The organism is Pseudoalteromonas nanhaiensis, assembly GCF_051235485.1.
Taxonomy (GTDB): domain Bacteria; phylum Pseudomonadota; class Gammaproteobacteria; order Enterobacterales; family Alteromonadaceae; genus Pseudoalteromonas; species Pseudoalteromonas lipolytica_C.
Genome location: NZ_JBPNYQ010000002.1, coordinates 1 through 57,671, shown reverse-complemented (window position 1 = coordinate 57,671; position 57,671 = coordinate 1). Strand labels below are relative to the sequence as shown.

Annotated in this window: 49 protein-coding genes and 1 tRNA gene; 33 read left to right on the top strand and 17 right to left on the bottom strand. The window is 39.7% G+C overall.

Annotated features, from left to right (window positions below):
* Positions 1-23: 23 nt before the first annotated feature.
* Complete coding sequence (locus ACSFVZ_RS02550; RefSeq protein WP_435558017.1) at positions 24-926, top strand: PAS domain S-box protein; 903 nt, start codon at positions 24-26, stop codon at positions 924-926.
* A 182-nt stretch (positions 927-1,108) separates the two neighbouring features.
* Entirely contained in the window at positions 1,109-2,506 is a 1,398-nt protein-coding gene (locus ACSFVZ_RS02545) for a M28 family peptidase (RefSeq protein WP_435558016.1), read from the top strand.
* Here ACSFVZ_RS02545 and ACSFVZ_RS02540 read toward each other — a convergent pair.
* Positions 2,499-4,655, bottom strand: coding sequence for an ATP-binding protein (locus ACSFVZ_RS02540; protein WP_435558015.1), 2,157 nt, complete (start codon positions 4,653-4,655; stop codon positions 2,499-2,501). The genes ACSFVZ_RS02545 and ACSFVZ_RS02540 overlap by 8 nt on opposite strands.
* Before the next feature lie 224 nt (positions 4,656-4,879).
* Here ACSFVZ_RS02540 and ACSFVZ_RS02535 point away from each other — a divergent pair, with 224 nt between their 5' ends.
* From ACSFVZ_RS02535 to gdhA, 3 genes are all read left to right on the top strand, one after another.
* Entirely contained in the window at positions 4,880-7,069 is a 2,190-nt protein-coding gene (locus ACSFVZ_RS02535; RefSeq protein WP_435558014.1) for an LruC domain-containing protein, read from the top strand.
* Between the two features lie 2 nt (positions 7,070-7,071).
* Entirely contained in the window at positions 7,072-7,554 is a 483-nt protein-coding gene (locus tag ACSFVZ_RS02530; protein WP_199526550.1) for a hypothetical protein, read from the top strand.
* Positions 7,555-7,635: 81 nt separating this feature from the next.
* A complete protein-coding gene (gene gdhA, locus ACSFVZ_RS02525) occupies positions 7,636-8,988 on the top strand; it encodes an NADP-specific glutamate dehydrogenase (protein WP_235382174.1) in 1,353 nt (450 codons plus the stop codon).
* 150 nt (positions 8,989-9,138) lie between these two features.
* Here the strand turns inward: gdhA and ACSFVZ_RS02520 are convergent, their stop codons facing one another.
* The 3 genes from ACSFVZ_RS02520 to ACSFVZ_RS02510 form a co-directional block, all read right to left on the bottom strand.
* Positions 9,139-10,854 carry an AMP-binding protein gene (locus ACSFVZ_RS02520; protein ID WP_435558013.1) on the bottom strand — a complete coding sequence of 572 codons (1,716 nt, stop codon included), beginning with the start codon at positions 10,852-10,854 and terminating at the stop codon, positions 9,139-9,141.
* 214 nt (positions 10,855-11,068) lie between these two features.
* On the bottom strand, positions 11,069-11,515 hold the full coding sequence (locus tag ACSFVZ_RS02515) for a DUF3010 family protein (RefSeq protein WP_135924387.1): 447 nt from the start codon (positions 11,513-11,515) through the stop codon (positions 11,069-11,071).
* 64 nt (positions 11,516-11,579) lie between these two features.
* Complete coding sequence (locus tag ACSFVZ_RS02510; RefSeq protein ID WP_435558012.1) at positions 11,580-12,593, bottom strand: endonuclease/exonuclease/phosphatase family protein; 1,014 nt, start codon at positions 12,591-12,593, stop codon at positions 11,580-11,582.
* A 247-nt stretch (positions 12,594-12,840) separates the two neighbouring features.
* Here ACSFVZ_RS02510 and thrS point away from each other — a divergent pair, with 247 nt between their 5' ends.
* The 10 genes from thrS to ACSFVZ_RS02460 all read left to right on the top strand — a co-directional run bounded on the left by thrS (position 12,841) and on the right by ACSFVZ_RS02460 (position 23,105).
* Positions 12,841-14,751, top strand: a complete 1,911-nt coding sequence (gene thrS, locus ACSFVZ_RS02505; protein ID WP_135924389.1) for a threonine--tRNA ligase — start codon at positions 12,841-12,843, stop codon at positions 14,749-14,751.
* 57 nt (positions 14,752-14,808) lie between these two features.
* Entirely contained in the window at positions 14,809-15,372 is a 564-nt protein-coding gene (gene infC / locus ACSFVZ_RS02500; RefSeq protein ID WP_082389338.1) for a translation initiation factor IF-3, read from the top strand.
* Between the two features lie 211 nt (positions 15,373-15,583).
* Positions 15,584-15,784 (top strand): 50S ribosomal protein L35, encoded by a 201-nt coding sequence (gene rpmI, locus ACSFVZ_RS02495; RefSeq protein ID WP_054554888.1) that lies wholly within the window; start codon positions 15,584-15,586, stop codon positions 15,782-15,784.
* A 15-nt stretch (positions 15,785-15,799) separates the two neighbouring features.
* On the top strand, positions 15,800-16,159 hold the full coding sequence (rplT, locus tag ACSFVZ_RS02490; RefSeq protein WP_036968189.1) for a 50S ribosomal protein L20: 360 nt from the start codon (positions 15,800-15,802) through the stop codon (positions 16,157-16,159).
* Positions 16,160-16,357: 198 nt separating this feature from the next.
* Positions 16,358-18,133, top strand: a complete 1,776-nt coding sequence (locus ACSFVZ_RS02485) for a M14 family metallopeptidase (RefSeq protein WP_435558011.1) — start codon at positions 16,358-16,360, stop codon at positions 18,131-18,133.
* Between the two features lie 22 nt (positions 18,134-18,155).
* Positions 18,156-18,797, top strand: coding sequence for an MBL fold metallo-hydrolase (locus ACSFVZ_RS02480; protein WP_435558010.1), 642 nt, complete (start codon positions 18,156-18,158; stop codon positions 18,795-18,797).
* A 97-nt stretch (positions 18,798-18,894) separates the two neighbouring features.
* Positions 18,895-19,353: an Lrp/AsnC family transcriptional regulator gene (locus ACSFVZ_RS02475; RefSeq protein ID WP_036968198.1), complete on the top strand. Its 459-nt coding sequence runs from the start codon at positions 18,895-18,897 to the stop codon at positions 19,351-19,353.
* Between the two features lie 145 nt (positions 19,354-19,498).
* Positions 19,499-21,055, top strand: coding sequence for a SulP family inorganic anion transporter (locus tag ACSFVZ_RS02470; protein ID WP_135924392.1), 1,557 nt, complete (start codon positions 19,499-19,501; stop codon positions 21,053-21,055).
* A gap of 155 nt (positions 21,056-21,210) precedes the next feature.
* The gene (locus ACSFVZ_RS02465) at positions 21,211-22,284 is read left to right on the top strand and encodes a sensor histidine kinase (RefSeq protein ID WP_135924393.1); all 1,074 of its coding nucleotides are present in this window, start codon (positions 21,211-21,213) and stop codon (positions 22,282-22,284) included.
* Positions 22,281-23,105 carry a LytR/AlgR family response regulator transcription factor gene (locus ACSFVZ_RS02460; RefSeq protein WP_135924394.1) on the top strand — a complete coding sequence of 275 codons (825 nt, stop codon included), beginning with the start codon at positions 22,281-22,283 and terminating at the stop codon, positions 23,103-23,105. The genes ACSFVZ_RS02465 and ACSFVZ_RS02460 overlap by 4 nt, the downstream gene beginning before the upstream one ends.
* 74 nt (positions 23,106-23,179) lie before the next feature.
* Here ACSFVZ_RS02460 and pyk read toward each other — a convergent pair whose 3' ends face one another.
* Positions 23,180-24,613 (bottom strand): pyruvate kinase, encoded by a 1,434-nt coding sequence (gene pyk / locus ACSFVZ_RS02455; protein ID WP_135924395.1) that lies wholly within the window; start codon positions 24,611-24,613, stop codon positions 23,180-23,182.
* 425 nt (positions 24,614-25,038) lie between these two features.
* Here pyk and gnd point away from each other — a divergent pair, with 425 nt between their 5' ends.
* On the top strand, positions 25,039-26,412 hold the full coding sequence (gene gnd / locus ACSFVZ_RS02450; protein ID WP_435558009.1) for an NADP-dependent phosphogluconate dehydrogenase: 1,374 nt from the start codon (positions 25,039-25,041) through the stop codon (positions 26,410-26,412).
* Positions 26,413-26,452: 40 nt separating this feature from the next.
* On the opposite strand, the gene ansA is transcribed toward gnd, so the two are convergent.
* Together ansA and sppA are read right to left on the bottom strand one after the other, a co-directional pair.
* Positions 26,453-27,463, bottom strand: coding sequence for an asparaginase (gene ansA, locus ACSFVZ_RS02445; protein ID WP_135924396.1), 1,011 nt, complete (start codon positions 27,461-27,463; stop codon positions 26,453-26,455).
* A 59-nt stretch (positions 27,464-27,522) separates the two neighbouring features.
* Positions 27,523-29,388 carry a signal peptide peptidase SppA gene (sppA, locus tag ACSFVZ_RS02440; protein ID WP_138556893.1) on the bottom strand — a complete coding sequence of 622 codons (1,866 nt, stop codon included), beginning with the start codon at positions 29,386-29,388 and terminating at the stop codon, positions 27,523-27,525.
* A gap of 198 nt (positions 29,389-29,586) precedes the next feature.
* Between sppA and ACSFVZ_RS02435 the strand changes: the two genes are divergently transcribed.
* The 7 genes from ACSFVZ_RS02435 to bamJ all read left to right on the top strand — a co-directional run bounded on the left by ACSFVZ_RS02435 (position 29,587) and on the right by bamJ (position 34,814).
* Positions 29,587-31,548, top strand: coding sequence for an oxidoreductase (locus tag ACSFVZ_RS02435; protein WP_435558008.1), 1,962 nt, complete (start codon positions 29,587-29,589; stop codon positions 31,546-31,548).
* Positions 31,549-31,609: 61 nt separating this feature from the next.
* Positions 31,610-32,320 (top strand): HvfX family Cu-binding RiPP maturation protein, encoded by a 711-nt coding sequence (locus ACSFVZ_RS02430; RefSeq protein ID WP_435558007.1) that lies wholly within the window; start codon positions 31,610-31,612, stop codon positions 32,318-32,320.
* A 63-nt stretch (positions 32,321-32,383) separates the two neighbouring features.
* A complete protein-coding gene (locus ACSFVZ_RS02425; RefSeq protein WP_435558006.1) occupies positions 32,384-32,932 on the top strand; it encodes an NAD(P)H nitroreductase in 549 nt (182 codons plus the stop codon).
* Between the two features lie 198 nt (positions 32,933-33,130).
* Entirely contained in the window at positions 33,131-33,508 is a 378-nt protein-coding gene (locus tag ACSFVZ_RS02420; protein ID WP_435558005.1) for a hypothetical protein, read from the top strand.
* 74 nt (positions 33,509-33,582) lie between these two features.
* Positions 33,583-33,673 (top strand) — tRNA-Ser (locus ACSFVZ_RS02415).
* A gap of 52 nt (positions 33,674-33,725) precedes the next feature.
* On the top strand, positions 33,726-34,124 hold the full coding sequence (locus ACSFVZ_RS02410) for a hypothetical protein (RefSeq protein ID WP_135924402.1): 399 nt from the start codon (positions 33,726-33,728) through the stop codon (positions 34,122-34,124).
* Between the two features lie 72 nt (positions 34,125-34,196).
* Positions 34,197-34,814: a BamJ family beta-barrel-assembly machinery protein gene (gene bamJ / locus ACSFVZ_RS02405; protein WP_135924403.1), complete on the top strand. Its 618-nt coding sequence runs from the start codon at positions 34,197-34,199 to the stop codon at positions 34,812-34,814.
* 67 nt (positions 34,815-34,881) lie between these two features.
* On the opposite strand, the gene fur is transcribed toward bamJ, so the two are convergent.
* From fur to ACSFVZ_RS02380, 5 genes are all read right to left on the bottom strand, one after another.
* The gene (fur, locus tag ACSFVZ_RS02400) at positions 34,882-35,325 is read right to left on the bottom strand and encodes a ferric iron uptake transcriptional regulator (protein WP_135924404.1); all 444 of its coding nucleotides are present in this window, start codon (positions 35,323-35,325) and stop codon (positions 34,882-34,884) included.
* A 189-nt stretch (positions 35,326-35,514) separates the two neighbouring features.
* Positions 35,515-36,042 (bottom strand): flavodoxin FldA, encoded by a 528-nt coding sequence (gene fldA, locus ACSFVZ_RS02395; RefSeq protein WP_135924405.1) that lies wholly within the window; start codon positions 36,040-36,042, stop codon positions 35,515-35,517.
* A gap of 14 nt (positions 36,043-36,056) precedes the next feature.
* Positions 36,057-36,335 (bottom strand): LexA regulated protein, encoded by a 279-nt coding sequence (ybfE, locus tag ACSFVZ_RS02390; protein ID WP_004586673.1) that lies wholly within the window; start codon positions 36,333-36,335, stop codon positions 36,057-36,059.
* Positions 36,336-36,337: 2 nt separating this feature from the next.
* Positions 36,338-36,559: a DUF2788 domain-containing protein gene (locus ACSFVZ_RS02385; protein ID WP_062569139.1), complete on the bottom strand. Its 222-nt coding sequence runs from the start codon at positions 36,557-36,559 to the stop codon at positions 36,338-36,340.
* Positions 36,560-36,657: 98 nt separating this feature from the next.
* The gene (locus tag ACSFVZ_RS02380) at positions 36,658-37,422 is read right to left on the bottom strand and encodes an alpha/beta fold hydrolase (protein ID WP_435558004.1); all 765 of its coding nucleotides are present in this window, start codon (positions 37,420-37,422) and stop codon (positions 36,658-36,660) included.
* Positions 37,423-37,553: 131 nt separating this feature from the next.
* Between ACSFVZ_RS02380 and seqA the strand changes: the two genes are divergently transcribed.
* From seqA to ACSFVZ_RS02350, 6 genes are all read left to right on the top strand, one after another.
* Complete coding sequence (gene seqA, locus ACSFVZ_RS02375) at positions 37,554-38,150, top strand: replication initiation negative regulator SeqA (RefSeq protein WP_435558003.1); 597 nt, start codon at positions 37,554-37,556, stop codon at positions 38,148-38,150.
* A gap of 16 nt (positions 38,151-38,166) precedes the next feature.
* The gene (pgm, locus tag ACSFVZ_RS02370; RefSeq protein ID WP_435558002.1) at positions 38,167-39,804 is read left to right on the top strand and encodes a phosphoglucomutase (alpha-D-glucose-1,6-bisphosphate-dependent); all 1,638 of its coding nucleotides are present in this window, start codon (positions 38,167-38,169) and stop codon (positions 39,802-39,804) included.
* A 79-nt stretch (positions 39,805-39,883) separates the two neighbouring features.
* On the top strand, positions 39,884-40,939 hold the full coding sequence (gene astE / locus ACSFVZ_RS02365) for a succinylglutamate desuccinylase (RefSeq protein WP_435558001.1): 1,056 nt from the start codon (positions 39,884-39,886) through the stop codon (positions 40,937-40,939).
* A gap of 270 nt (positions 40,940-41,209) precedes the next feature.
* Positions 41,210-42,424: a thiamine pyrophosphate-dependent dehydrogenase E1 component subunit alpha gene (locus tag ACSFVZ_RS02360; protein WP_435558000.1), complete on the top strand. Its 1,215-nt coding sequence runs from the start codon at positions 41,210-41,212 to the stop codon at positions 42,422-42,424.
* Entirely contained in the window at positions 42,424-43,401 is a 978-nt protein-coding gene (locus ACSFVZ_RS02355; RefSeq protein WP_135924411.1) for an alpha-ketoacid dehydrogenase subunit beta, read from the top strand. Before ACSFVZ_RS02360 ends, ACSFVZ_RS02355 begins: the two co-directional genes overlap by 1 nt.
* An 8-nt stretch (positions 43,402-43,409) precedes the next feature.
* Positions 43,410-44,981: a dihydrolipoyllysine-residue acetyltransferase gene (locus tag ACSFVZ_RS02350; RefSeq protein WP_435557999.1), complete on the top strand. Its 1,572-nt coding sequence runs from the start codon at positions 43,410-43,412 to the stop codon at positions 44,979-44,981.
* Between the two features lie 57 nt (positions 44,982-45,038).
* On the opposite strand, the gene ACSFVZ_RS02345 is transcribed toward ACSFVZ_RS02350, so the two are convergent.
* Both ACSFVZ_RS02345 and ACSFVZ_RS02340 read right to left on the bottom strand, forming a co-directional pair.
* On the bottom strand, positions 45,039-46,214 hold the full coding sequence (locus ACSFVZ_RS02345) for a putative manganese transporter (protein WP_435557998.1): 1,176 nt from the start codon (positions 46,212-46,214) through the stop codon (positions 45,039-45,041).
* Between the two features lie 71 nt (positions 46,215-46,285).
* Positions 46,286-47,911, bottom strand: a complete 1,626-nt coding sequence (locus ACSFVZ_RS02340) for a M28 family metallopeptidase (protein WP_135924414.1) — start codon at positions 47,909-47,911, stop codon at positions 46,286-46,288.
* A gap of 111 nt (positions 47,912-48,022) precedes the next feature.
* Between ACSFVZ_RS02340 and ACSFVZ_RS02335 the strand changes: the two genes are divergently transcribed.
* The 4 genes from ACSFVZ_RS02335 to ACSFVZ_RS02320 all read left to right on the top strand — a co-directional run bounded on the left by ACSFVZ_RS02335 (position 48,023) and on the right by ACSFVZ_RS02320 (position 54,027).
* Positions 48,023-48,835 carry a DUF3025 domain-containing protein gene (locus tag ACSFVZ_RS02335; RefSeq protein WP_435557997.1) on the top strand — a complete coding sequence of 271 codons (813 nt, stop codon included), beginning with the start codon at positions 48,023-48,025 and terminating at the stop codon, positions 48,833-48,835.
* A complete protein-coding gene (locus ACSFVZ_RS02330; protein ID WP_135924416.1) occupies positions 48,832-49,620 on the top strand; it encodes an ABC transporter ATP-binding protein in 789 nt (262 codons plus the stop codon). Before ACSFVZ_RS02335 ends, ACSFVZ_RS02330 begins: the two co-directional genes overlap by 4 nt.
* A complete protein-coding gene (locus ACSFVZ_RS02325) occupies positions 49,613-50,821 on the top strand; it encodes an ABC transporter permease subunit (protein ID WP_135924417.1) in 1,209 nt (402 codons plus the stop codon). The genes ACSFVZ_RS02330 and ACSFVZ_RS02325 overlap by 8 nt, the downstream gene beginning before the upstream one ends.
* Positions 50,822-50,985: 164 nt before the next feature.
* Positions 50,986-54,027: an ATP-binding protein gene (locus ACSFVZ_RS02320; RefSeq protein WP_435557996.1), complete on the top strand. Its 3,042-nt coding sequence runs from the start codon at positions 50,986-50,988 to the stop codon at positions 54,025-54,027.
* Here ACSFVZ_RS02320 and ACSFVZ_RS02315 read toward each other — a convergent pair.
* The 3 genes from ACSFVZ_RS02315 to tsaA form a co-directional block, all read right to left on the bottom strand.
* A complete protein-coding gene (locus ACSFVZ_RS02315; RefSeq protein WP_435557995.1) occupies positions 54,024-54,857 on the bottom strand; it encodes a UDP-2,3-diacylglucosamine diphosphatase in 834 nt (277 codons plus the stop codon). The two genes, ACSFVZ_RS02320 and ACSFVZ_RS02315, sit on opposite strands and share 4 nt — an antisense overlap.
* 139 nt (positions 54,858-54,996) lie before the next feature.
* Positions 54,997-56,721, bottom strand: coding sequence for a proline--tRNA ligase (locus tag ACSFVZ_RS02310; protein ID WP_435557994.1), 1,725 nt, complete (start codon positions 56,719-56,721; stop codon positions 54,997-54,999).
* Between the two features lie 114 nt (positions 56,722-56,835).
* Entirely contained in the window at positions 56,836-57,540 is a 705-nt protein-coding gene (gene tsaA / locus ACSFVZ_RS02305; RefSeq protein ID WP_435557993.1) for a tRNA (N6-threonylcarbamoyladenosine(37)-N6)-methyltransferase TrmO, read from the bottom strand.
* Between the last annotated feature and the right edge of the window lie 131 nt (positions 57,541-57,671).

Here is a 57,671-nt window from a genome sequence, read left to right as displayed (position 1 = left end):
CAAAGCAAACAATTTAGTCGCGTATGAATCAAGAAACATCGGAATATTTATCTGATATTATCACTCTCTTATTAGATGCTGTTTGTGTTGTAGATTCGAAAGGTACTTTGCTTTTTGCAAATCCAGCCTTTGAATCTATTTTCGGATACGCACCAGAAGAGGCTATTAATAGACAGATGCTCGACTTTGTTTATCCAGAAGACAGAGCAAAAACAATTCAGGCTATCAACAAAATAGTGTCTAGCAATGATGATCCACGTTTTGAAAATCGTTGGGTAAGAAAAGATGGCAGAATAGTCCATGTTTTGTGGTCAGTTTATTGGTCAAAAGAAAAACACGTCAGAGTGGCAATCGCTTATGACATTACTGAGCAAAAAAAATTAGAACAAAAATTAATTTATATGGCAGGCCATGACTCACTAACCGATTTACCTAACCGTCATTATCTGACCACACAACTAGAAGAATCTTTGTCAATTGCGAATACCATTTCAACAGTAATTGGCGTGTTATTTATTGATATTGATGGCTTTAAGCAAGTTAATGATATCCATGGTCATGGAGCGGGCGATAAGCTGTTAAAAACAATTGCCATGCGTATTCGCCATGTATTGAAAAAAGGTGACTCAGTAGGCCGTTTAGGTGGAGATGAATTTGTCGTGGTATTGAAAAGCGTTAAGAATAAAAATGACGTGATAGAAGCCGTTGATAAGTTAAAAGCAGAAATCTGTAAACCACTTATCTATAATGATGCAGAGCTTATTTACTCGCCAAGTATTGGTGCTGTGTTATTTCCAGAACATTATGGCGATGCAGAGTATTTAATTCAGTGCGCTGACAAAGCCATGTATAACGCAAAGTACGCGGGTGGCAATCAGGTGGTGTTTTATAATGATACGATGACATTACCAGGTACAAAATCATAGTGTCACTTACAACTGAGCAGTTACCTTCAATTCCTACGATTCTTACTTATTTTAAACTTCACAGCACCTAGACAAAAGATATACCCTGATTATTCAACCTAATAATTTGTTTTCTAACTCATAACTATTGCGTGAAATGAAATATTAGTTAGCCTTGAATGATTCATTGAAGGAGTGAAACTATGTTTAAGCGAAAAATAATAACAACAACGGGTGCTTTGTTTAGCTCATCGCTGTTATTGGTCTCGGCAGCTCATGCCACAACACCTCAATACAAAGATCAACAAGCTTTGCATGATATTGCAAATGCAGTTTCAAAAACGCGTATAGAGCAAGATATACAAACGCTGGTTGATTTTGGTACTCGTCATACTCTCTCTGAGACGAAATCTGATACCCGCGGCATTGGTGCTGCACGACGTTGGATCAAGTCTGAATTTGAGGCAATTTCTAAAGCGTGCGGAAATTGCCTAGAAATCATCGAAGTAAAAGACACTATTTCCGGTGAAAAGCGTATTCCAAACCCGGTAGAGGTTGTCAATATTGTGGCTATTCAGCGAGGCCAAGTTGATGCAAATCGTATGGTTATGATGTCGGGTGATATTGACTCGAGAGTCTCTGATGTAATGGACTATACCTCGGACGCACCCGGTGCAAACGATAATGCATCCGGTGTAGCAGGTGTGCTTGAATCAGCGCGAGTTTTATCAAAGTATAAATTTAATGGCTCAATTGTTTATGCGGCCCTTTCTGGTGAGGAGCAAGGCTTGTTTGGCGGTAAAATTTTAGCTAAATACGCACAAGAGCATAATTGGCGTGTCCATGGCGTTTTAAACAACGACATGATTGGTAACTCAACGGGAATCAATGGCGTAACAGATAACACAACTGCACGTATCTTTTCTGAAGGCACCCGCGTTATCGAAACTAAAGAGCAAGCTCATAAACGCCGTTTTACCGGTGGTGAGGTTGATTCTGCAAGTCGTAACCTTGCGCGTTACATAGATACAATCGCAGACCGCTATATTGAAAACCTAGATCCTATGCTGGTATATCGCCTCGATCGTTTTGGCCGAGGAGGGCATCATCGTCCATTTAACGATGTAGGCTTTGCAGCTGTGCGTATTATGGAAACCAACGAAAATTATAACCAACAACACCAAGACTTACGTACTGAAAATGGTATTACCTACGGTGACACCATTGATCATGTTGATTTTGCTTATGCAGCGAAATTAACGTCACTAAATGCAGTGACGATGGCATCAATGGCATGGGCGCCTGCACCACCAACGGGGGTCAGTCTTTCAGGTGCTGTAAAGCCAAGTACAACCTTGGCGTGGCATGAAAGTGATGACCCAACTGTGGTTAGTTATAAAATCTATTGGCGTTATACCAGTGAGCCACAATGGCAATTTAGTCGTGATGTTGGCAAAGTCACCGAAGCAACACTGAAAAATATTGTTATCGATAACTACTATTTTGGTGTTGCTGCTGTGAACAAAGATGGAATTGAATCACCGGTTGTATTTCCTGGTGATGTTGGAGCATTTGAATGGCCAGACAAGTCACCTAAATAGCAATCGTTAAGTCATAGCGGACACCACCTAGTTCGCTATGGGCTGCCGTAATACGCCAATTATGGGCTTCGACAATTTGTTTTACTATCGCAAGCCCAATCCCTGATCCTGATTGCTTAACTGTATTTAAGTCTGGCACTCTATAAAGGTGGTCAAAAATCTTTGTTAAACTTTCATCGCTCACGCCAGGGGCTGAGTCTTCATAGCAGATTAAGAGCTGAGTTTGGCTTTGGCTAATCGTTAAATTAATCTTACCGGGCTGATGCGTGTACTTAAGCGAATTACTGATTAAGTTTGCAAATAACTGTGAAAGCCTTGTTGCATCACACTCTAATGTTAATTCATCGGCCATGTTTTGTGTGAATCCCACTTCAAATTGATCCAGCTGGATCACCATATCTGCGTGTAAACTTTGGAAATATGCAGCAGCATTAATTGCTGTTAGCTTGAGCTGAAAACTACTTTGCTCTAAAAGAGAGATTTTATTTAAATCAGCAACTAAGGTCGCCATGTCGGTGATTTTTTGGTTGAGCTTTTCGTAGGTAAGCTCATTAAATTGAGTAAGACCAGCTTGCAGAGTTTCAAGGTGTAAGCGCAACCCTGTTAATGGACCACTTAGTTCGTGGGCAACTTGTGATAATAACTTACTACGTTGGCTGATTTGTTTATCTAGATAATTCCGGCGTTGTTCAATCAGTTGTTTTCTTTGTTTTACTCTTAATAATGCAATGCCCATTACAGCTAAAAGCAAGCTAAATAATAAAATGCTGTATAAGATTGTTTGACGCTGTGAGGCTATGGCTTGGCTTTTTTCATGGTCTTGCAGTTTTAAATTTTGAATGGCCAAATCTCGGTCGCGAATAGCAATTGAGTTTTGTAACTCTGCTAAACGTTGATTGTAGTTGTTATGGGCAAAGTTTTTTTCAAGCTCCGTGATAGTGCGTTGATACGACAATGCTTGTTGATAATCAGCTTGCTGTTGTGCAACTGTAATTAGATGTTCAAGGGCAAGGATCTGCTTTTGCAGCCTATTTTTTTGATTACTTATTTGAAAGGCCTGCTGTGCATAATGTTTAGCTTGTTTAAGCTCAGTCGAGCCAATGTATAGTTTTGCTAATGTCAGTAACACATCAGTATATAAGTGATCGTCTTCTTTCAGTTCAGTGATTACTTGCTTTTCAATTGCTAATGCTTGATCAGCTTTATCAATTTCAAGCAAATTTATTGCAATATTATGCTTAGCCCAAGCGGTATTTCTTGTGCTGTTATAACTAGCAAATACTTGCTGAGCCTCTTGTGCGTATTCAAGTGCTTTAGTGTAATTGTGTAGCCCATATTCGCATTGTGATAACTTAACTAAGCTATGTCCGATATCTGAAAGTGACCCCGTTTGTCTATCAAAACTAAGCGCTGTAATAAACTCGCTCTTTGCTTTTTCGTATTGGTCTAAATCTAAATAACTTTGCGCAATCGAATAGGGTATGCCTGCTTGTAATGAAATAGACGGTGACATCTGCTGAACTAGCTCGCGGCGTTTTAGTTTATATTCCAGAGCAAGCGTTAACCGGTCTAACTGCTCAAGATTACGTGAGTAACCATGGTAGAGCATTTCTTTTTGCTTTAAGGTTAATTCGCGATTGTTGTCGTGAATATAAACCTCAAGCAAGTTCAAGGCGGCTTGATACTCACCAGCATTATGATAGGCACTGACAAGGCTCGCCACGGCGTCAATTTCATAATCGCTAAGTTGCAAACGCTGAAATAGCGCGACATTTTGTTGAGATAACGAAATTGCGGTTTCTAAGTCACTTTTTCTGTAGGCCAGTCGTGCTTTAGCAAGATACAACTCGCTGTATATAGGGGAGTCGTTTTTGTATTTTGGGCCTGCTTCAAGCTCATCTATGATAGTTTGCGCCTGCTGAAACTGCCCTAGCTGTATATGGACGTGAATTAATCTAACGTTAAAACTGATTCTTTCTGCAAGGCTTGCAGATTCTAAAAGTTGTTTATCGATACTTAATAAATACTCATATCGTTTTTGGTAATCACTGATTGCTCTGGCTTCGTCAATATGGTTTTGCAATGATGATGCAAAAGCACAGTTCATTGATAAGGCAAAATACAGAAAAACAGCGGCTTTAAGTTTCATAGTAGGGTTTATTATTTTTTTAAATCCCAACTAGTCTAGCATGTCATACTTTTAAATGGGAATGATTTGCTTTTATAGCTAAAAGGAATTGCATTATGCAATTATTCTTCTCGCAACTTGCGAATAATATTGGCTAGATTTTTATAACGCATTGTTAAAAGGCAATTTATTTTTTGGAATGGTTGCTGCTTTAAGTAATTACACACCCAAAGGAGAGTGTAATTATGAAAATTAACATACTCATTTACTTAACAGCGGCACTTGCTAACGGCTTGGTAAGTGCAGCACCATTTGAGCAGTGTCCAAGTAAAGCATTTTTAATTCAGGGTTCGCCCGCACAGATGTATGGTGTTGATTTAGTATCTGCGAAAACGACAGTGCTTGCAGCAGCAATGGATTTTGCAAGCGAAGCTAATAACGACAGTGTTAATGCGGTGGGTTTTAATTACCAAGACCAATACATGTATGGTTTTAGTAAGCAAGCCCCTAAAAGTGTGGTACGCATAAATAACCAATACAAGCTAGAGCGTTTAAATGTAAGCGGCTTACCAGATACGAACTTTTATGTGGGTGATATTTTAGTTGATGAGCAGCAAAAGAAGGCTGTGTATTACTTATATCATCCACGCTTTGGCCTTTACGCCATTAATTTAACAGCACAAAATGAACAATACCAAGCTGAATTAATTCCAGGCTCTGCTAACTGGAATCTCTCTATTTATGACTTTGCATTTCATCCGCACAGTACTCTTCTTTACGCTGTTGAATCAAACGGCGACTTATATGAGATCAACGTTGAAAATGGTGGCCCTGTTTTTATTACAAATCTCGACATTGCAGGTGATACAGGCGCCAATGGTGCAGCTTACTTTGATTTGCAAGGACAGTTTTATTTTAGTAACAATCGAAGCGGTAAAGTCCATAGGGTTAATTTAAACATCAGCCCTGTGTCGGGTTATACACCAACTGCGTCTGTGTTTACGTTGGGCCCTACATCTAACCAAAATGATGGGGCACGTTGTGCTATAGCAGAGGTAAAAGTTACAGATAACTCGATTGATTTTGGTGATGCGCCTAGACCTTATCAAACAACGTTAGAAGATAGCGGTGCAAGACACTTGTTCGATCCTAATGAAGACCAATCTAACCTTGTTTATCTCGGTGCAAGTGTTGATGGAGAAAACCTAAACACTGCCAGTGATCTTCTCCAGTCATCAGTAGATAGCTCTGACGATGGGGTCAAGTTTGTAACTGATTTTGTTGCCGGCTCAACAAGCCAAATTATTGTCACATCACCAAATGATAATGGCTATTTATATGCTTGGTTTGATTGGGACCAAAATTACCAGTTTGATGCAGACGAAATCACAGTGAGTAAATATCGCCTTAATCAAGGGGATAACAGTGTTCTTGTTGATGTACCAAGTAATGCTGTTATGGGGGCAACATGGGCACGTTTTCGGGTTACAGACGGTAGCGAAGCAAATCCAATAACTGCAACAGGCGGGGTTACAGGCGGAGAAGTTGAAGACTATCCTATTAATACCTACGGTAGTCTTGCTTACCCAAGTGAGAATGGCTGGGTAACTCTGGCTTATGAAGACCAATGGCCCTTCGCTGGTGATTATGACTTTAATGATTTGGTTATGAATTACCGTACAAAGTTGATTGATAAAGATGGACAAGCGCTTGGTTATAAAATAGAAGGAGATCTTGTAGGAATAGGTGCTACTTTTCATAACGGGTTTGCAGTTCGCCTTTATCAATCTAGCCCCAGTGGTATAAACAAACGCATTTTACGCAGTCAAATAGACCAAGCATCAATCAGTTTAATCATTAATGGCGAACAGCAAACACATACGATCCTTGAAGAAGGAACAGAAGACGCAATTTTTATTGTGATGCCAGATACATGGGCTTATGCAAGTAAAGATTCTAGCTGTAGTTTTTTCAGAACAGAAGCGGGTTGTAACATTAATAATAAAGTTAGCTTCACTTTAAGTGTGTCATTAAATACTTATATAGCGAGTGTTGATGCACCTAAATATACACTGGATCCATTTATTTTTGCGGCAGAAGGTCATTACCACGGTACTTTTTTAGATGGCTTGAATCCTCGCGGATGGGAGGTGCATATTAAAAACCAACCGCCGACAGAAAAATTTAATCAAAGCTTGTTTTCTTTAGTAGGCAGTGATGATGCAACTAATACTCAGTTTGGGTATTACTTCCAAACGCCATCTGGATTACCTTGGGCCATTGAAGTGGGGTCGTCATGGGCGCACCCAAAAGAAAGTGTTGATATAACCCAAGCCTATAGTGAGTTCCAAACATTTGCTGAATCTGATGGCAAAGAAAGTCCAATGTGGTTTAACAATGCAACAACATCTAAAGTGATTTCGGGAGCACAGTAGCCATGAAACATCTATTAATTACAATGATTTGTTTAATTCTTACAGCGTGTGGTGGTGGCGGTGAAGGTGATGCTGTTAATGAAAACTCAAATACTTTGGCAACATCGGCAACAACCGCCACTACAGAAAATGAAACAGCAACTGAAACAACAGTACAAACGGATACAATGACTGATTTAACTATTTCTCCAACGTTTGATTTGTCTAGTAAGGTGTTACTTTATGTTGATGTTGATATAAATATGGGCAATCCACGTGCGTATATAAATATCTGCCTTAAAGGTGAGGATAACAAAGCGGATTACTCCGAATGTTTGTTACGCTCTTCACTTGTCGAGAGTAAGTTGAATTCGGATATTATGCTTGCAAACTCAGCGGTTGAGCTAGTGGCTGAGATATGGTTTTACGATGGCCAACATGAACCAATGCGCTATTTTTGGCACTTTGATGCTTCGCAAGAGTCTCAACGGTTTGCGATTCGTTAAACTAAGTGATCGTTTAAGGCTGTTTAGAAGTTTAATAGTAATTAGGTGAATACAATATTTTCAATAGCTTGAGGAGTTAATATGCAATATCTACAAGATGTACTTAACCAAGTAAAGGAAGCAAATGCAAACGAACCTGAGTTTTTCCAAGCTGTAGAAGAGGTATTTCACTCGCTAGAACAGGTTGTGCAAGACGGGTCCGATTTTCAAAAACAGGCAATATTAGAGCGATTAGTTGAACCTGAAAGGCAAATTATTTTTCGAGTACCTTGGCATGATGATAAGGGCAACCTTAGAGTAAACCGTGGATATCGAGTCGAATTTAGTTCATCACTTGGCCCCTACAAAGGCGGTTTGCGATTTCATCCAAGCGTGAATCTGAGTGTCATTAAGTTCTTAGGTTTTGAGCAAGTTCTTAAAAATGCACTAACAGGGTTACCTTTAGGTGGAGCGAAGGGTGGCTCAGACTTTGATCCTAAAGGTAAAAGCGACAATGAGATCATGCGCTTTTGTCAGTCATTTATGACTGAGCTTTACCGTCACATTGGCGAAAATACAGATGTACCAGCCGGTGATATCGGGGTTGCTGGTCGGGAGATTGGTTACTTATTTGGCCAGTACAAACGAATCACCAATCAGTTTCAAGGTGTGTTGACAGGCAAACCTGAAATAATGGCGGGATCTGCTTTGCGAACAGAAGCGACTGGCTACGGAGTAGCGTATTTTTTAAGTGCTATGCTTGATGCCAAAAATGACTCATTACGTGGTAAACGTTGTTTAGTATCAGGCGCTGGTAATGTGGCGCTCTATTTAATGGAAAAACTAGCGCAGCATGACGCGGTTGTGCTTACCTGTAGTGATTCGCAAGGCACCCTATACTGCAAAGATGGATTAGATGTTGAGTTAGTCAAACACCTAAAACAAGAAAAAGGTGCGAAGCTTCGTGATTATTTAAATGAACACCCAGATGCTGAATTTACCCCTGTAAATCAGTACCCGAGTGATGCCCATCAAGTGTGGCAATATGAGGCTGATATTGCTTTACCATGTGCAACACAGAACGAAATAACTCAAAAGGATGCAAAAGCACTTGTTTCAAACGGCTGTATGACCGTGTGTGAGGGCGCTAATATGCCAACGACTGCAGACGCACTTGCTGTCTTTAAAGAGCATGATGTTTACCTAGGGCCGAGTAAGGCTGCAAACGCTGGTGGAGTTGCGACCAGCCAATTTGAAATGGCTCAGAATGCCAGTATGCAGAAATGGCGCCCACAGCAGGTCGATGAAAAACTTCAACAAGTTATGAAAGAAATTTTTGATCGAGTATCATCAACTGCAAAACAATACGACCATGAAGGTGATTTATTGTTAGGGGCTAATGTTTCAGGGTTTGAACGTGTTTCACAGGCTATGATCAAACAAGGCGCTGTTTGATATCACACACTGCTAGCGCAAACCTTAAAATAGTTAACCATAACTCCACCAAATAGTGGATAGGGCGTTAGAGCTCAATAGTACTGCAAATAAGTTAAATTGAATTAAACGAGTTAAAGCTCAGCATGGCTGAGCTTTAATACTGAATGCTTACGAAAATGCGTTTTCTTTAAGAAGCTCTTGCATTTGCTCGCGCATTTTAAATTTCTGCAATTTACCAGTTACAGTCATAGGGTATTCTTCAACGAAGCGAATGTGCTTTGGTACTTTAAAATAGGCCAGCTTATCTTGTAGGAAATCACGTATAGCATTTTCATCAAGCACTGCGTCATCTTTAGGTTGGATCCACGCACAAACTTCTTCTCCATACTTTTCATCACTTATACCAAAAATAGCGGCATCTTGAATACCCGGGTAACTATAAAGCACTTCTTCTATTTCGCGAGGGTATATATTCTCACCGCCACGGATGATCATATCTTTAATACGACCAACAATAGCAACAAAGCCTTCTTCATCCATTACACCTAAATCACCGGAGTGTAACCAACCTTCGTTATCTATGGTGGCATTGGTTTTCTCTTCATCATTCCAATAACATCGCATAATGCCTGCACCACGGCTGCAAACTTCACCAGGAACACCGATTTGTTGAATATCCCCAACTTCATTAATAATTTTAACTTCTGTATGTGCTAGTGCACGCCCTACAGTCGTCACTTGCTTTTCAAGAGGTGAGTCAGTTTCAGTTACATTGTTGATAGGGCTACACTCAGTTTGACCATAGCCTATTACTACTTCTTGCATATGCATTAATGAGTGAACTTTACGCATCACTTGTTCTGGACATGTCGAACCGGCCATGACGCCTGTTCGTAAGCTTGAAAGGTCATAACTGCTAAACTCTTTTAGTTCAAGTTCAGCGATAAACATGGTAGGAACACCATGTAAACCCGTGCAGCGCTCTTTTTCTACCACCTCTAGTGTTGTTTTAGGGTCAAAAGAATCTCCTGGGAAAACAGCTGTAGCCCCTTTACTTATACAAACCAAGTTGCCTAGTACCATACCAAAGCAATGGTACAAGGGCACGGGGATACACAACTTATCTTGATGAGTAAGCTTCATCGCTTCGGCCATTAAAAAGCCATTATTAAGAATGTTCTTATGGGATAAAGTGGCTCCCTTGGGGTTACCCGTGGTACCTGAAGTAAATTGAATATTTATATCCTGATCGCAATGCAAAGTGGCAGCGATAGCATCAAGCTCAAGTTTATGGGCATCTGTAGGGCGTTCCATTACATCAGTAAAGCTATACATACCAGGAGATTTTTTGTCGCCAATTCGAATAATATTTTTTAAATGCGGTAATTTTTTTAGGTTTAATCCATCTGCAGGTAAATGGCTTAATTCAGGTGCAAGTTCATTAAGCATTTCAATATAGTTACTAGACTTAAATTGACTTGCAGTGATCAACGTTGAACATTCAACACTATTTAACGCGTACTCTAATTCACTCGGACGGTAAGCGGGGTTAATACAGACCATAATGGCACCAATTTTCGCTGTTGCGAATTGGGTTAGACACCACTCAATATTATTTGGTGACCAAATACCAACTCTGTCTCCAGGTTTAACCCCTAATGATAATAACCCCATTGCTAATTGGTTAATTTGTTGTTGGTATTCTTTGTAGGTAAGACGAATATGTTGATGATGAACCACAATAGCAGGGTGGTTGGGGTAATTGTCGACAATATTATCAAGATACTGACCAATAGTCTGTTCGATTAAGGGTACATCGGTGCAACCTTTAAAATAGCTTTTCGAAAGTGGAAGATTATTGTTTGGTGTGTTCTTTGTCTGCATTGTTTTCTCCGTGTCCGGCTAGTTAGTTGTCATGGACTTGATGCAATGCGTAATGAGGTAATCAAAAACTTGATTCTCAAAACGTGCGTTCATATCTAACTAAACACAGATTGTCGACAAAGAAAAGTTTTTTAAGACTAATGTATATGTTGGTTTATTATGAGTAATACTTAATGGGCAATAAAAAACGTGCCGTAGCACGTTTTATTGGAAGTTATTGTTCGTCTTGTTTGTAGGTTTTGCGCATAAGGTAAACGTAGGCGCTAATAAAAGCATTTTCTTGAAATTTCTTTAACCCAGTATCTTCGAAATCAATAGGAATTGGATTACGTTTAAGTTGCTCTTTAATTGTCGTTGCACTAAAAATTTGTACATCTAACTCGTCAATAAGCTGAATAGCAGTTTCCATTTTAAACCCTTTAGCACTGCCAGCAAATTTACCTTTTGGTTGACGCTCTTTAATTGCAACAGAGTCAATTTGGTAATCTTGCATCAACTTCCTAAAATCAAACTGAAACTTACGCATTACTTCAGTGTCATTGCCATCACCTAAAGTGAAGCGTGTTTGTCTGACATCACGGATATCAAATACGTCATTGTCTTTGGTTAAAATACACAGTAGTACATCACTACCCGTAATTTCTACACCGCATGTTCTCATGGTCATTCTCTAAATAACTTAATTTGCGCAATTATAGCAAGTAACGTCATGAAAAACAGTTGCTTTAAAAATGAATTTTTATAGCAATTGCGCTGTGGTCACTGACACTGATGTCTTCAGTTGATTGTGTAGGGTTTAAATGCGCTGCATAGCTTTCATATTCCAGCAGTTTAACCTTAGACATCTGGCAGTCAGGATTAAAGTGAGCAGAGGCCAATATATAATCAAGTACATTCCCTTTACCATGAAAGTAATGACTAAACGGTTTTTCTTGTTGCTGATGAAATGATGCACTGAACTCATAGCTATCTGTTAACCCAACAACGGGTTCATTGTGCTCAATGCAGGGTTCACAGCGGGTAGGGTGAAAGCCTTGTGTCATAAACGAAAGGGTTGGGCTGGTAAGTGAATCATTAAAATCCCCCATTACTAGCGTGGCGCATTGCTTTTCTCGTTGAGTTTTTAAGGCATCATAGTAAACAATCGATGCCTCTAGTGAACGAGATATCTGTGATTGCATAGCCCCAACTGTTTGGTGTAGTAGTTGTAAGAGTGGATCTTCAAGATTATGAATATTTAATATATGTGCCATAGACTGCACACGTTGTGATTTAAAATGCACAACATAACAGCATACATCGCCAAACTCAGGGAATGAAAACAAGCATTTTATTGGAGTACGGTTAAATTTAAATTCATTTTGATTATTTAAGTACTCAAGCATCTCTGGGCATGGGCTTAATGCTTCAGCTTTTTTAAATGGAAACTTACTGGCGATTGCAACAATTGGGTTAAATAAAACTTGTGGGTATAGGGCATCTTGAGAAGGAGAATCCACAGTTTTAAAATAGTCGTAGCCCGCTTCTTTGCACTGTACCTCTAAAGCATGAGCGCTAAACACTTCTTGAAAAGCAACAACATCGGCGTTTGTAGTTGATAAAAAGTCAGCGACAAATTGTTGTTTTTGTTGCCATTGAGTATTGTTGTAACGCTCGTGTAACTGATAAAAGGAATAGGGCGGCGCAGTATAATTTAGCAAGTTTAACGTAGCAAACTTGAGCGTATGCATGTGTGGCATTATGGTAACCTTCGAAGTACAGACCTCCTAATTATGAAATGAGTTAAGTAATTGTCAATTTGCTCGCATAACTACTTGTATTTAAGTGCTTGAGCAGCGACAATGGCCGCTTGTATTTGCGAAGACTCAGTAAATACATGCTTAATTAGCAATGCTTATTCGTAAAAGCGTTGCAGAGTTATTCAATTTTTTTAAAAAATACTACATGTGATGCATTGTAGGCATCACCACTGTATAAGGATTTATAATGCCAGTTATTACCCTCCCTGACGGCAGTCAGCGTAGTTTTGAAAACCCAGTAAGTACTTATGATGTTGCAAGCGATATCGGTCCAGGTTTAGCTAAAGCAACCATCGCTGGACGTGTTAATGGCACACGTGTAGATGCATGTGACTTAATTACTGAAGATGCGCGTTTAGAAATTATCACAGCAAAAGATGAAGACGGCTTAGAGATTATTCGTCACTCTTGTGCGCACCTTATTGGTCATGCAGTTAAGCAACTTTTCCCTGAAGCGAAAATGGCTATCGGTCCAACCATTGATAACGGTTTTTACTACGATATCGATATGGATCATTCTTTAAGCCAAGATGATTTAGATGCAATTGAAAAGCGTATGCTTGAACTTGCTAAAACAAACTACGATGTGGTTAAAAAGACCGTAAGCTGGCAAGAAGCGCGTGATACATTTGAAGCACGCGGTGAAACTTACAAGATGGAAATCCTAGACGAGAACATTGCAAAAGATGACCGTCCTGGTTTATACCATCACGAAGAATACATCGACATGTGTCGTGGTCCACACGTACCAAACATGAAGTTCTGCCAACATTTCAAAATTATGAAAGTGGCAGGTGCATATTGGCGCGGTGATTCAGAAAACAAAATGCTGCAACGTATTTACGGCACAGCATGGGCGGATAAAAAGCAACTTAAAGCATATTTAAAACGCTTAGAAGAAGCTGAAAAGCGTGACCACCGTCGTATTGGTAAAGCACTTGACTTATGGCACTGGCAAGAAGAAGCGCCAGGTATGGTGTTTTGGCATAACGATGGCTGGAGCATTTACCGTGAGCTAGAAGACTTTGTTCGTGAAAAATTACGTGAGTATGATTACGAAGAAGTAAAAGGCCCATTGATGATGGACCGTGGTTTATGGGAAAAATCAGGCCACTGGGATAAATACGCAGATGCAATGTTCACAACTGAATCTGAAAAGCGTGAATATGCAATTAAACCAATGAACTGCCCAGGTCACGTACAAATCTTTAATCAAGGTTTAAAATCGTACCGTGATCTACCATTACGTATGGCTGAGTTTGGTTGTTGTCATCGTAATGAACCATCAGGCGCTTTACACGGTTTAATGCGTGTACGTGGCTTTACCCAAGATGATGCACATATCTTCTGTACAGAAGAGCAAATCATGGATGAAGTATCATCATGTATCAAAATGGTTTACGATACATACGAGACGTTTGGTTTTGAGAAGATTGTTGTAAAACTATCAACTCGTCCAGAAAAACGTATCGGTGAAGACGCAATGTGGGATAAAGCTGAGTTAGCGTTAGCCGATGCATTAAAAGCGAACAACATTGAATTTGATTACCTACCAGGTGAAGGCGCATTCTATGGCCCTAAAATCGAATTCACGCTTTATGATTGCTTAGACCGCGCTTGGCAATGTGGTACTGTACAGCTAGACTTTGCATTACCAGGCCGTTTAGGTGCGACTTATGTTGCAGAAAACAACGAACGTCGTACACCAGTGATGATTCACCGTGCTATATTAGGCTCGATTGAGCGTTTTATCGGCATTCTAACTGAAGAATACGCTGGATTGTTCCCAACATGGCTTGCACCAAAGCAAGTTGTGATTATGAACATCACCGATAAACAAGCTGATTATGTGCAAGAAATTGTACAAAAATTAAATAAACTTGGAATTAGAGCCGCTGCTGACTTGAGAAATGAGAAGATTGGCTTTAAAATCCGTGAACATACGTTAAAACGTATTCCATATTTACTTGTTGTTGGCGATAAAGAAGTTGAACAACAAGAAGTGGCAGTACGCACTCGCACAGGTGAAGACCTAGGCAAATTTAGTGTTGATGATTTCATTGCAAAAGTAAGCGAAGAAATTAAAAATCGACAATAAATCATGAGCGTGTAGGGCAAAACAAACAGCCAACTACACGCTTTTTATTTTATATTCTTGGAGGATCGTACCATTAGAGGCGGCAAGAAAGGGCAACAAACAGCTCAAAAAAATCGTATCAACGAAGATATTACAGCTAAAGAAGTTCGTTTAATTGGCATCGACGGCGAGCAAGCTGGCATCGTGTCATTAAAAGAGGCGCAAGCTATCGCTGATGATGCGGGTGTAGATCTTGTAGAAATCAGTCCTAATGCTGAGCCACCTGTTTGTAAGGTTATGGACTACGGTAAGTTCATCTTTGAAAAAAGCAAAGAACTAAAAGAACAAAAGAAAAAGCAAAAGCAGATCCAGGTTAAAGAAATCAAGTTCCGTCCAGGTACGGATGAAGGTGACTACCAGGTTAAGCTTCGCAACTTGCGTAAGTTCTTAGAAGCGGGTGATAAAGCTAAAATCACCATCCGTTTCCGTGGTCGTGAAATGGCTCACCAAGAAATTGGTATTGAATTATTAAACCGTGTTAAAGCCGATTTAGAAGATGTTTCACAAGTTGAATCATTCCCTAATCGTGTTGAAGGTCGTCAAATGGTTATGATGATGGCCCCTATTGCTAAAAAGCAATAAACAGGTTATATTACGCACCGATTTTATTTCAGGTCTGCAAGTAACAGTTTACTGTTCACCTGAAATAACCGGTTTAAAGTAAGGTTGCAAAGCAATAGCAATGAACCTTCACCGGATTATGGCAGTAAGTTAGGCCTTATAAAGTAGAGCTATTTTATATATCTCTCGCCTGCTTGCTAATGTTTTAAGCAATACATTTGGAGTTATTGCAATGGCTTATAAGCTAAAAACTCACAGAGGCGCGGCTAAGCGTTTCAAGAAAACTGCTTCAGGCGGTTTCAAGCGTAAACAAGCGCATCTTCGTCACATTCTGACTAAGAAAACTTCTAAGCGTAAATTACACTTACGTCCTAAGATGATGGTTCATAAGAATGACCATGGTCTAGTTTCACGTATGTTACCATTCGCTTAATAGGAGTCTTCAGAAATGGCAAGAGTTAAACGCGGTGTTATCGCACGTGCACGTCACAAAAAAGTTTTAAAACAAGCTAAAGGTTACTACGGAGCACGTTCACGTGTTTACCGCGTAGCTTTCCAGGCAGTTACTAAAGCGGGTCAATACGCTTACCGTGACCGTCGTGCTAAGAAACGTACTTTCCGTCAACTTTGGATTGCACGTATCAATGCAGCAGCTCGTCAAAACGGTCTTTCATACAGCCGTTTTATCAATGGTCTTAAAAAGACATCTGTAGAAATCGATCGTAAGATCCTTGCAGATATCGCTGTTTACGACCAAGTTGCATTCGCAGCGCTTGTTGCAAAAGCAAAAGAAGGCCTAGCGGCTTAATTTCGCTTTTAATACAGTTTAAAAAGGAGCCTAGTGCTCCTTTTTTTGATCCTAAAAATCACTCATTACTTCATTATAGATGCTAGCTAGCATGTCATTTGCTCCATTTTTTTGTTGAATCACCGCAGTTTACGCAATCCATAATAATTAGTTGGTATAATTTCAGGTATTAGAATAAGTTCCGCACTTGAGAGTGATATGTTTGCGAGTTTAGTGTTTTTATCTGCTGTAGTAACGTTAGACAGCCACTTACCCCCATTAATGCCATGGCACGGAAACAGTGTGTCATTACTACAAGAAAAAGGGCCATTAACGACAGAGTTCGAGTTAAGTGATGGTACTTTGTCTCCTAATTATGATGAGACAATGGCATTTGTTGACCGTTTAGTTGCTGCTAACCCAACTCAATTTAAATTAAAGACCATCGCTACTAGTAGTGCAGGTCGTGCAGTGAAAATGTTAGTCGCAAATGAGCAGGGGTTATTTGATGCAGAGCAGCTAGTTGCAGACACTAAACCTACGATTTTTATTCAAGCGGGCATTCATAGTGGCGAGATTGACGGCAAAGATGCCATGTTTATGCTGCTACGCGATATTGCCACGGGTAAACGTCGCGATATCTTGAGCAAAGTTAATATTCTGTTTATACCGATTTTAAACGTAGACGGTCACGAGCGTAGTAGTCAATATAACCGTATTAATCAGCGTGGCCCAGTAGAAATGGGTTTTAGAACAAACGGTCTAAATTTAAACTTGAATCGTGATTACACAAAGCTTGATACCCCAGAAGTTCGTGGTGTGATGAAGGTGATCAATCAGTTTAAGCCAGATTTATACGTTGATGTTCATGTAACCGATGGTGCTGATTATCAATACGATGTCACGTATGGCTATAACCCTGTATTTTCAAGTGAATCACCAAGTGTGTCTGAGGCATTAGATAATCTGTTTAGGCCTGTAATAGATGCGAAGCTTGAAAAGGCAGGGCACATACCAGGACCTCTTGTGTTTGTGATGGATAAGCGCGAATTTAAGAAAGGGCTAGCTGGCTGGGTTGCCACACCACGCTTTTCAAACGGCTGGGGTGACTTGCGTTCATTACCGACGATTTTGGTTGAGAACCATTCATTAAAGCCCTATAAGCAGCGTGTATTAGGTACTTATGTTTTCATTGATGGTGCAATTGATGCCTTAGCTGCAAACGATAAAGCACTAAATGAGGCGGTTAGAAAAGAGCTTGATTTCAAACCAACGCAATTAGTTGTTGAACGTGGATATGCAAAACAACCAGACACTATTGAATTTAAAGGAATTGCGTACAGTCGTTCTGAAAGTGCTCTTTCTGGTCAATCTGAGGTTAAGTATTTAGGTCAGCCTAAAGACTATGACGCGTTACCTATTTTTTGGCAAAAAGAAGTTAAAAAGACTGTTAATGTGCCAAGCGCGTTTTACATTCCACCAGCGTACAGTCACATTATTGAAAAGTTAAAGTTGCATGGTATTAAGGTTGATAAAGTTACTGAAAACGTATCTGTACCGTTAACTCAAGCAATTGTGAAAGATTACAGCTTTGCCAAAGCGCCTTTTGAGGGACGTTTTAGGGTTGATGCTAGCTTTGATTATACCAAAGTAGACAACCTAAATATGTTAGGTTGGTATAAAGTATCGACTGAGCAACCATACTCTGAACTTGCTACTCACTTACTGCACCCAGAAGCGCCAGATTCATTCTTTGCTTGGGGAGACTTCAATACTATTTTTCAGCGGACTGAGTATGTTGAAAATTATGCATTGATGCCTTACGCAAGACAGATGCTTAAAGAAAAGCCTGCCTTGGCGTTAGAGTTTGACCAAAAAATACGTGAGGACAAGCAGTTTGCAAATGACCCACAAGCGCGCCTAGATTGGCTTTATGAGCGTACGCCATTTTATGATCAAGCTTATTTAAAATACCCAATTCTTATGAGCTTTTAGCAATCTGAACAAGGACAGTAATATGAAAGTAGTGACAGTTCCGGTGACTGGTTTTGCACAAAATTGTCGTATTATAATTTGCACCGAGAGTAATCAAGCTGCATTAATTGATCCCGGCGGTGATAAAGAAAAACTTATCACTGAGCTGACGAAATTAAAATGTAAACTGGTTGCGGTATATCTTACTCATGGGCATTTAGATCATGTTGGCGCCGCTAAAGAACTAGCTGAGCATTATAATGTTGAAATTATCGGCCCGCATATTGATGATCAATTTTGGTTTGATGCACTTCCTATGCAAGCACAAATGTTCGGTTTTAATGCTATCGAACCATTTTATCCTACAAAGTGGTTATGCCACGGCGATACGATAGAAGTGGGTCAACTATCGCTTTCTGTTCGCCACTGCCCAGGACATACACCAGGCCATGTTGTGTTTTACCATGAACAGTCACAGCAGGTAGTTGTCGGCGACGTAATTTTCCAAGGTTCAATTGGACGTACTGACTTCCCTAAGGGTAATAGCAGTCAGTTAATTGAATCTATTCAGTCACAAATACTTACGCTGACTGATGATGTTGTTATCTTAGCGGGTCATGGTCCAAACACTACGGTAGGCCATGAGCGAAAAACAAACCCTTTTATCAGTGGTAAGTATGGCTAAAATTGCAATTTCATTGCATAAGTAGTAGAAAATAAGCAGACTGTTTTTTAAATCAGTTATATAATTTAACCCATAATCTTAAAGAAAAAGAAATAAAATGTCTCTTAACCAAGTAGATCGCCAAATTTTGGCATTATTACAGCAAGATGCTAGCTTATCAACGGCAGAGATTGCCGATAAAGTTGGTTTGTCTCAATCGCCATGTTGGCGTCGTATTGCTAAGCTTGAGCAAGATGGCTACATCAAAGGTAAAGTTGCTTTGCTTGATGAGAAAAAGCTTGGCTTTGATATGTTAGTCTATGCCCATGTTCGTTTATCAAATCACGGCAGAACAAACTTAGCTGAGTTTGAACGATTAATTATGAGCTACGACGAAGTCACTGAGTGTTACAGTATGGCTGGCACAATGGACTTTATGCTTCGTATTATCTCTAAAGGTATTGAAGGCTATGAGCAATTTGTTCGCGATAACCTGTTAAACCTAGAGTTTGTACAAGAAGTTCATTCTAATGTCACTATGACGTGTGTTAAACGTAGTACGTCTTTACCACTTTAGTTTTTATTTACTACGATTGATAACAGTTAAAAACGGTTAGTACTTAACAGTACTGACCGTTTTGTTGTTAATAATTGTTAACTTTTCTGCTTTTTGCTAGAATTGCGCGCCTTGCCGAAACGTATTCACTACAAAGAGGAACTTAATGTTTAACTTACTCAGCAAAGCGCCAAGCTCTGCTAAAAATGATATTTTATCTGGCTTGACGGTCGCACTGGCATTGGTGCCTGAAGCTGTTGCATTCGCTTTTGTTGCTAATGTAGAGCCTTTAGTCGGTTTGTATGCTGCCTTTATTGTTGGTTTGATCACCGCTATTTTTGGTGGCCGTCCAGGTATGATTTCTGGTGCTACCGGCGCATTAGCCGTTGTAATGGTAAGTTTAGTATTAGATCACGGAGTTGAATATTTATTTGCGACCGTGCTTTTAATGGGCATTCTGCAGGTCTTAGCGGGTGTCTTTAAACTTGGTAAATTTATTCGCATGGTTCCGCATCCCGTTATGCTCGGCTTTGTTAATGGTCTAGCTATTGTTATTTTCTTAGCACAATTAGGTCAGTTCAAAGTACCTGATGGCATGGGAGGGCAGCAGTGGATGGAAGGTCAAGCCTTGTATATTATGCTTGGCTTAGTGGCACTTACAATGGCAATTATCCATTTTTTACCTAAACTGACTACGGCTGTGCCTTCTTCATTAGTTGCAATTGTCACAGTTACAGGATTGGTAATTGGTTTTGACTTAGAAGCGCGTACCGTTCTTGATTTCTTAAAAGGTATGACGGGTAATGAGCAAGCAACTATTGCCGGTGGTTTACCACAATTCCACATCCCTATGGTGCCATTTAACCTAGAAACATTAAAAATTATTTTCCCTTATGCGCTTGTTCTTGCGGCAATTGGTTTAATCGAGTCATTACTAACATTAACCTTAATTGACGAAATAACAGAAACACGTGGTCACAGTAACAAAGAGTGTATCGGTCAAGGTGCTGCGAATATTACCTGCGGTTTCTTTGGAGCGATGGGCGGTTGTGCGATGATCGGTCAGTCAATGATTAATATTAACTCTGGTGGTCGTTCACGTTTATCTGGTATCAGTGCTGCATTATTGCTGCTAGCGTTTATTATTTTCGCTGCAAGTCTAATTGAAATGATCCCACTGGCTGCACTTGTCGGTGTTATGTTTATGGTTGTTCTTGGTACGTTTGAATGGGCAAGCTTTAAGATGATGAAGCGTGTGCCTAAGTCTGATGCCTTTGTGATTGTTCTTGTATCGGGTGTAACGGTAGTTACTGACCTTGCTATTGCGGTATGTGTTGGTGTTATTGTATCGGCACTGGTATTTGCTTGGCAGCATGCAAAACATATTTACACAAACAATTATATTGATGAGCAAGGCTCAAAAGTATACGAACTTCATGGTCCATTATTCTTTGGTTCAGTGAAAAACTTCGCTGAGTTATTTGATGTTAAAAATGACCCTGAGGATGTGATCATCGAATTTAAGCATAGCCGAGTAGCAGATCACAGTGCGATTGAGGCAATTGATAACTTAGCAGATAAATATGCTAAAACGGGCAAGAAATTGCACTTACGCCACTTGAGCCCTGATTGTATCCAACTTCTGCATAATGCGCGTGATTTAGTTGAAGTAAACGTGATCGAGGATCCGCATTATAAGGTAGCTTCTGATAAGTTAGCTTAAATAGACAATGTTTAAAAAGCGAAGGCGGCTGTCGTCTTCGCTTTTTTTATACCTGAATTATGCGTTAAGGCTATAAAAAATTAAGATAGGCGGCAGTGCTTTGTATAACAGTCTATCGGTATAATAACTATAAGTTTGTAAGGTAACTTGATATTTTGAATTGGCAATCATTAGTTGATAATCGACAACGTTTTTTCTGGGTTTTGCAAATTGCAGGCTGGATAGGGTATGCGTTAGTTAATTACATCGGCTCTAAAGTATTTGAAATGCGTGATATTTACGTGTTTGTCATTGTATTAAATGCTTATGCTGGTTGTTTAATGACAGTGCCTTTACGCTACATGTATCGCAAAGTGTGGAATGCTTCGCCTTGGGTACTCATGTTAGTAGTATTTGGTGCCTCTTATTTAACGGGCACACTTTGGGCTGTAGTACAAAAATTTAATTTATGGGAGATATATCGCCATGGTTATCGCCCAAATGAGTGGTTTTATTACTTTCAGCAAGGTTTAGATTCAGTCTATATTATCCTTTGTTGGAGTGGATTATATTTTGGTATTAAGTATTACCAGTTATTGCAAAGTGAACGTCAAAAGGCTTTAAAAGCGACAACAATGGCTCACGAAGCACAACTTAAGATGCTACGCTATCAGCTTAATCCGCACTTTTTATTTAATACGCTTAATGCAATCTCTACACTTATTTTGGTTAAAGAGAATAAAGATGCTAATTTAATGGTGTCTAAATTAAGTGATTTCTTGCGTTATACACTCAATACAGATCCAATTAAAAAAGTTCCATTAGAGCAAGAAATTCATGCATTAATGCTGTACTTAGAAATTGAAAAAGTACGCTTTGATGAGCGTTTACAAATTAACGTTGATGTAAGCGAACAAGCAAAAAAAGCCTTAGTACCAAGTTTAATTCTCCAGCCGTTGATAGAAAACGCCATTAAGTATGCGATAGCACAACTCAACGAGGGCGGGGTCATTGATATTAAGGCACAAGTTTTTGCAAATGAATTATTATTGGAAGTAGGCGATAATGGTCCTGGCACTGAGCTTAAAAATGGTCAGCTTGTTAATTCTCAAGGGGTTGGTATAGCTAACACTCAGGATCGATTAAAAACACTTTATGAGAACAACTACTCGTTTGTTCTCTCTGACAATACGCCAAGTGGATTAAAAGTAAATCTGCGCGTTCCGTTTGAAAAGGCTGTTAAGAAATGAGCAAAATTAGAACTTTGATCGTTGATGATGAACCGCTTGCAAGGAAAGGCTTAGCCGTTCGACTTTCTGAATTTGAAGACATAGAAGTAATTCGTTTATGTAGCAATGGTCAAGAAGCAATAGATGAGTGCTTATCAGGGAATATAGAACTGGTATTCTTAGATATTCAAATGCCAAATATGAATGGTTTTGAAGTGGCCCGCGCTTTAAGCGAAAGTGTTAATCCATTGCCTGCCATTGTGTTTGTAACTGCGTTTGATCAGTTTGCGGTAAAAGCATTCGAGATTCATGCATTGGATTATATTCTTAAACCAGTCGATGACAACAGACTAAAACAGGCGGTAGAAAAAGTGCATACTTATTTAAAAACACAGCAAGATAACGCCCATAAGAAGAAACTAGCAAGCTTTGTGGCTGGTATTACTGGCAACAATTGTGAAGAAATTTTGAAAAAGCTTGCGACAGGCGATAGCCTTGCAGATCGTCGTTATCCTGAATCACTGGCAGTAAAAGAGCAGGGCGAAATTGTTCGTGTTCCTGTTGTTACAATTCAATGGGTTGATGCTGCAGGTGACTATATGTGTTTACATTGCCAAGATGGCCAAACTCATATCTTACGTAAAACCATGAAAGAGCTAGAGCAAGAGTTAGATCCGCAACTGTTTGTTCGTGTTCACCGCAGTGCTATTGTTAACACCAAACAAATTAGTAAACTCGTCACTCAGGTGAGTGGGGAGTACTTGTTAGTTCTCGATAATGGGCAAGAGTTAAAAGTTAGCCGCAGCTATCGTGACAAAGTAAAAGCTGCACTAGCAAGTTAATAAGCTTTCATAATAAGTTAAAGATAAAAAAGGCGCAATCAATGCGCCTTTTTTTAATCAGTGATTGCAACAGTTTAAACTGTCACAATCTTCATTGTATTGGTAGCACCAATAGTTTCCATCGCATCACCGTGCGTTAAAATCACAGTATCTCCGGTGCTTAAAGAACCAAGTTCTACTAATGTATTGAGTGCTTCGCGAACCATATTTTCATCTTCACACTTAGTTGAATCAAAAAACACAGGGTAAACACCGCGATACAATGCAGTTTGACCTAAAGTGCTAGCGTGACGTGATAATGAGTAAATTGGTAAGCCAGAACTAATGCGCGACATTAACTTAGCTGTGCTACCTGATTCAGTCAGTGTCACAATCGCTTTTACAGAATCAAGATGGTTTGCTGCATACATAGCAGACAGTGCAATTGATTCAGCATTAGATGAAAAGCGGCTGTCTAAACGGTGCTTAGAAACGTGAGTTTCTTTTTGAGACTCAGCACCTAAACATACGCGGGCCATAGTAGCAACGGTTTCTTCAGGGTAGTCACCAGCTGCTGTTTCAGCAGATAACATTACTGCATCAGTGCCATCTAGAACCGCATTTGCAACGTCCATAACCTCAGCGCGTGTTGGCATCGGGTTATCAATCATTGATTCCATCATTTGCGTTGCTGTTACCACAGTACGGTTTAGTGAACGTGCGCGGCTAATAATTAGCTTTTGTTTACCAACAAGGGCAGCATCACCAATCTCAACACCAAGATCGCCACGAGCAACCATAACAGCATCAGAAGCAAGTACGATATCATCAACTGCTTCAACTGTTTCTACAGCTTCTGCACGTTCGATTTTGGCAAGAAGCTGCGCGTTAGAACCAGCAGCTTCTGCTAATGAGCGAACATAGCGCATGTCATCGCCACTACGTGGGAATGATACTGCAATATAATCAACACCAATTTCTGTGGCTGTGATTAAATCTTCTTTGTCTTTATCTGTAAATGCCGGAGCCGTAAGACCACCACCTAAGCGGTTGATACCTTTATTGTTAGAAAGTACACCACCCACAGTTACTGTGGTGTGAACTAAATGACCATCTACGCTATCAACAGTCAGTTGGATAAGGCCGTCATTTAATAACAGTAAGTCACCTGATTTAACATCGTTTGGTAACTCTTTATAATCGATACCTACAGCATTTACATCGCCTTGGCCTTTTTCCATTTTTGCATCTAAGGTAAATTTAGCGCCAACTGCTAAGTTTACTTTACCGTCTTTAAACGTAGATACGCGGATTTTTGGGCCTTGTAAATCAGCAAGAATTGCAATGTGCTTGCCTAAACGCTTTGCAATATCGCGAACTGCTTGTGCGCGGTCTTTGTGATCTTGTGCTACGCCGTGTGAGAAGTTCAAACGAACCACATTTGCACCTGCACGAATGATTTTTTCTAAGTTGTTATCGCGATCGGTTGCCGGCCCAAGTGTCGCAACAATTTTAGTGCGTCTTAGCATCAAATTCTCCTGTGCGCTTAAAAATATTAAGCGAATTGATGGTTATCTATTAAAATGTTGTGCTTATTTAATAGCATATAAATGAATCAAATTAAGCTTAATGCAGAATTCATAAGTAAAAAATCATTGTTTTTACGTATGAGTATCTGGCTCTTTGTATTAAATACAGAGTTTACAAAGCATTAATGACGCTATTATGACACCGGTGTCAGGTAGCGTCAATACACATACCTTTTTAAAGGGTATTATAAAAATCTGGTCCGATGCCCTTATTAATTTGATATACTAACCCCAGCTTGCTGCGTGCCTTTTATAGATTTATAGCAAGTTAGCTCGGAAACTCGCATTTTTGGGCTGCTTGGGTATAATGCGCGCGTATTTATTTTGATTAACTAACCAATAGTTGTTACCGAGGAGGACACTAAATGCAAGTTGCATTAGTAGGGTTAGGCGTTATGGGTAAAAATCTTGCCCTCAACCTGATTGAAAAAGGGCTGACATTAGTAGCTTATGATAAAAACCCAGATGCGGGTGCCGAGTTACTAAGCTGTGCGAAAGCACTAGGTTTGGCAGACCGTTTACATATTGTGTCTGATTTAAATGATATGGTTAGACGCTTAGAGCCGCCTCGTTCGATTCTACTTTTAGTTCCTGCTGGTGAATTGGTTGATAAAGTATGTACAGAGCTTGCAGAAGCAGGCGTTGACAGTGATGACATTATCGTAGATTGCGGCAATAGTAACTATAAAGACGGCATAAGCCGTAAACTTAAATATCAAAACAAATTTGAATTTGCCACTATGGGTATTTCTGGCGGTGCCGAAGGTGCTCGTCACGGCCCAGCTATGATGGCAAGTGGTTCAGAAGGCGGCTGGGAGCGTGTTGAGCCGTGGTTTGAAAAAGTAGCTGCAAGCTATAAAGGTGAGTCATGCTTTGCTCGTGTAGGCCAATCTGCAAGTGGTCACTTTGTGAAAATGGTTCATAACGGTATCGAATATGCGTTAATGCAATTAATTGCAGAAATGTATCAATTATTGCGTTTAGGCACGAATCGTTCACCAAAAGAAGTTGCTGACATTTTTAATGAATGGTCTGAAGGCACATTAAATAGCTACTTACTGTCAATCTCAAGCCATATCTTGAGCCTCGAAACAACAGAAGGTGAACCGCTAGTTGATTTAATCGACAACAAGGTTGGCGCTAAAGGCACTGGTTTATGGACTGCGCAAAATGCGCTAGAGCTTGGTATTGCTGTACCATCATTAGTGGCAGCTGTTCAAGCACGTCACTTAACAAATACTTGTGATACGCATGCTGCTAAAGAAATGACTTACGCTGCTAAAGCAACTGACACAGTTGATTTAGACTTAGCTGAGCTAAAAGATGCATTCACTCTGGCAAGTTTACTTGCTTATCGTCAAGGTTTAGCACTTATCAAAGGTGCGTCACGCGCTCATCAGTGGAAAGTTGATCTTTCTAAAACGCTACAAACATGGCGCGCAGGTTGTATTATCCGTGCTGATTACTTAGACAACGTTGCTGAAGGTGTAGAATTTATTGATTCTATGCAGCGTGAGTCAGCGGCTTTACGTAAAGTGACAGGTGCAGCGGTTGCGTCTGGTCTTGCTTTCCCTGTATTAACAGCTACGCAAACTTACATTGCGACGTTAACGACACCAAGCAATGGTCACCTTGTGCAAGCACAACGAGATTACTTTGGTGAACATGGCATTAAAACCCACAGCGGTGAAATATGCCATTTAACTGACTTAGTTGAGATTGACGAAAAAGTTCGTTAATCATCAAAAAACTAAAAAAGGCACCAATTGGTGCCTTTTTTTAACGGCTTAACTCGCCGCGAAGGTTATCTTGCATCAAGTGTCGAATTGTTTCTACTTCAAGTTTTTGACTAAATAAGTAGTGCAACTTGGTCAAACAGGCTTCTAATGTCATATCATAGCCGCTAATAACACCGCAATTAAGCAAAGCATTCCCTGTGGCATAGCCGCCCATATTCACTTGGCCTTTTAAACATTGCGTTAAATTAACAATCACCATACCGCGCTTACTTGCATCATTCAGAATATCTATAAATGCAGAGTCTTGTGGCGCATTACCCACACCAAAACTCAAGAGCACCAAGGCCTTTATATTGTCGTTTACTAAACTTTTTACCACTTCAGGGCTGATACCCGGATATAAGTAAAGTACGCCAATAGGCTGTGGAGTAATATTGGAAACTTGCAGTGCATTATCAACGTAAGGACTTAACTGGCCTTTGATAAGTTGAATATTAATTCCTGACAATGCTAAAGGTTCAAGATTCGGAGAGGCAAATGCATCAAAGCCATCAGCATGGGCTTTTGTTGCACGGTTACCACGGAATAATTGGTTATTGAAGAATAGGCTTACTTCAGCAATCGGGTAATTAGCTGCTAAATACATTGCATTGAGTAAGTTGACTTGGCCATCAGAACGAAGCTGCGAAAGCGGAATTTGCGAGCCTGTGACAATCACAGGTTTTGTCAGGTTCTCGAACATAAATGACAGGGCAGAAGCGGTATAAGCCATAGTATCTGTACCGTGCAGAACCACAAAGCCATCATAGTCTTGGTATTTACTCTTAATATCGTCAGCAATTAGTTGCCAGTGGGCAGGTGACATATCTGAAGAATCAATCAGTGGACAATATTCGTGAATATCAAACAAAGGCATTTCGTCACGATTAAATTCTGCATTATTGACCACAGTTTCGGTTAAAAAACCTTCAGCCGGTACATAGCCTCGGCTCGATTTTTTCATCCCGATGGTACCACCTGTGTAGGCGATATATATACGTTTACGTTTCATAAAAAAGGCCCAGTTAAATAACTGGGCCTAGTATACCTAAAATTGAATTGCTAAGTAACTTATTGAATTACATTACACACCAAACAACGAGCGTATACGCCTTGTGGATCGTTGTAATCTTTAAGATTGTCAATTTCACTACTTAGTTGCTTGATCAGGCTCTGTAAATTAGCTTGTGTAGCCAATACTGATTGTGATGAATCAGACTTAGCAAAGAAGCTTTTAACTGCTGCTGTACCAAAGATATCTTGAAGCATTTGCTCTTGCGGTGTAAGCGATTGTTTGATGGTTTTAACATCATAATGCTTAAGTTTAGCTAGTTCAGCGGCAGCTTCAATTGCATCTTGCTTGTCACCCAGTTTATCAACTAAACCAAGCTCTTTTGCTTGTGTTGCAATCCATACACGACCTTGAGCAATTTTATCTACTTGTTCAGGTGTCATATTGCGCGCTTCAGCCACAACATCTAAAAAGCGTTTATATGCATTTTCAACACTTAGTTGGATAATATCTGCCATTTTCTCATCAAGCGGTCGCGCAATTGAGAAGCCTGCAAGATCTGTTGTCGCAACACCATCTGAATAAATACCCAGTTCAGCCATAGTATTTTCAAATGTCATGAACGTACCAAACACACCAATTGAACCTGTGATTGTGCTAGGTGCAGCCCAAATTTCATTGGCGGCAGAGGCAATCCAGTAACCACCCGATGCTGCTACCGAGCTCATAGAAGCAATAACCGGTTTACCAGCAGCCTTCAGAGCTAAAACTTCAGCTCGAATAACTTCAGATGCGAACATACTGCCGCCGCCTGAATCTATACGTAATACCACTGCTTTTACTTTGTCATCTAAACGAGCTTTACGAAGTAGGGCAGCTGTAGAATCACCACCGATTTCACCGGCTTTACGTTCGCCATCGACAATAGTGCCTTTAGCAACAACAACCGCTACTTTTTCAGTGATTGGGTTGTCAAATTCAACAGGTGGTTTTACCAATGATAGATATTCACGGAAACTGACTTGCTTAAAGGTTTTACCGGTTTCTTCTGCACCGACTAATTCAATCAGTTGTTGGCGAATTTGCTGTGATGTTTTTAAAGAATCAACCCATTGATTGTTCAAAGCGTACTGACCAGAGTTACCGTCAACGGCCTGCATTTTAGCTAAATACACATCCATATCTTCATCAAAATTGCTTTCATCGAATGGGCGGCTTGCAGCAACATCTGTTTTATATTCATTCCAAAGTGCTGTTAACCAAACGCTGTTCGCTTCTTTAGCTGCATCAGACATGTCATTGCGAATAAATGGCTCGACTGCTGATTTATAAGTACCAACACGGAAAATATGCTGTGTTACTTTTAGCTTTTCTAATGCTTCTTTAAAGTAAAGAGGGAACATGCCATAGCCTTCGATACTCACACCACCGTATGGATGCATTGAGATTTCGTCAGCATGAGCTGCAATATAATATTGTGCTTGAGTGTAATAATAGCCTGTAGCAATAACTTGTTTACCAGCCGCTTTAAACTCATCAATAGCCTTAGTAATTTGCTTAAGTTTATTGATGTGTGCACTAGGCATTTTTTGTAGGTCAAGTAGCATTACAGTGATGCGATCATCATTGGTTGCTTCGTTGATAACTTCGATTACATCATCAAGTAAAATTTCTGATGGTGCTTCTTTACCCATAGTTGCGTCATTAATCGCAGCTTCTACAGGATCAACGTAAGTTTTTTCTTCAACTATTGGGCCATTTAAGTTGAGGCGCAACACAGTTCCGTCTGCTACTTTTACTTTGTCTTCTTCACCTGTTATTGCAACGAAAAAGAGTATTACTAGTAATAAAAATAAAATGTTTAGGACTAAACGGCGGGAGAAGTTAATCCCAGTCCAAATGCCTTTAAATATCTTTGCTAGCAAAATAAATCCTTAATTCAATACAGCTTTGTAATGACTCATCTTAGCTTAGATTAACTTTAAATTTAACTGTTAAATAGTAACAGAGTGTTTAAAAAGACAATTTGCTACAGAATATTTACTAGCGAAAAGTTGATTATTCTAAGTTATTACCGCAGAATCTATTTCAAGTAGAGGTTCGACCAGTTAACGGGGCACACAATGTTAGAACAAAAATTACAATTACAGCATACCGAACTTCGTAACCGTTTGGTTATGGGATCAATGCATACCGGCTTAGAAGAGGGATGGCACAACCGTAAACGCTTGCGCGCATTTTATGAAGCACGTGCAAAGGGTGGCACTGGATTAATTATAACTGGTGGTTACAGTCCAAATTTACGAGGTAAGCTATCACCTTTCGCCTCAACGTTTAACTCGTTTTATGATGTGATTAAACATCGCGCATATACGGATGCAGTGCATCAACATGGCGGAAAAATTTGCTTACAATTATTACATGCTGGCCGTTATGCATATCATCCATTTAATCAAGCACCAAGTGCTATTCAAGCACCTATAAATCCTTATAAACCTAAAGAAATGTCGTTAGGCTCAATTAAAAAGACTATTAAAGACTTTGCAAACTCAGCAAAACTAGCTGAAAAAGCAGGTTACGATGGTGTTGAAATAATGGGATCTGAAGGCTATTTGATTAATGAGTTCATGGCTAACCATACTAATAAACGTACGGATAGTTATGGAGGTAGCCTTGAAAATCGTATGCGTTTAGCTATTGATATTGTAAAAGCTGTACGCGCTAAAGTAAGTGAAAAATTTATTATAGTATTTCGTTTATCTGTAATGGATCTGATCCCAAACGGCTCGACACCTGAAGAAGTTAAACAGCAAGCGCTTGCACTTGAAAAAGCGGGCGTTGATATCTTTAACACGGGGATTGGTTGGCACGAAGCACGTGTTCCAACAATAGCAAGCATGGTACCACCAGGCGCCTTTAAAGAGGCATCAAAACGTTTAAAAGATACAGTATCGGTACCGGTAATCGCAGTAAACCGCATTAATACACCTGAAATAGCCAATGGTATTTTAGAAGCGGGTGAATCTGATCTAATTTCGATGGCACGTCCTTTATTAGCGGATCCTGAGTTTTTTAATAAATACGTAAATAACAAGTCAGAGCAAATCAATATCTGTATTGGCTGTAATCAGGGTTGTTTAGACCATGTATTTAAAAACAAACGTGCGACTTGCTTAGTTAACCCACAGGCTGCTTTTGAATTAGACTATAGCCTTGAAAAAGCGTCATCTTCTCGTTTAGTGCTTGTTGTTGGTGCAGGCCCCGCTGGTCTGGCTGCTAGTTGCTATTTAGCAGAAAAAGGTCATAAAGTGACTCTAATTGAGCGTAAAGAGCAGATGGGCGGTCAATTTAATTTAGCAATGCAAGTACCTGGTAAGGAAGACTTTAACCATACTCTTAATTACTTTACTAATGAGTTAAAACGCTTAAATGTTGATTTAAAGCTAGGCACTGAATTTACAGAAAACATGCTTAACCAATACGATGATGTTGTGTTTGCAACAGGTGTTAGACCTCGTGAAGCAAAAATTGAATGTAACGATGGCAAGCGTGTGTTTGCCTATGATGAAGTGATCCGCGGTGAGGTAGAGCTCGGTAACAAAATAGCGATTCTAGGTGCCGGCGGTATTGGTTTTGATATGGTTGCCTTTTTAAGTGAACACAAAGGGCAAACTATTGAGCAATTCAAAACTCAATGGGGTATTGAATGTGATGCTGCACCTGAAAAAGATAACCGCCAAATATACATGCTTAAGCGAAGTGCAGGGCGTTTTGGTAGTGAACTGGGTAAAACAACGGGTTGGATCCATCGTCAAGTTGCTAAACAGCATGGTGTAAAACAAATTGCTGAGTGTCAGTACCTTAGCTTTGACAACCAAGGTTTGAAAATTACTGTTAAAGGTGAAGAGCAAATCTTAGATGTTGATACTGTGATTGCTTGTATTGGTCAGGTTTCAAATACAGAAACATTCGAAAAACAAACAGAAAACGCCAAAGTTCACGTTATTGGTGGAGCCAAACTAGCTGCCGCTATTGATGCGAAACGTGCGATTTTTGAAGCTCTACAAGTCGCCCGTAAAATTTAATTGAAAGTAAACTAGAAAACCCGCGGTCTGTGTGATTAATCTAATTAGTCACGAGACCGCAATGTTGATCACACACTTATTACCTCTTTACCAACGCATCTTAACTAAACTTCAGTTTTTAGATGGACTACCCAGCCTATTTATTCGCTTAATCTTAGCCCCAGTGATGATCATTGCCGGCTTTAATAAACTTGCCTTAAGCGGTGATGTTACCCATTTTTATCAATACTTTTTAGCCTCTGATGATATCGTCGCTTGGTTTGGCAATAGTGAATGGGGCTTAGGCCTACCAATGCCCTCTGTACTGGCCTTTTTAGCAGCATGGACAGAGTTTTTAGGCGGAATTTTGCTGTTATTTGGTCTGTTCACACGTTTAGTAGCAATCCCCTTAATGATAACTATGCTTGTTGCTGCAACGACTGTACACGCAAGTAATGGCTGGTTTGCCGTTACCCCAACAGATGCGAGTACCAGCCCTGCAAGAGTCCTCAGTTGGCTTGCAATTCCTGCAAGTGAAGCCAGTTTGATCAATTCAAAAGAAGCGGGTGAGAGATTAACTAAAATGCGCGAGTTATTAGAGACTCATGGTTATACGGAATACCTTTATGCGAAAGGGAAACCTGTAATTTTAAATAATGGTATCGAGTTTTCAGCGATCTATTTCGTGATGCTACTAAGCTTATTTTTTTCGGGGGGAGGTCGCTATTTTAGCCTCGATTATTGGCTTGTTAGAAATCGCACTAAGCTCTTTATTGCAAGTGAATATAAATGATAAGCTAGAACTTTAATGCCTTTATAAAATGAGGCGCTGTATTAATGTTTTAATAGGAATTAAATGGACGCTTTAACTCTTTTACAAACTCGACAATCAGATCCACGTCTTATTGCTCCGGGTCCATCAGAAGAACAGCTTGAGATTATTCAAAGAGCTGCAATAAAAGTACCGGATCATGGTTGCCTTGCTCCTTGGCGTTTTATTGTTGTTGAAGGCGATGCTCGGCATAGATTAGGTGATATTTATCATCAAGCTGCAGTTGCTGAAAATCAAGATGAGCGCACGGTTAATCGTGCAAAAGAACTACCACTTCGCGCCCCTATGATTATCATTGCCATTGCTGATGTAAAAGAAAACCCTAAAGTGCCACGTATTGAACAAGTTCAAAGTGCTGGTTGTGCAGTGCTTGCCATGCAGCAGGCCGCTTTTGCCCAAGGATTAGGTGGAATTTGGCGCACAGGCTATTTTGCTCAAAGTGAATCAGTCAAAAAAGCTTTAAATTGTAAAATTGATGACGAGATAGTTGGCTTCTTATATTTAGGTACTCCTGAAGTTGATATTAAAAAGCCTATTAGGCATAAACCAAATACTTTTTTTGAGAGACTTTAAAAATTAGGAACTTTTTTATATTTATGCAGTCAGATGCTATTAAGCTTGCATGTGTTAGTTTAATTAATTTAGGCTGCAGTGTAAGAATTATTAGGATGCAAAAAACAAAATAATTATTCTTCAGTGTGTTTTTTAATCGGTTGTTTTTTGTTAACGTAGGGATAGTCTTAAAAAATAACGATAAAGAAGACGAGGACAATGGGAAACTTATTTTTACGAGAAAAAGAAAATTGGTTCGCTTGGTCAATATGGGGCATTATAGGTGCTGCCGTCACTTTCTTTGTGGCTATCTCAACTAGAGCGCCACAATTTCTTGGCTTATCTGCTATTGGGTTTTTGTTGTTACTTACGTGGTGGATGCACAGTACTAAGCGGTTTGATTTTGGTCGCGCTTTTAAAGTTTGTTGTTATGTATTGACCTTAACCTGCTTACCCGCATTTTTATTAGTGATAGTACCGAATAACAATCTAAACAAAATAGACGTTATTGTTCAGGGGGCAGGGTTTGCTCTTATCAGTTTACTTGTCTGTTTTGTCTGCTCAATGATTGCGCGTCGACCTAAACAGTATTACTAAATATGAGTTTTTATTGTTTTTTTACAATTAAGGCTTTACATCGACCACGGTAACTAATATTATGCGCGCCGTACGGAGAGATGGCAGAGTGGTCGAATGCACCGGTCTTGAAAACCGGCAGGGGTTTGTAGCCCCTCTAGGGTTCAAATCCCTATCTCTCCACCATTATTTAAAAAAACCGCCTACAGGGCGGTTTTTTGCTATCTGGAGATAAATAATGTCAGCAAGCACACCTTCTACACCTATAAGAATGATAAAGCATGTTTTACTTTGGTGTATCTTCTCTTATTTTTATCATAGTGGCATTAATGTACTTGTTGCTATGGCTCATGATGCACAACCAGATTACGGATTGTTATCATCAATTGCGTATGGCATTGGTTTCAATGTACTCGTAGGTCATTTAATTGGTAAGTACGACAAACATTGGCCTGTTATTGCGGCAATATTTATCGCTGTAGTTGGGCTTGTCGTAGTGCCATTAATATTAATGGGGCAGGCGAGTTTAAAAGATACATATTTTATTTTGGCTATGGTGATAAGTTTACCGGTTGCAACATTAGTCATTGAGAAAATAAAGCAACGAATTAGTTTAAACACTGAGCAAACGCAATAAACTAAGCGATATTCGTTGTTTTTTTATGTTAGTATGGGCACGTCTTTTAACTAAATAAACGTGAATTTAAACATGTCAGATAATTTTACAACAGACGCTGAAAAAGCAAGTTACGGTATTGGTTTACAAATGGGTGAGCAATTAAAAGCAAACCCTTTTGAAGGTTTAAACTTAAACTCTGTATTTGAAGGTATGAAAGACGCATACACTGGTAATGATTTCCAAGTTGAAATCCCAGCAATTCAAGCTGCCTTTGAAAAGATCAATGCTGAAATCCAAGCTCGCCGCGAAGAAGAAGCTAAAGTACTTGCTGCTGAAGGTATTGCCTTCTTAGAAGAAAATGCAAAACGTCCTGAAGTAACAGTAACTGAGTCAGGTCTTCAATACGAAGTGCTTACTGAAGGCAATGGTGAGAAACCAACTGTAGATTCAACAATTCGTGCGCATTACCATGGTACACTTATCAATGGTACGGTATTTGATAGCTCTTATGAGCGTGGTCAACCAGCCGAATTCCCAGTGGGTGGCGTTATCAAAGGTTGGACTGAAGCAGTACAAATGATGGGTACTGGTTCAAAATGGCGTTTATACGTACCGCATGAGCTTGCTTATGGTGAGCGTGGTGCTGGTGCTGCAATCGCACCTTTCTCAACACTAATCTTTGATGTTGAGCTATTAGAAATCATCTAATTGATTTTAATAGGTATAAAAAAACCTGCTTTAAGCAGGTTTTTTTATGTCTGAAATAAACAGCTAATTAACTATTTGACTCAGCGTATTCTTTACACTTAACTTTGTCCTCACACTCACCATAAAGGTAAAGAGAGTGGTTAGTTAATTTAATGCCATTTTCTGTAGCAATCTCTTCTTGACGACGTTCGATTAAATCATCTTCAAATTCAACAACCTTGCCGCATTTAAGACAAACGAGGTGGTCATGGTGAGTGCTACCTGATAATTCAAATACTGACTTGCCGCCTTCGAAGTGGTGGCGAGATACAATACCTGCATCATCAAATTGGTTAAGTACACGGTAGACAGTTGCAAGACCAATCTCTTCGCCTTTGTCTAATAGAATTTTATAGACATCTTCAGCGCTGATGTGTTGATTGTCTGGAGATTGTAGAATCTCTAAAATTTTAATACGCGGCAAAGTTACTTTTAACCCTGCTTTTTTTAGTTCCAAGTTGTGATCAGTCATTCAATCTGTCTCAATTTATTTAGTTATACTAGGCATCATTAAGATGCACACGACACATTAGCAACTGTTAGAATAACGTGCCTAGTTACTAAGTGCAAAGAACAATTCGTTTGATTGCTGTTTTTTTAGACGAAAACGAACTGGTTGTGCATCTTTACATCAGCTAGTAAATGCGAGTAGTACTTGTTATTAATCAGCAAGTTCCGCTAAACACATCTCTTCATAAACTTGAGCGCACCAGTCTTTTACACGTTGCTCTGTCAGTTCAGGTTGACGATCTTCGTCAATCCCTAAGCCAACAAACGTTTTGTCATCAATTAATGCTTTTGATGCTTCGAAGTCATAGCCATCAGTTGACCAGTGACCTACTACAATCGCGCCACGCTCAGTAACGATGTCATTGATCATACCCATTGCATCTAAAAAGTATTCAGCATAGTCTTCTTGGTCACCACAACCGAAAATTGCAACCAGTTTACCTTCGAAGTCTACTTCTTCTAATTCAGGGAAAAAATCATCCCAGTCACATTGCGCTTCACCGTAGTACCAAGTTGGAATACCGAATAACAATAAATCGAATTCAGCAATCTCTTCTTTAGAACTTTTTGCAATGTCATGAACCGCGACTAGCTTTTTACCTAATTCTTTTTGAATCATTTTAGCTACGTGTTCAGTATTACCTGTGTCGCTTCCGAAAAAAATACCTACGCTTGACATGGATTTAAAACCTTCTATCTATCAATAGCCAATCTTTCTTGTAAAATTGTTTCAATCAACGCGCTACGGCTAATATTCTGCGCATCTGCCATATCGCTTAATGCCTGATATAACTGTGATGAAACCTTAAATTCTACACGCTTTAAACCACGTGCTTTATCTCGCTTTATTTGATTACGTTTATTTACTTTTAATTGCATGTCGCGAGGTAGGGGATTTGTTTTAGGTCTACCTGGACGTTTCTCGTATTCAAATAAATCGGGTGTTGTTCTATCTGTTTCTGATTTTGCCATATCTAGCCCACACCTGCGCCTTGCCAAAAGACTTGAATAAGACCTTTAGCTATAAACCCAGAACAGCCTAAGAATAGCACTAACCAAACGATGTATCGGCCAAATTTTGGTACATCACCTTTTTTAAGGACGTCTTGAATTGCCATTCCAATAAAAAAGAAAATGCCGGCTAAGCCAAAATACAACCCTAAGGTATCAAATTCGTTAATTAACTGACTGACCATCAACGTATAAACCTTCAAAATAAACGGCGCGTACTATACCACACAAATTCATAATAATTTAGTGCGCACGATCAAAAACAGCGAAATTTATCTGTCTTTTATGTGGCTAAAAAATCGCTAATTGCTTTATTTACGGCAAGCGGTTTTTGTGCGTGTAACCAATGACCAGCGCCATGAATTATTTTTGCTTTAGCATTAGGAAATAACGCCATAATTGCAGGGCGGTGCTCAGCTAAAATGTAGTCTGAATCATTACCTTTGATGAACAAAGTATCACATAAACAAGAATCATTTTCATCAACTTGAGCTAAAATATTTTCATATTGCTGATATATAACCGCTAAATTAAAGCGCCATTGGTAGTGGCCTTGATCGTTCTTTGCAAAGCTCTTTAATAAAAACTGGCGTACACCCACTTCATCTATGTGCTTTGCAAGGACTTCATCAGCGGCTTTCCTGTCAGCAACATTCGACTCGGCTACTTCATTCAGGCCTGCGAAAATAGCACTGTGACGAGGGTTATTAGCAACAGGAGAGATATCTAACACCACTAGTTTATTGATTAGCGCTGGGTGATTAAGGGCTAATTGCATAGCAACTTTACCGCCCATTGAATGACCAATGATGTGAGCTTTATTAATGTTCAAGTGTTCAAGTAACTCACTGACATCTTGAGCCATAGCATGATAATTCATGGTATGGCTGTGGAATGATTTACCATGATTTCGTAAATCGATATTCGTTACGCGGTAATTTTCAGCTAAGGCTTTTGCGATTACATTGAGGTTTTCTAACGAGCCAAACAAACCATGGATCAACACAACGTCTGAACCTTGACCCATTTGTTGGTAGTTTAATAGCATTTTCAACTCCTAATTTTAATGGCAGTATTTTGCCTAGCGAAATAACAAATTGCAAAACATAGAGAATTACTGCGAGCTTAGGTATAATCATCGAGAACTTTTATAATGTGACCCGTAAAGACAGGAATAACATGAAAAAAATTGACATAGACGACGAGTTATATCAATACATAGCTAGCAACACGCAAAGTATTGGTGAGAGCGCTTCCACTATTTTACGTCGTTTATTAAACCTTTCTGATGGCACCTTAGCGCCCGTTGAAACAGCAACTAGCAAAACTGAACAAGAATCTCCAGTTGTTGAACCTGAACAAGCAATAGATCAAGAACCAGCCCCTAAACACGATGAACCTGAACAAGTCGAAACTGTCACAACAGCGCAACAAGTCAAAGGTAATGTGTTTAATGTGTTAAACAAAGAAGAACTGGCAATGCAAAAAGGTGTTGTTGGTCGTTTCTTATTTATCTTGGCTGCGCTTTACAGAACACACAAAGCAGATTTTGCGAACGTTCTAGAAATTAAAGGCCGTGACCGCGTCTATTTTGCAACAAGTAAAGAGGCGTTGCTTGAAAGTGGCAGTAGTATGAATCCAAAAAATATCACCGATACAGAGTATTGGGTGATGACTAATTCAAATACAACCAGAAAAAAAATGATGCTTCATGAAGTGGCCTTAAGCCTAGGCTATAGTGCGGACGAAGCAGAAAAAATTCGTGATTACTTATAATAGGTAAGGAAATAATATGGCGATTCATCCAGAGGCAGGGAAACCTGCGCCACAACAGAGCTTAGTAAATGTTCCAAAACTGATCTCTGCTTATTACTTAAATGAACCTGATCTTGAACAAAACCCAGAGCATTGCGTTGCTTTTGGTACGTCTGGTCACCGCGGTTGTTCATTCGATGTAAAATTTAATGAATCGCATATATTAGCGATCACTCAAGCAATTTGTGATTATCGTAAAGAAAATAACATTTTTGGACCTCTGTTTCTTGGCAAAGATACGCATGCTTTAAGTGAAGCTGCTTTTAATTCAGCAATTGAAGTGTTGGTTGCGAATGAAGTGCAAGTAATTACTCAAGAGAATAACGACTATACGCCAACCCCAGTGATCAGCCACGCAGTTGTTTGTCATAATAAAGAAAATCCAAATGAATTGGCCGATGGTATTGTTGTAACTCCGTCACACAACCCGCCCGAAGATGGTGGTTTTAAATATAATCCACCGAATGGCGGTCCTGCTGATACTGACGTTACTAAATGGATTGAAGATAGAGCAAATCAATTACTGCTTGAAGATTTAGTTGCTGTAGAGTTATTTCCGTTTGCTAAAGCATCACGTTCTGGCTTTATCAAATACCAAGATTTAATAACACCTTATGTCGATGACTTAGCGAACATCGTTAATTTAAAAGCTATTAGCGATGCAAAAATCAAAATTGGTGTGGATCCACTCGGTGGCTCTGGTATCAACTTCTGGCCAGTGATTGCCGAAAAATATAATTTAGACTTAACGGTCGTAAATAAGTCTGTTGATCCAACATTCTCGTTCATGCCTTTGGATAAAGACGGTAAAATCCGTATGGATTGTTCATCTCCCTATGCAATGACTAATCTTATTGCATTAAAAGATGACTACGATATTGGTATTGGTAACGACCCTGATTATGACCGTCACGGCATTGTTACACCTGATGGTCTAATGAATCCAAATCATTTTTTAGCGGTTGCAATTGACTACTTACTAAATAACCGTGAATGGTCAAACGATGTTGCAATTGGTAAAACGCTCGTATCTAGCGGCATGATTGATAAAGTGGTTGCACGTAATAACCGTGAAGTAAAAGAAGTACCAGTAGGCTTTAAATGGTTTGTTGAAGGCTTAAGCAAGGGGACACTTGCTTTTGGTGGCGAAGAAAGTGCAGGGGCGTCATTCTTGCGCTTCGATGGTACGGTGTGGAACACCGACAAAGACGGTTTTATCTTAGGTTTACTAGCTGCTGAGATATTAGCAGTAACGGGTAAAACACCTTCACAGCTATACAAAGAACTTGAGCAAGAGTTTGGTGCACCTATCTATAAACGTATTGATGCCCCAGCTAATGCACAGCAAAAAGCGCGTCTAAAAGCGTTATCAGCAGATGATGTAACTGCCAGTACCTTAGCGGGTGATGCTATTACACAAAAACTAACTCATGCACCTGGCAATAATGCTGCTATTGGTGGTTTAAAGGTTGTTACCGAAAATGGTTGGTTTGCTGCTCGCCCATCAGGCACAGAAGATATCTATAAAATTTACCTAGAATCATTCAAAGGTGAAGAACATCTAGCGTTACTAGAAAAAGAAGCGAAAAAACTGGTTGATTCAGTAATTAGCTAATTTCATTTTTATCTTTTAAAACGGCTGAGATTCTCAGCCATTTTTGTATTCTACTCTCACGTATTTTTAGGATAGGACAATGAGCTATTCAATTCCTTCATATCTTGACGAATTAAAAAACAATGGCGACTTTTTAACCTTAACCCGTAACAATGAATTTTCACTTGAGCCTTGTGCATTCACCCTTGAGAATGGCACTGCTGTGACAGTTCATGATACGGGCATCATTGAATTTCAACCAAATCAGCAAACAAACAAAGATATTGTTCTTTCAAGTGCGATACATGGTAACGAAACGGCGCCAATTGAAATTTGTGACCAATTAATTAGAGCAATTATTAAAGAACAACTACCGCTTAAGCAGCGTGTGCTGTTTATTTTTGGTAATCCAAAGTCGATTAATATCGGTAAGCGCTTTGTAGATGAAAACCTAAACCGCCTGTTTAACGGTCACCATACTGTAGAAGGTATTGCTTCAAACCCTGAGCGAGTTCGTGCAAAGCAGCTTGAGGATGTTGTTTCTGATTTTTTCCAAAGAGGCAACCACAACAGTGAGCGTTTTCATTATGACCTTCATACTGCAATTCGTGGCTCTAAAAATGAAAAGTTTGCTGTATACCCATTCTTACATGGAAAACCGTGGAAAAAATCACAGCTGCAATTTTTACTCAGCTGTGGTGTAAACACAGTATTAATGATGAAATCAGCGGCAACAACGTTTAGTTACTACTCGTCGTTTGTACATGGTGCTGATTCATTTACGGTAGAGCTTGGTCAAGTAAAGCCATTTGGTGAAAACGACATGAGCCACTTCGAGAAAACCAAACAAACTTTAACTGCATTAATTAGTCAAGAAAAGGTGGATTATAAAGAATTTAATGCAGATGATTTTGAGTTGTTTTCAGTTTATAGAACAATAAACCGTACGTGTGAAGACTTTAGCTTCCCATTTGCTGATGATGTAGAAAACTTCACCGGTTTCGCAAAGGGTGAATTATTGGCAATTGATGGTCAGACCAGATATGAAGCGGAGGTAGAGGGTGAAGCTATTATCTTCCCAAACGCTGATGTAGCCTTAGGTCAGCGTGCTTTGCTTACCGTTATCCCAATGCAAGTTGATAGCAACTTTATTTAAAATCTCTGCATTAAAACCCATCTATATTAAGTTAACTATATGACTATAAAGAGTTTATTTTGTTGTATAGTTAACTTTCCATGCGTTTTTAGCCATTTCTCATCTATTCGTCTATGATTAGTTGAATAACAACTTACGTTAACGTAAAGTGACGGCAGTTTAATTTAATTAGATTGAATATTGCGCAAACTTTATCCTTACAGCAAATGCTGATAATAAACACAAATAAGGGCAGTGGCGTAGGTTTCTGACAACGAAAGAAGGTAGGTTATGAGTAATCCAAATAACGTATCGCTAAACATTAATCATGATCTGTCATTTATTGATGGTCACGCATTAACGATCCCTACATTAAGTATTCTTAATGAGGAAGGCGACATTCATGAAGGTGCCACCGCACCCGATATCGACAAAGCAACCGCAATCCGTTTATACGAGACAATGCGTTTTATTCGAGCACTTGATGAACGTATGCAAGCAGCACAGCGTCAGGGTCGTGTAAGCTTTTACATGCAATGTTTAGGTGAAGAAGCGGCTGTAACCGCATCAGCAGCAGCGCTTGACCAAAACGATATGATCATGGCCCAATACCGTGAACAAGCCGCTTTGCGATACCGAGGTTTTACACTTGACCAATTCATGAACCAAATGTTTTCAAACGAAAAAGATTTGGGTAAAGGTCGCCAAATGCCAATTCACTATGGCTCACGCGAACTTAACTACATGACAATTTCATCACCACTTGGTACGCAAATTCCGCAAGCAACAGGTTATGCGTATGGTCAAAAAGTTCGCCATATTGACCCACAAACAGGTGAGTTAAACAGCACAATTGATAACATCACCATTTGTTATTTTGGTGAGGGTGCAGCCTCAGAAGGTGATTTTCATGCGGGCTTGAATATGGCTGCTGTTCACAAAGCGCCAGTTATCTTTTTTGCTCGTAATAATGGCTATGCGATTTCAACCCCTGCTGATGAGCAATTTAAAGGGGATGGTATTGCTTCTCGTGGTGTCGGTTATGGTATTAAAACAATCCGTGTTGATGGTGCTGATGCCCTTGCAGTTTATGCTGCAACTAAAAAAGCACGTGAAATTGCCACTAAACATGGTGAGCCAGTTTTAATTGAATCAATCGCTTATCGTTTAGGGGCTCATTCAACGAGTGACGACCCAAGCGGCTACCGCAGCAAAGACGAAGAAGCTAAACACAAAGGCTGTCCAATCGAACGTTTCCGTAACTGGTTACTAAAACAAGGTTGGTTAGACGAAGCGCAAGACGCAAAAGACAAAGAAACAATTCGTGAAGAAATTTTAGCAGCGCTTAAGCGTGCTGAAAAAGTAGCAAAACCAGCATTAGAAGATCTCATTTCTGATGTTTATGATAAGCCAATCCCATCACTGCAAAAACAATACGAACAATTAAAAGAGCACATTTTGCAGCATCCTGATGCTTATCCAACAACTGCTGGGAGATTAAAGTAATGGCTAAAATGAACATGCTTCATGCAATTAACTCTGCCCTTGATATCACCATGGCAGAGCATCCAAATGCATGTATTTTTGGTGAAGACGTTGGTTATTTTGGTGGTGTATTCCGTGCAACATCGGGCTTACAAGAAAAATATGGTAAGCACCGTGTATTTAATACACCGTTAACTGAGCAAGGTATTTTAGGTTTTGCTAATGGTTTAGCGGCGTTTGGTGCACCTGCTTTAGCTGAAATTCAATTTGCTGATTATATTTTCCCTGCATTTGACCAAATCGTGAATGAATCAGCTAAATTCCGTTACCGCAGTGGTAATGAATTTAATGTAGGCAATCTAACAATTCGTACTCCGTATGGCGGTGGTATCGCAGGTGGTTTATATCACTCACAATCACCAGAAGCCTATTTTGCTCATACACCGGGTTTGAAGTTAGTTGTGCCACGTAATCCTTATCAAGCAAAAGGCTTACTTCGTGCATCAATCAAAGATGATAACCCTGTTATTTTCTTTGAGCCAAAACGTTTATACCGTGCATCAACGGGCGAAGTACCAGAAGAAGATTACAGCATCGAACTTGGCAAAGCTGAAGTTGTGCAAGAAGGCACTGATGTCACTTTGCTTGCTTGGGGCGCGCAGATGGAAATCGTTGAAGATGCGGCTAAAAAAGCAGCTGAACAAGGTATTAGTTGTGAAGTTATCGACTTACGTACTATTTTACCTTGGGATGTTGAGACAATCGCTAAATCAGTGACTAAAACAGGTCGTTTAGTCGTTAGCCACGAAGCACCAATCACTAATGGTTTTGGGGCTGAAATCGTTGCAACAATTCAACAAGAGTGTTTCTTACACCTTGAGTCGCCAATTGCTCGCGTGTGTGGCCTAGATACGCCATATCCATTAGCACTTGAAAAAGAATATGTGCCAGATGCACTAAAAGTGCTTGCTGCGATTAAGCAATCAGTTGAGTTTTAGGAGTCAGTATGTCTAAAGATTTTATCTTGCCAGATATCGGCGAAGGCATCGTAGAGTGTGAAATTGTAGAGTGGTTAGTTGCAGAGGGCGATGCTGTAAAAGAAGACCAGCCTATTTGTGATGTGATGACCGACAAAGCGCTTGTGCAAATTCCAGCTGTCCATGATGGTGTGATCAGCAAGCTATATTATGCCAAAGGTGATATTGCGAAAGTCCATGCGCCATTATTTGCAATGGATGTTGATGGCGAAGCACCAACACAAAGCGAAGAAGCTCAAGCTCCAGCGGCTACTGAAGCACCATCTGAGACTGGTGAGCACTTAGAAGATTTCATTTTGCCAGATATCGGTGAAGGTATCGTTGAGTGTGAAATTGTTGAGTGGTTAGTGAGTAAAGGCGATGAAATCGTTGAAGACCAAGCTGTGTGTGATGTAATGACAGACAAAGCATTGGTGCAAATTCCGGCTAAATACACAGGTAAAGTGAAAAAGCTTTATTACCAAAAAGGTGATATTGCAGCGGTTCATAGCCCATTATTTCAAATGAGCATTGCGGGCCAAAGCGCAGAGCCTGATGTAAGCTCTGCGGTAGTTAAAGCACAAACAAATGCAGTGACTAAATCTGCAGAAAAGCCAGCACCTGCATCTAGCGCAACTAAACAACTTAACAAAAAAGCAGTTGCTTCACCTGCTGTTCGTCGTAAAGCCCGCGAACTAGATGTTGATTTAACGCAAGTACCAGGCTCTGGTAAAAATGGCCGGATTTATAAACAAGATATCGAAGATTTCTTAAACGAAACACCAAGCCAAGAAACACAACAACAAGCTGCGCCAAAAGCGGCAGAACCAGCGGCAACTCTAACAGCAGTGTCTGGTGGTAGTCGTGTTGAGCCAATTAAAGGCATTAAAGCCGCAATGGCTAAGCAAATGGTTGCCTCAGTTTCGACAATTCCTCACTTTACATTCTGTGATGAAATCGACCTGACTAAACTAATTGCAATGCGCAGCGAGTTAAAAGAGCAGTATAAGCAACAGGGCGTTAAGCTCACTATGATGCCGTTCTTTATTAAAGCGCTGTCATTAGCTATTAAGCAATTCCCAGTACTTAACTCACAAGTTAATGATGATTGCAGTGAGCTGACTTACTTTGATGATCATAACATCGGTATGGCGGTTGATTCTAAGATTGGTTTACTCGTGCCAAACATTAAATCATGTCAGTCAAAGAGCATTGTAGATGTTGCAAATGAGGTTACTCGTTTAACTGAAGCGGCACGTGATGGTCGTGTTTCACCAGATGATTTGAAAGGCGGCACTATTAGCATTTCTAACATTGGTGCGATTGGCGGCACAATTGCAACCCCGATCATCAATAAACCTGAAGTAGCGATTGTTGCTTTAGGTAAACTGCAGCATTTACCTCGTTTTGATGCACAAGGTAATGTAATTTCAGCTGCTATTATGCAAGTAAGTTGGTCTGGCGACCACCGCGTGATTGATGGCGGAACGATTGCCCGCTTCAACAATTTGTGGAAGTCATACTTAGAAGATCCTGCAAAAATGATGATGGCGATGAGCTAACATTAGCAAGCATTAAAAAACCAGCCTCGGCTGGTTTTTTATTATCTAAAGCAAAAATTATATTCCGTAAAAGTACAAGCCATAACCGAATAACAGTGCCGGTATTGTTGAATACACAGTTGCCATTAGCGCTGCTTTTGGTGCTAATGCGATTGCTGGGAATAGGGCGTCGCCATCATTCGAAATTGCATTTGCTGCCATCGCGCTAAATGGAATAATGCCTTGAATATAGAGTGTCATTACGACAATTTGCGGCCCACAACCAGGTAATAAACCAATGGCTACAGCCACCAGCGGTGCTAAATATGCGTAGTCATAAAACCATACGCTCAAATTTATACCAGCCAGATTAACTAAAATTTCAAAAAGCATAAAGCTGGCGACAACCCAGGCCGTAACAAAGTGGGTGTCCATTAAAACCTTTGTTAGTTTTGAAGGTGGAGTACAAGGAGCCTCTTCACTGGTTACTTGTTTATAACTGCTGCCTTTAGATGAAAGTGCCCATACAACTACAGTGAATAACGCCATAATCGAGCCAAATAGGGTGATACCTTGATTAACGCTATTACCGAATACGCTAAGGTCGGTATTGGTTGCGATAACAAAGGCAACTATCAAGCTTGGTACTAGGGTCAATTTCCAAACAGGGCGGCTAAATTTCAAAGCGCTTGGTTGGCACTGCGGCGGTTCTGTGTATTCGCTTGCTTCATCAGGTTGAAATTTATCAGCTTTATGAAATGTGTTAACTAACTGACCGCTAATAACGCCCACAGCAACACCGATTAACATCATTAATAAACCATCAAGTGGGCGAGTGGCTAATAGCAAAAAAGCAGCATCCCCCATGGTTGCGGTTAAGACTGCAACAACAGAACCAAAACTAGCTTGTTTTTTGGTAAATTGGGTTACCACAATAATGGCACCCCCACAGCCAGGTAAAGCACCTAAGATTGAAGCAAAACTCACTTCTAGAATGCCTGATTTAGCATGTAAATAGCTAAGCTGTAACTGAGGAAGGCGATCAATTAGGTAGTAATAGATTAATAAGGTGGCTGCAACAAATACTGATACTTGAAAAAAAGCATCACTTAAAGCTTGAAGGGTAAATTCACGCGTTGTTGGTACTACTAATGCAACAAGCAAAAGAAGGGGTAAAAACAAGCGTTTATTATCCGTAATATAACACCTCACTTTTTTAGGAATGAAACTCGATGTTTGTGATAATGAGAGCATACAGTGCAACCTAAAAATTAATCAGGTTACACTGTAAATTAGATTTTAATGAAAATCAATCTCATTTGCATCTATTGGCGTTGGAACTCTGAAGTAGCATTCCATTTAGGCCATTCTTTACGCTCAGAGATATCAAAACCTACTTGATAGAATAACTGAAGATCCTGAACGGCACCTGATAAATCCCATTCATCACGGTAACGATCACATGGTTGATGGTAACAACCACGAAGCACTAAACTCATACGCTTACGGTAATTTGCTGTTTCTTCATCAAGGGCTTCACTACCGCCACCGGCATACATTGCTGGTACACCCATGTTTGCAAACGCAAAGTGATCAGAGCGATAGTAACCACCTGAAGACGGTTTAGGGTCGCCAGATACTGTACGGCCTTGTGCTTTTGCAGCTGTTTCTAGCAGACTATCCATTTCTGATTTGCCAATACCAACAACACTGATATCTTTCACTTTACCTAATAAGTTCAAGCTATCCATATTGATGTTTGCAACAGTTTGAGAAGCTGGGATCACAGGGTTTGCAGCATAATATTTAGAGCCAAGTAAACCTTGCTCTTCAGCCGTGACAGCTAAGAATGTCATTGAGCGGCTAGGGTGCTCAGGTAAACTTGCAAACGCTTCTGCCACTTCAATTAAACCTGCAGTACCTGTCGCATTATCGTGGGCACCATTATAGATTTGGTCGCCTTTACGGGTTTTATCTGTACCAAGGTGGTCCCAGTGAGCAGAATAAATGATGTGCTCATCTGGCTTTTCGCTACCCGGTAAAGTCGCGATAAAGTTATACGAAATTGACTTTTTAATCGTATTGTTTACTTCAACGCTGGCTGTTAGGTCGCCCATATCAACATGGTAAGCACCTTTTGCAGCATTTGCTTTCATGGTGTCGAAATCTAAACCGGCTTTCGAGAACAACTCTTTAGCAACGTCTGTGGTTACCCAGCCTTCAACAGCAACACGATCCATGTTGTTGTTTTCTTTTTGGAAACCAAATTGTTCGCCGCTCCAAGAGTTTTCAACAACAGACCAAGGGTAAGAAGCTGGTGCTGTTTCGTGAATGATAATTGCACCTGCTGCACCTTGACGGCTCGCTTCTTCGTATTTGTATGTCCAACGACCATAGTAGGTCATGGCATCACCGGTGAATAAATCAGGGTTTTTAGTCGCAAAACCAGGATCGTTTACCAGCATGACAACTGTTTTGCCTTTTACGTCCAGGCCTTCGTAGTCGTTCCAGTTGTATTCAGGTGCATTGACACCATAACCAACAAACACAAGTTCTGAGTCTTTAATACTTTCTTTTGCACTTATGCGGCTACTGCCCATAACCATGTCTTTTTTGTATTGGTAATCTTTGCCACCAATAGTCAGTACCATGTTTGAATCTGCTTCAAGTGAAACAAGCGGTACTTCTTGTAAGAAACTATCGCCGTTACCCGGCTCAAAACCTAATGCTTTGAATTGTTCAGTTAAATAGGCAAGGGTAAGCTCTTCACCTTTTGATGATGGTGCACGGCCGCCAAACTCATCTGATGCCAACACTTTAATATGCTCAGCTAATTGCTCTGAGTTAATGCTTTGATAGGCTTTTTCTACATCATTTGAAGTGATACTTGTTGAAGCACAGCCTGCAATGATAGCACTTGCAAGGAGTGTCACTGGAAAATAGCGTTTCATAATAGCTCTTTTTTTGTTTTATGGTGGCATTAGTATATGAGGTTCTATTAATGAGAACCAGTTTTTGCGGTAAACTAGTCACAATACATCAAGAAGTTAATATATTACGCAATGAAACGATTTACCGCACCCGAGCAGTGGTCTACACAATACTTAACAACCGGTGCCTTTGCTGATTTAGCAACACTATTTAATATAGATAAGCTATCAGATTGGCCTTCATGTCACTGGTTTAGTCAGTATCTGAATGCACAAACATCACAAGGCACCGCCATTAGTTTTGTTGAAGATGAAAAATTTGCTGACGAAACTCGCTATTACGAACAAATTATCTTTGAAACTGGGCAAGTACCAACAAGACAACAAAATTGGCACGACCTTTTTGGCGGATTTATTTGGTGTTTATTCCCAAAAACCAAAGCGCTGATCAATCATCAACATATAGAAGAAATTAAACTACACGGTCTAAAAGAGCGTAGCAAACATAGAAACGCACTAACTTTATTTGATGAATGTGGTGTCGTGCTTGCAATTACAGAACAAAGTTGGCAACAGCTATTACGCGACCACCAATGGCAACAGGCGTTTGTTGAGCAGCGACAACAATGGGGGCAAAGTATTAGGCCATATATGTTTGGTCACGCTAATTACGAAATGCTGACTCAGCCTTATATCGGCCTAACAGGTAAGGCTTTGTTTGTTGTTGTTCCTGATGACATATTTTGTAAAGATTTAAGCGAGCAATATGCGTATCTAGATCAACGTCTTTATGAGATGATAAAAAATGATGATTGCTTGCGGGACAATAAAAATTTATCGCCGCTGCCATTGTTAGGTGTGCCGGGTTGGTGGACTGACAATGAAAATCCAGATTTTTATAGTAATACCGATTACTTTAGACCGAAACGAAGGAAACGCACATGATTGAAGTCGCAGGGCTTAAGAAAAAGTTTAAGCTAACGAAAGATCATAAAAAAAATAAAACGGACAATATAGATCCCCGTGAAGATAAAGAGTTTTTTCATTCTGTAAGAGACGTTAGCTTTCAATGTAATAAAGGCGAAGTGTTAGGGTTGTTAGGTCCAAATGGTGCTGGCAAAACGACCACTTTAAGAATGATTTCAACAGCTTTAAAACCAGATGAAGGTAGTATTACTATCTCTGGGCACGATATTGTTAAAAAGCCATTAGTTGGCCGTAAATCAATTGGATTTCTGTCTGGCAGTACTGGCTTATACGGACGTTTGACGGTTAAAGAAAACATAGAATATTTTGCCCGTTTACATGGCATGAGTAAAAAAGCGGTCGCTGCTCGTTGTGATGAGCTATTCACCTTGCTTGATATGCACAACTTTATTGATAAACGTGCAGAAAACCTCTCTACGGGTATGAAACAAAAGGCCAATATTGCTCGCGCTGTTGTCCATCACCCTGACGTGGTTATTCTTGATGAGCCAACGACTGGCTTAGACATTATGACAACGCAAACTGTTATTAACTTTATTCGTGGCCTTAAAGAGCAGGGTACACCGGTTATTTTCTCAACTCACCACTTAGATGAAGTAGCGTTACTTTGCGATCGGGTTGCGGTAATTAATCAAGGTATTAGCTGTTTTGATGGCACCTTAGATGAGTTTAAACAAACGGGTAAAAGCGAAGAGCTAAACCAAGCGTTTATGAATATTTTAACGGAGAGCCGTGATGTTTGAAGTATTTAAAAAGGAATTAAAAGAGCTGCTACGTGACCGTAAAACCTTGATATTCGTCGTTGCTCTTCCGGTTGCTATATTCCCACTGTTATTTGCTGTTATGGCATTTATTAGCTCGCAAGCGGCACTTGAGGCCGAGCAAGAAGTGCATACCTACGCAATTATTAATGGTAACTACGCGCAAGAGTTTACAGATAAGGTGTTTTACCACAAAAGCTTTACTTTATATAAAGGCGACGAAACCTTTAATAGCGTAGAAGATCTCACTAATGCGGTAAAAGCAGGCACCATCGATATGGGTATCTATTTACCGTCAGACGCAAAGCAAACACTAGACGACGCTAAGCAAAGTGAATGGCAAGTTGTTTATAACGATGCAAAGGCAATTAACTTTTTATTTGACCGCGTTAAAGAGCTTGCTAAAGACTATGGCGATAAACTGCGTACTAGCAAATTATTAAGCTTTGGCGTATCAGAGCAGCAACAAGCTGCCATTATCGAGCCTATCAAAGTTGTAAAGGTTGATACCGCAGATAAGCGTGAAAATCTGGGTGAGAAAATTGGTGGCTTTATTCCTTATTTACTCATTCCACTTGTATTAATGGGCGCAACTTATCCTGCGATTGATTTAGGTGCTGGTGAAAAAGAACGTGGAACGTTAGAAACTCTGCTACTAACACCAATAACACGCACTCAATTGGTACTTGGTAAGTTTATTACTTTATTAGCGTCATCGATTGCAACAACGACAATTACTGTATTGAGTATGGGAATATGGATCGCGGTTGCAATTGCGTTTGTTGATTTAGCTGTTGTTAAAAACGCATTTAGCTCTTTAACGGTATTAGATTTAGGGCTGATTTTTGTGTTGTTATTGCCTATAGCTGCAATCTTCTCGTCATTAGCGCTGGCTATTTCTATTTATGCGCGAACCTTTAAAGAAGCACAAAACTACATGGCACCACTAAGCATGGGTGTCATTTTTCCAATTATGGTTGCTTTAATGCCGAATGTTGAACTGACGAGCAAAACCGCTTTTATTCCAGTGACAAACGTTGCGTTGGCAATCAAAGAAATCATTAAAGGCACCGTCGATTACACACTTGTGGGTTTAATTTTCTTAGCGACAGTCATTGTGGCAGGTGCATTACTCGCGTTTTGTGTTAAATGGTTTAATAAAGAGGATGTACTGTTCCGCTAGTCAAAATTCTGGCTACTAAAAGAGCACCGCAGCGGTGCTTTTTTATTGTCTGTGTGAAAGTAAAAATACGTCTTAGTGGTTTTGTTTTTTATTTACGATCAATCTTTATTATTATGATTTTGACCTATACTGAAGGAAGACTCGCATAATAGGCAATTGATTAAATGGACTATGTACAGCCGAGACGTATTTTTAGTCGCCATAAAATCCCCATTATTACCTTGTTTGTGTTAGTAATCGCGGCAGGCTTAATCACAGTACAATACGAATACTCGCTGCGTGAACAATTATTTGAACGTACTCAAATAAAGATGCAAAGAGAACTGACTGATAAAGAAGCTGCTTTACGCTCTGTATTTAGAGAAAATATTTCTGCACTTAACTTTCTAGATGCAACCCCACCTATTATGGCCATTATGCGCGCCACTAATGAGCAACAAATAGATCCTGTACTTGGAACACCTATTTCAGCATGGAAAGACAGGTTAGCAAAAATTTTCAGTGGTTTTATGACTACAGATAAGAATATAGCCCAAGCAAGGTATATTTACATTGCAGATAACGGTAAAGAAGTTGTAAGAGTCGATAATATAGATGGTCAAGTTATTCGTGTGGCAGAGGATAAGCTACAACATAAAGGCAACAGAGAATACATGACCATCACCTCACAATTAGCAAATGGCTTAGTGTATATTTCGCCAATTAATTACAACCGAGAAAACGGCCAAATTCAGCGACCCTATGTGTCTAGTTACAGGGTTTCTAAACTGGTTCAAGATGCCAATGGAAGCCCATTTGCGGTACTCATCATAAACTACTTTGCAGACAATCTTTTACGAAAGCTTACAGCTGATACTGATAAGCAGTTTAATGTGTACTTGCTTAATGCTAACCAGCAATATTTGTATCACCCAGATGAAACATACCGGTTTAGTTTTGAGTTAGGGAGCGATAAATCATGGTCTAAGGATTTTTCTGAAAATCAAAACATAAACACAGTCGATTTTTTTGATGCTTTTTATCTACATAAGCAACTTTACTTAAAACAAACTGTGGAATTTAAAAACGGTATAAAAATGGCACCATTAACGATTGCGGTGTCAGTTGATACAGATGACTTACTAAAAAATTTAGAGCAAAAGCGAAACAAATTTATCTTTCTAATTTGTTTAGCACTTATATGCGTTATAGCTGTATTTATTATCTATCAGCGCAACATTAACAGAAAGCTAGAATTAAATTTTTTGAAAGAAAAAAATAGCAAGATTATCGAAAGTTCTTCAGATTCAATTTTCATGATTATGCCTAATGGGATCATTTGCTATGCAAATAAAACAGCAAAAACTTTCTTTGGCATTGAGCAAAACAAAACTGAGTTTGAGCAGCTATTCAATTTTAACGATGAAGATTTTTTAGGCGTCAAACATGCTATAAAATCAGATAAGCCTTGTTCATTTGAGGCTATTCATATTGATCAAAATAAAACGCATTATTTTTCTATTACTCTCGCGACGATATATGACGCAGCGAATCAACAAACTCAGTTAGCAGCAATTGCTAGGAATATTGATACGCTAAAAAACGCGCAGCATCAGCTTGAAAAGTTAAATGATACTTTAGAAGAAGAAGTTAAAAAACGTACCGCTGAGCTTGAGTCTGCAACCGAGCAAGCTTTGGCAGCCAGTAAAGCTAAAAGTGAATTTGTCGCTAATATCTCCCATGAAATTCGCACCCCTATGAATGGGGTATTGGGGATGCTAGAAATGCTTGAAGAGCAACCCCTAACAAAGCAACAGTTACAGTATTTACATTATGCAAATGCAAGTGCCAACTCGTTGATGACTTTAATAAACGATATTTTAGATTTTTCTAAGATTGAAGCAGGAAAGTTAGATTTAGATTTTCATGAGTTTGATGTTGTGGCGGTATGTAGTGATTTAATCACCTCAATGGCAATGCAGGGGCATAAAAAGGGCCTCGAAGTGTTACTAGATACTTGTGATGTAAAACATCGAACTGTAATAGGTGATAGTCATCGTTTAAAACAGATATTAAATAACTTATTAAGCAATGCGTTTAAATTTACGCACAAAGGTCATGTGCTTTTATCGGTGGCTGAACAACATATTGATGAACACACTGTACAATTGACGTTTGCAGTAACTGATACAGGGATCGGTATATCAGAGCAAAATCAAAGTAAGTTATTTGAAGTATTTACCCAAGAAGATTCAAGCACAACACGGCATTATGGTGGAAGTGGACTTGGATTATCGATCAGTCGGCGCCTCGCGCAGATGATGGGGGGAGATATAGTTGTTACAAGTCAAAAAGATGCAGGCAGTTGTTTTACAGCGACAATTTCAGTTGAAATTGTGCAGCAAGAAAAGCCATTAAATAAACCAATGGCATTATTGGCTGAAAAAAGAATTGGTTTAGCAGTAAGTTATGAAGTTTTAGCGCAGAACATTGAGAAAAAGCTGCAAAGTATATGTTTTCCGACTTATAAAAGTTTACAAAAAATAAAGTCTTTTAGTAGCAATGAACTTACTAGCTTTGACTTAATCATTATTGATCACAAACATGCAGAAATTGATAGCGTTATCAGCTATGCAAAACATAATACTGATAAATATTTAATGGTTTTGGGGATTTTATCCTCCATGTATAAACGACAACAATTGCCAGATAATATTATCTTCATTGCTAAACCCGTGACTAAAGATGAGTTAGTTTACCGATTAGCATTACTTTATAAAGATTCAGATCATCTTATTGAACGTAAAAACCACGATGAAAAAGAGCGTATAGAGTTAGATTTATCAAACCGGTCAATTTTAATCGTGGATGACAACTTAATTAATATAGAAGTCAGTAAAGCAATATTACGAGATAGCCATATACATATTGAGTCTGCTAGTGATGGACTGGACGCTCTCGATGTGTTGAAAAATAACAAATCAGTATTTGATTTAATTTTAATGGATTGTCAGATGCCCAATCTCAATGGTTATGACTGTACAAAAGCGATCCGTCAGGGAAAAGCAGGACAGCAATACCAAGATGTTGTCATAATAGCGATGACGGCAAGCGCTATGGCAGGCGATAGAGAAAAGTGTTTAAGTGTTGGTATGAATGACTATATTACCAAGCCTATAAAACAAGCCACATTACGTAAAAAATTAGCAATGTGGCTAAAAAACTAGGCTGCATCTTGGCTATTATTAAGTCCGTGATTAGGTGTCAGTTTATTAATGTCTGCAGAGTGAATCACTTTTTGTGTTTCACTCCAGTGTAGTAACTCAATACGACCTGAACTGTTTTCAACTAATGCAGTGCAACTTTCTATCCAGTCGCCATCATTACAATACAAAATACCATCAACTACTTTAACGGCAGGGTGATGAATATGCCCGCAAATGATGCCATCGACAGCTTGTTTTTTTGCTTCATGGATGGCTGCTTTTTCAAAGGCATCGATCGCTTCACGCGCTTTATGTACTCTAGCTTTTATCCAAGACGCTAAAGACCAATAATTACCACCAAATAAACGGCGAATACGATTAGTCCAACGATTTAGAAATAATAACAAGTCGTAGCCAGCATCGCCTGCAATACTGATTAATTTGTTGTATCGGGTTGCTGAGTCAAAATCATCACCGTGCAAAAGCAAAAACCGTTTGTTGGCCTTAGTGGTGTGTATATATTGTTTGTGTACTTCGATACCGAACAACGACTCATTGGCATAATGGCGAAAGGTTTCGTCATGATTACCGGGTATATAAATAACTCTGGTGCCTTCTTTCGCTTTTTGTTGAATAAGCGCTAACACATCGTAGTGACTTGAATGCCAGAAAAATTGTCGTTTCATTGACCATAAGTCAACAATATCACCGACCAAATACAGTACGTCGCATTCAATGGCATTTAAAAAGTCGAGTAAGTACTGCGCTTGGCAGTCTTTGTAACCTAAGTGAACGTCGGAGATCCAAACGGCAGGATAGTGGGTTTTACTACTGCAAGTGGTGTTATTCATGGCATTTACTCATGGTGTAATAAAGTAAATGCTAGGCAGAATCAATGACAGTAAAAAGACGCTTTAGCGAAACATCTATGACAATTAATAAAACAAAAAAACCGCCGAAGCGGTTTTTTGTTTATCAATAGCTAGCTAATTAGCCTTTAATTAAAGATGTAATTTCTGCAACTGCAGTATCTAAATCTAGCATTAGCTTTTCACCTGTGCGGCGGTTTTTAAGTTCAACCTTGTTTTCGTCTAGGTTACGCTCGCCAATAACAAGTGTGAAAGGTACACCTAGCAGTTCCATATCGTTGAACATCACACCAGGGCGCTCTTTACGGTCATCAAACAACACGTCTAAACCCGCTTCTTTTAATCCTTTATAAAGGTTTTCAGCGATATCAGGGATACGGTGAGACTTATGCATGTTCATAGGTACAATTGCTAAGTCAAATGGTGCTATTGGCTGTGGCCATTTAATACCGTATTGGTCGTTGTTTTGCTCAATAGCCGCAGCTACGATACGAGAAACACCAATACCATAACAACCCATGGTCATAATTTGGTTTTTGCCAGATTCACTCAGTACGCCTGCTTTCATAGCTTCTGAGTACTTAGTACCTAGCTGGAAGATATGACCTACTTCAATACCACGTTTGATTTGCAGTGAGCCTTGACCACATGGGCTTGGATCGCCTTCCACGATGTTACGAATATCAGCAACTTCGTAGTTTTCTACATCACGATCCCAGTTAATACCGCTGTAGTGTTCGCCGTCTTTGTTTGCACCCGCAACAAAGTCAGCAAGTACATTTGCAGAGCGGTCAACAATAATTGGCATCGTTAGGCCTACAGGGCCTAATGAACCCGGTTTTGCACCAATAGCAGCAACGATGTCTTCTTCTTTCGCCATTTCAAGTGGTGAGTCCACAAGTGGATGTTTTTCAGCTTTTAATTCGTTTAATTCATGGTCGCCACGTAAAACAAGCGCAACTAAACCACGTTGTTCGTTTTCATCTGGCGCACCATATACGATTAATGTCTTCACGCCGCGATGAGGTTTAACACCGTAATGTTCTTTAAGCTCAGCGATGGTTTTTGCATCAGGCGTTGGGAACACTTTTAACTCTTTGCTTGCTGCTGGGCGCTCTTCAGTCGGTGCTAATGCTTCTGCTTTTTCGATGTTTGCAGCGTAATCACTTGCATCACTAAAGGCAATTGCATCTTCACCAGATTCTGCAAGTACGTGGAACTCGTGCGATACGCTACCACCAATAGAACCTGTATCAGCGATAACAGGGCGGTAATCAAGACCAAGACGCTCAAAGATGTTGCAGTATGCTTTGTGCATTACTTGATATGTTTTCTCTAAACACTCATCACTTAAGTGGAAAGAGTAAGCATCTTTCATGGTGAATTCACGAGCACGCATTACACCAAAACGAGGGCGAACCTCGTCACGTACTTTGGTTTGCACTTGATATAAAGTAAGTGGTAATTGCTTATAAGAGCTTACTTCTTTACGCACAAAGTCAGTGATCACCTCTTCGTGAGTTGGACCAAGAGCAAATGGGCGGTTGTGGCGGTCATTAATACGCAGTAATTCAGGACCAAATTGCTCCCAACGACCAGACTCTTCCCAAAGATCAGCAGGTTGGATAATTGGCATTAACATTTCGATAGCGCCAGCTTTATCCATTTCTTCACGCACAATGTTTTCTACTTTTTTAAGTACGCGTAAACCAGAGGGCAACCATGTATACAAACCCGACGCAACGCGGCGGATCATGCCTGCTCGTAGCATTAATTGATGAGAAACAATTTCTGCATCAGACGGAGTTTCTTTAAGTGTTGCGAGTATATATTGACTGGTACGCATCTCTATTCCAAGTAGTGTTAAAATTATTATCGTTTACTCAAGACGTTTGAGTAGTAACAAGGCGCTCAGTTTACCAGTGGAATCACTGACACTAAAGCGCTATATGTAAAAAAGCTAGCATTTTTCAATGCTGATCACTGTATTGTGGTTATCTTTAACATGCCAACGAATATTAAAGTCATATAAGGTCATGCCGTAGCTTTGCTCTGAATCACGTTGCTTTTTGTATGCCGGGCGAGGATCTTGCTTTAATACATTGCTTATAAACGCTTTTAATTCAGGTTGTTCAGTTTGTTTTTCGATAAAGGCTAGGGCTTCATCGCTAAATTCGACACTCATATCGGTTTCTGGTCGGGTATCGGCAAAGCCTGCCGTAGCATCAGTAATCGCATCTGAGTAAGGTAAATAAGGCTTAATATCTAATATTGGTGTGCCATCGAGCAAATCGATACCTGACAGTAATAAGCTTAATTGACCATTTTTATATTCGATGCCTTCCAGTTTAACAGCACTCATCCCAATTGCGTTTGGGCGAAAGGTTGCGCGTGTTGCAAATACACCTTTACGCTCATTACCGCCAAGACGCGGGGGTCTTACCATTGCTGAGTAGCCTTTATCAGCGGTTTCGTGAAATCTGAATAATAACCAAATATGGCTGAATTCATCGAGGCCGCGAACAAACTCTTCGCGGTTAAAATCGCTGCTGAATACCAGCTTTGCTTTCGCTTCAGGAACCAAACGAGGTTGGCGCGGTATAGCAAATTTTTGTTTGTAAGGAGATTGAATGTGGCCGACGGCAGTTAATTGGTATTCGCTCATTGTGCATTGTCGTTAAGATAATCTGCCGACATTTTATATATATACCCAAACCATCTCAAGATGCGAGTTTCAGTTGGAATTAAAAGCGATTTAGGCAAGGCATTGATTGCAAGTAATAGTGGTTCTATTGT

Excerpts from the sequence above, each read along its gene's own strand:
- rplT (WP_036968189.1), top strand. The coding sequence starts at position 15,800 with ATGGCAAGAGTTAAACGCGGTGTTATCGCACGTGCACGTCACAAAAAA.
- fur (WP_135924404.1), bottom strand. The coding sequence starts at position 35,325 with ATGACTGATCACAACTTGGAACTAAAAAAAGCAGGGTTAAAAGTAACT.
- gnd (WP_435558009.1), top strand. The coding sequence starts at position 25,039 with ATGCAAGTTGCATTAGTAGGGTTAGGCGTTATGGGTAAAAATCTTGCC.
- ACSFVZ_RS02360 (WP_435558000.1), top strand. The coding sequence starts at position 41,210 with ATGAGTAATCCAAATAACGTATCGCTAAACATTAATCATGATCTGTCA.
- ACSFVZ_RS02540 (WP_435558015.1), bottom strand. The coding sequence starts at position 4,655 with ATGAAACTTAAAGCCGCTGTTTTTCTGTATTTTGCCTTATCAATGAAC.
- ACSFVZ_RS02515 (WP_135924387.1), bottom strand. The coding sequence starts at position 11,515 with ATGAGAACATGCGGTGTAGAAATTACGGGTAGTGATGTACTACTGTGT.
- fldA (WP_135924405.1), bottom strand. The coding sequence starts at position 36,042 with ATGTCAAGCGTAGGTATTTTTTTCGGAAGCGACACAGGTAATACTGAA.
- ACSFVZ_RS02535 (WP_435558014.1), top strand. The coding sequence starts at position 4,880 with ATGAAAATTAACATACTCATTTACTTAACAGCGGCACTTGCTAACGGC.
- ACSFVZ_RS02550 (WP_435558017.1), top strand. The coding sequence starts at position 24 with ATGAATCAAGAAACATCGGAATATTTATCTGATATTATCACTCTCTTA.
- ACSFVZ_RS02330 (WP_135924416.1), top strand. The coding sequence starts at position 48,832 with ATGATTGAAGTCGCAGGGCTTAAGAAAAAGTTTAAGCTAACGAAAGAT.
- ACSFVZ_RS02420 (WP_435558005.1), top strand. The coding sequence starts at position 33,131 with ATGGGAAACTTATTTTTACGAGAAAAAGAAAATTGGTTCGCTTGGTCA.
- ACSFVZ_RS02310 (WP_435557994.1), bottom strand. The coding sequence starts at position 56,721 with ATGCGTACCAGTCAATATATACTCGCAACACTTAAAGAAACTCCGTCT.
- ACSFVZ_RS02355 (WP_135924411.1), top strand. The coding sequence starts at position 42,424 with ATGGCTAAAATGAACATGCTTCATGCAATTAACTCTGCCCTTGATATC.
- ACSFVZ_RS02475 (WP_036968198.1), top strand. The coding sequence starts at position 18,895 with ATGTCTCTTAACCAAGTAGATCGCCAAATTTTGGCATTATTACAGCAA.
- ACSFVZ_RS02385 (WP_062569139.1), bottom strand. The coding sequence starts at position 36,559 with ATGGTCAGTCAGTTAATTAACGAATTTGATACCTTAGGGTTGTATTTT.
- ACSFVZ_RS02480 (WP_435558010.1), top strand. The coding sequence starts at position 18,156 with ATGAAAGTAGTGACAGTTCCGGTGACTGGTTTTGCACAAAATTGTCGT.
- ACSFVZ_RS02545 (WP_435558016.1), top strand. The coding sequence starts at position 1,109 with ATGTTTAAGCGAAAAATAATAACAACAACGGGTGCTTTGTTTAGCTCA.
- ACSFVZ_RS02350 (WP_435557999.1), top strand. The coding sequence starts at position 43,410 with ATGTCTAAAGATTTTATCTTGCCAGATATCGGCGAAGGCATCGTAGAG.
- ACSFVZ_RS02460 (WP_135924394.1), top strand. The coding sequence starts at position 22,281 with ATGAGCAAAATTAGAACTTTGATCGTTGATGATGAACCGCTTGCAAGG.
- bamJ (WP_135924403.1), top strand. The coding sequence starts at position 34,197 with ATGTCAGATAATTTTACAACAGACGCTGAAAAAGCAAGTTACGGTATT.
- rpmI (WP_054554888.1), top strand. The coding sequence starts at position 15,584 with ATGGCTTATAAGCTAAAAACTCACAGAGGCGCGGCTAAGCGTTTCAAG.
- ACSFVZ_RS02470 (WP_135924392.1), top strand. The coding sequence starts at position 19,499 with ATGTTTAACTTACTCAGCAAAGCGCCAAGCTCTGCTAAAAATGATATT.
- tsaA (WP_435557993.1), bottom strand. The coding sequence starts at position 57,540 with ATGAGCGAATACCAATTAACTGCCGTCGGCCACATTCAATCTCCTTAC.
- ACSFVZ_RS02320 (WP_435557996.1), top strand. The coding sequence starts at position 50,986 with ATGGACTATGTACAGCCGAGACGTATTTTTAGTCGCCATAAAATCCCC.
- ansA (WP_135924396.1), bottom strand. The coding sequence starts at position 27,463 with ATGAAACGTAAACGTATATATATCGCCTACACAGGTGGTACCATCGGG.
- ACSFVZ_RS02325 (WP_135924417.1), top strand. The coding sequence starts at position 49,613 with ATGTTTGAAGTATTTAAAAAGGAATTAAAAGAGCTGCTACGTGACCGT.
- ACSFVZ_RS02340 (WP_135924414.1), bottom strand. The coding sequence starts at position 47,911 with ATGAAACGCTATTTTCCAGTGACACTCCTTGCAAGTGCTATCATTGCA.
- seqA (WP_435558003.1), top strand. The coding sequence starts at position 37,554 with ATGAAAAAAATTGACATAGACGACGAGTTATATCAATACATAGCTAGC.
- ACSFVZ_RS02410 (WP_135924402.1), top strand. The coding sequence starts at position 33,726 with ATGTCAGCAAGCACACCTTCTACACCTATAAGAATGATAAAGCATGTT.
- ACSFVZ_RS02530 (WP_199526550.1), top strand. The coding sequence starts at position 7,072 with ATGAAACATCTATTAATTACAATGATTTGTTTAATTCTTACAGCGTGT.
- gdhA (WP_235382174.1), top strand. The coding sequence starts at position 7,636 with ATGCAATATCTACAAGATGTACTTAACCAAGTAAAGGAAGCAAATGCA.
- ACSFVZ_RS02425 (WP_435558006.1), top strand. The coding sequence starts at position 32,384 with ATGGACGCTTTAACTCTTTTACAAACTCGACAATCAGATCCACGTCTT.
- ACSFVZ_RS02380 (WP_435558004.1), bottom strand. The coding sequence starts at position 37,422 with ATGCTATTAAACTACCAACAAATGGGTCAAGGTTCAGACGTTGTGTTG.
- ACSFVZ_RS02435 (WP_435558008.1), top strand. The coding sequence starts at position 29,587 with ATGTTAGAACAAAAATTACAATTACAGCATACCGAACTTCGTAACCGT.
- astE (WP_435558001.1), top strand. The coding sequence starts at position 39,884 with ATGAGCTATTCAATTCCTTCATATCTTGACGAATTAAAAAACAATGGC.
- pgm (WP_435558002.1), top strand. The coding sequence starts at position 38,167 with ATGGCGATTCATCCAGAGGCAGGGAAACCTGCGCCACAACAGAGCTTA.
- thrS (WP_135924389.1), top strand. The coding sequence starts at position 12,841 with ATGCCAGTTATTACCCTCCCTGACGGCAGTCAGCGTAGTTTTGAAAAC.
- pyk (WP_135924395.1), bottom strand. The coding sequence starts at position 24,613 with ATGCTAAGACGCACTAAAATTGTTGCGACACTTGGGCCGGCAACCGAT.
- ACSFVZ_RS02510 (WP_435558012.1), bottom strand. The coding sequence starts at position 12,593 with ATGCCACACATGCATACGCTCAAGTTTGCTACGTTAAACTTGCTAAAT.
- ACSFVZ_RS02430 (WP_435558007.1), top strand. The coding sequence starts at position 31,610 with ATGTTGATCACACACTTATTACCTCTTTACCAACGCATCTTAACTAAA.
- ACSFVZ_RS02345 (WP_435557998.1), bottom strand. The coding sequence starts at position 46,214 with ATGCTCTCATTATCACAAACATCGAGTTTCATTCCTAAAAAAGTGAGG.
- ACSFVZ_RS02520 (WP_435558013.1), bottom strand. The coding sequence starts at position 10,854 with ATGCAGACAAAGAACACACCAAACAATAATCTTCCACTTTCGAAAAGC.
- ACSFVZ_RS02335 (WP_435557997.1), top strand. The coding sequence starts at position 48,023 with ATGAAACGATTTACCGCACCCGAGCAGTGGTCTACACAATACTTAACA.
- ybfE (WP_004586673.1), bottom strand. The coding sequence starts at position 36,335 with ATGGCAAAATCAGAAACAGATAGAACAACACCCGATTTATTTGAATAC.
- ACSFVZ_RS02485 (WP_435558011.1), top strand. The coding sequence starts at position 16,358 with ATGTTTGCGAGTTTAGTGTTTTTATCTGCTGTAGTAACGTTAGACAGC.
- ACSFVZ_RS02315 (WP_435557995.1), bottom strand. The coding sequence starts at position 54,857 with ATGAATAACACCACTTGCAGTAGTAAAACCCACTATCCTGCCGTTTGG.